The sequence below is a fragment of the Streptomyces sp. NRRL F-5123 genome (assembly GCF_000721495.1).
Classification (GTDB): Bacteria; Actinomycetota; Actinomycetes; order Streptomycetales; family Streptomycetaceae; genus Actinacidiphila.
Genome location: NZ_JOHY01000021.1, coordinates 1 through 57314, shown reverse-complemented (window position 1 = coordinate 57314; position 57314 = coordinate 1). Strand labels below are relative to the sequence as shown.

The following is a 57314-nucleotide window of genomic DNA, read 5'->3' as shown; positions in this document are numbered from 1 at the left end:
AACAGCCGTCACCGGCATCCGTTTCCGGCACACCGGCCGGCCCCACCCCAGGATGCGGACTCGGCCGAAGCCCGCGACAGTGCCACAGTCACCAGTCCCCCGTGAGTCCCCCCGCCCCCCGGCATGAAAAAATCACACCCCCGCCCGGAAGCCGCCACGCCCTGGCTCCCACCCCGGCTGACCAGCAACGATGCCCCGAATCCGGGGGCGCGGTCAGCTCTCGAAGGCGTACTCCAGCACGTACGCGGCGGAGTCCAGCACCCTCTCGTCGACCTCGACGGGCGAGCAGTCGCCGGTGTACGCCGTGCAGGGACCGTGCCCCAGCTCACGAGCCGGGCGCAGACCCCGCCGGGCCGGTGTCCTCCTCCGTCACGCGGGTGCCCGCGACGACTCCCGCGCGAGCCGCGCGATCCCCCGCCCCCGCGCCGCTGCTCCCGACGACGAGTCGCACCGCGGCCTCACTCTCGTCGCGGCCCTCGCCGTCCGCCACGGCGTCACCCCCCGCCCGCACGGCATCGGCAGGACGGTCCGGGCCTGGATCGACGCGGCGCCCGGCGGCGTCAGCGGGTGACCGGGGCGTGCCAGAGGCCGGTCAGGGCGTCGGTCAGGCTGGTGGCCAGGTCTGACCAGGTGGGGTGGGCGAGGGGGGTGCCGGTCGCCAGGGCGCGTTCGCGCTCCACGCACATCTGGACGATGAGGTGGCGGGCCATGACGCCGCGGTCGGCCTTGACGTCGTCGGGGAGGCCGGGGAGGCAGGCGTTGAGGCCGTCGAGGAGGGTGCGCAGGGTGGGGGACGCGGTGATCTCCGGGACGACTGCCTCGTAGAGGGCCGGGTCCGCGGAGACCTGGGCGTTGAAGCGGGCGTACCACGTGGGGCTGCCGAGCGCGTCGAGGTGCTCGGTGAGCGGGCGGACCATGCAGCCCACCCAGTCGCGCAGCTCCGTCGAGCCCTCGGTGCGGGCGATCAGGCGGGCGCGGTTGCGCTCGATCTGCTCGGTGTGGCGGCGCGCGATGGCCCGCACGAGGTCGGTCTTGTTGCCGAAGTGGTAGTTGACGGCGGCGGTGTTGCCCTGGCCGGCGGCGTTGCTGATCTGCCGGTTGGAGATGTTGTAGACGCCGTGCTCGGCGAAGAGCTGCTCGGCCGCCGCGAGGATCGCCTCCCGCGTCGCCTCGACCTTCTCCGCGCGGACACTCCTGGCTGGCATGGCTACGACCTTACCGAGCGCGGGCCCGCGCACCCCGCCCGACCTGCGGTCGCTTGACGGGCCGGGCGCGGCTCCCTACATTACATTTAAATCAAGCGATTTATTTAAAATATCCGCCCGCGCACCCGCTGTCCAGACCGGAGGCCCGAAACCCATGTCCGAGACCCCCGCACCCCCCGGGAAGGTCGTCTCCGGCCGCGCCGACGCCGTCGTCGTCGTGCTGGCCTTCGCCGGGATCGTCGTCTCCCTGATGCAGACCCTGGTCATCCCGCTGGTCCCGGAGCTGCCCGACCTCCTCGACGCATCGCCCTCCGACGCCACCTGGGCGGTCACCGCGACGCTGCTCGCCTCCGCCGTCGCCACGCCCGTCTTCGGGCGGCTCGGCGACATGCACGGCAAGCGGCGCCTGCTGCTGGCCAGTCTGGTGCTGCTGACCGCCGGGTCGGTCGTGTGCGCGCTGTCGGACTCGCTCGGCCCGATGATCGTGGGGCGCGCCCTCCAGGGCGTGTCGTCCGGCGTGATCCCGCTGGGCATCAGCATCATGCGCGACGAGTTGCCCACCGAGAAGCTCGCCTCGGCGACCGCCGTGATGAGCGCCTCCCTCGGCGTCGGCGGCGCGCTCGGCCTGCCGCTGGCCGCGCTGGTGGCCGACCACTTCGACTGGCACGTGCTCTTCTGGGTGTCCGCCGCCGCGGGCGCGGTGGCGACCGCCCTGGTCGTGGCACTGGTGCCGGAGTCCGAGGTGCGCACCGGAGGGCGCTTCGACATACCGGGGGCGCTCGGGCTGTCCGCCGCCCTGGTGTGTTTGCTGCTGGGGGTGTCGAAGGGCGCCGCGTGGGGCTGGGCGAGCGGCACCACGCTGGGCCTGTTCGGCGGCGGCGTGCTCGTCCTGCTGGTGTGGGGCGCCTACCAGCTGCAGCTGCCGTACGCCCTGGTGAACCTGCGGATCGCCGCGCGCCCGCAGGTGCTCTTCACCAACCTGGCGTCCGTGTCGTACGGCTTCTCGATGTTCGCGATGTCGCTCGTCCTGCCGCAGCTGCTCCAGCTGCCGAAGGACACCGGCTACGGGCTCGGCAAGTCGCTGCTGGTCACCGGCCTGGTGCTGGCCCCGCAGGGGCTCGTCATGATGGTCGTGGCGCCCTTCTCCGCCCGGATCACCCGGGCCCGCGGCCCGAAGACGACGCTGATGCTGGGCGCGGCCACGGTTGCGGCGGGCTACGTCGTGAACATCCTCCTGATGTCCGCGGTCTGGCAGCTCGTGCTGGTGTCCTGCATCATCGGCGCGGGTGTGGGCCTCGGCTACGGCGCGATGCCCGCGCTGGTGATGGGCGCGGTGCCGGTGTCCGACACGGCCGCGGCCAACAGCCTCAACTCCCTCATGCGGGCCGTCGGGACCTCGGTGTCCAGCGCGGTCGCCGGCGTGGTGCTGGCCCAGATGACGATGGCGTACGGACCGCTCACCGTCCCGTCGCAGAACGGCTTCCGCACCGTCATGGCGGTCGGCGCGGGCACCGCGCTGCTGGCCCTGCTGCTCGCGTCCTTCATCCCGTCGCGCCGCCCGCAGCCCGCCCCCCGCGCCGCGGGCTCGGACACGCCCGAGCGGGCGGCGCTGGGCGCCGGGGACACGACCGCCTGACGCGGGCCGAGGCTCTTCCGGGAGAGCGTCAGCCCGCGGCGCGGGTGAGGACCACGACAGGGATGAGGCGGTCCCCGGCGCGCTCCTGGAAGCCCGCGAAGTACGGGGCCGCCGCGACCTGGAGCTGCCACAGCCGGGTGCGCTCCGCGCCGTCCGCGACGGCGGCGGTCGCCTCGTACGACTGCTCGCCGACCTCGACGCGCACGACGGGGTCGGCCAGCAGGTTGCGGTACCACGCGGGGTGCACGGGGCGGCCGCCGTTCGCGGCGAACACGACGAGCCGCTCGCCGTCCGCGAGGTACGTCGTCGGTGCCGTGCGCGGCTCGCCGCTGCGCAGGCCGGTGGTGGTGAGCAGCAGCAGCGGGACGCCGGAGTAGTCGCCGCCGACCTCGCCGGCGGCGGACCGGAATTCGTCGATGACCAGCTGGTTGAGCCGCAGCCGTTCGGACATGCTCATTTCTTTCCCCCCAAGGAGCCGCTTGTCGGCCTCGCCCACTCTACTGACCCTGAGGCAGGGGCAGTTGGGGTACGGGGGCGGGCCGGCGGCGCGTCACCAGGTGCCGCCCGGCGTGCTCCCGTCGAGCCCGGCCATGTCGGCAGCGGCCCCGCTGCCGCCGTAGCCGCCCCGGCTGAGCCCGTGGACGTCGGGGATGCGGGCGGCAGCGGCCTCCGCGGCGTACGCGGCCGCCACCGCGCCGCCCAGCGCGCCGGAGTCCCCGTCGGGAGCGGAGAGCGCGGCCATCCGGCGGCGGGCGGGCAGGCCGCGCGGGCCCGGGTGGACGGCGGCGGCGAGGCCCGCGCTGCGGACGAGCACGGCCAGCGCGAGGTCGTACGCGAGGTCGGGGTCGTCGTCCGCGAGGCCGGTCGCGGCGCGGACCGCCGCCTCCAGCCGGGCCACCAGCTCACGGCGGCGCGGCAGGTCGGCGGACAGGATGTCGTTGCGGGTGCGCCCGTCGCGGCCGCGCCACCGCCTGACGCGTATCACCTTGCGGTCCTGGAGCCGGGAGATGTACTCGGCCAGGAGCGAGCGCGGGGCGGCGCGCAGCCACTCCTCCGGCGTCGGTGCCGGTTCGGTGCCGGCGAGGACGCGCAGCACGCCGCTGAGCCGGGGCACCTCGACCGGTGTGCGGTCCCGTACGGCGATCCGCCGCTCCCCCACGTCGACCCGCCCGGCGAGCGCCAGCTCCGCGAGTTCCGCGGCCCGTAACGCCAGCCGCAGCCGCTGCGGCGACCGGATGCGTATCCCCCTGTGCAGCCTGCCCGGCGTGATCGCCAGCAGGAGCAGTTCGTCCCCCATCGTCATACCTGCGAGCGTAGGTCCGCTGTGGGAGGGAAGCTCCCGTTCCGCGCGACCTGTGACCAAAGCCTGACAGTGACCAGGCCTGACGGTGGCCGACGCCTGACGGTGGCCGACGCACCGCGCCCGGCCCGGTCGCGGAGACCGGGCCGGGCGCGGGCGGAGCAGCCGGCCCGGGGGACCTACAGGTTCGGCAGGTTCTTCATCAGCTCGAAGGCGGTGACCTGGGAGCGGTACTCCTCCCACTCCTGCTTCTTGTTGCGCAGGAAGAACTCGAAGACGTGCTCGCCGAGGGTCTCGGCGACGAGTTCGCTGTGCTGCATCAGGTCGATGGCCTCGCCGAGGTTCTGCGGGAGGGGCTGGATGCCGAGGGCTCGGCGTTCGGCGTCGCTGAGGGCCCAGACGTCGTCGTCGGCGCCGGCCGGGAGTTCGTAGCCCTCCTGGATGCCCTTCATGCCCGCCGCGAGAAGCACGGCGTAGGCGAGGTAGGGGTTGGCGCCGGAGTCGAGGGAGCGGACCTCGACGCGGGTGGAGCCGGTCTTGCCGGGCTTGTACATCGGCACCCGGATGAGGGCCGAGCGGTTGTTGTGGCCCCAGCAGATGTACGAGGGGGCCTCGCCGCCCGCGCCCGCGATGCGCTGGGAGCCGCCCCAGATGCGCTTGTAGGAGTTGACCCACTGGTTGGTGACCGCGGAGATCTCGCCCGCGTGCCGCAGCAGGCCCGCGATGAACGACCGTCCCACCTTGGAGAGTTGGAATTCGGCGCCGGACTCGTAGAAGGCGTTGCGGTCGCCCTCGAAGAGCGACAGGTGGGTGTGCATGCCCGAACCGGGGTACTCCGAGAAGGGCTTGGGCATGAAGGTGGCGTGCACGCCCTGCTCCAGGGCGACCTGCTTCATCACCAGCCGGAAGGTCATGACGTTGTCCGCGGTGGACAGCGCGTCGGCGTACCGCAGGTCGATCTCCTGCTGGCCGGGGGCGCCCTCGTGGTGCGAGAACTCCACTGAGATGCCCATGGATTCGAGCATCGTGATGGCCTGGCGGCGGAAGTCCATGCCGACGGCCTGCGGGGTGTGGTCGAAGTAGCCGGAGTTGTCGGCGGGGGTGGGGCGGGTGCCGTCCAGCGGCTTGTCCTTGAGCAGGTAGAACTCGATCTCGGGGTGCGTGTAGAAGGTGAAGCCGAGGTCGGAGGTCTTGGCGAGCGCGCGCTTGAGGACGTAGCGCGGGTCGGCGTAGGACGGCGAGCCGTCGGGCATGAGGATGTCGCAGAACATCCGGGCCGTGCCGGGGCCGTCGGCGCGCCAGGGCAGGATCTGGAAGGTGCCGGGGTCGGGCTTGGCGATCATGTCGGACTCGTAGACCCGGGCGAAGCCCTCGATCGCGGAGCCGTCGAAGCCGATCCCCTCGTCGAAGGCCTGTTCGAGCTCGGCGGGAGCGACGGCGACCGACTTCAGATAGCCCAGCACGTCGGTGAACCACAGCCGCACGAAGCGGATGTCCCGCTCCTCCAGGGTCCGGAGCACGAACTCCTGCTGCTTATCCATATCCATCCATCCTCGCCGGTCAGGCACCGCTCCCCCCGTCTGGTCCGGGCGGGGGATCATGAGCATTGCATCACACCGTTTCGGGTGCGTTGCAGGCACGGCTCACAGTCCATAGTGCCGGTTGCGGGGATCCGCGTCGCTACTCCCCCGCCTTCATCCGAAGGTGTCGATCGCGGCGATCTTCCAGATGCCCCCGGTGCGGACGGCGTCCACCGCGAACATGGCCGGGGCGTAGGTGCTTCCCGCCCCCGCCTTCGCGGTGCTGGTGTTGCGCTGGTCGGCGTAGACGAGCAGGTGGGCGCGGTCGCCGTCGATCGTGTCGACGCCGGTGTCGGTGACGGTGGTGGTCAGCACGAGCTTCCGGGTCGGCGCCTGCGCGCGCACCTGCGCGAGCATGGTCGCGTACTGCTGGACGGCCTTCCCGGTGAGCAGCCGCTCGGCCGCGCTGTCGGTACGGGCCGGGTCGGCGTAGTCGTACGAGAAGACGGCGTTGACCGCCTCCGCGACCTGGCCCTTGACCTCGCTGGTGCGGGCGGTGTCGGTGAGCGCGGTGTTGTGCGCGGCGACCGAGTCGTGCAGCCCGGACGCCCGGCTCGCGGCGAAGGCGGCGAAGCCGCCGAGCAGAACGGTCGCGGCGGCGAGCAGCGCGAGCACGACGGGGAAGGGCCCGCGGGGCGCCCTCTTCGCCGTGGCCCCGGCCGTGGTCCTCGCCGTCGTCCTCGCCGTGGCCTTCGCGGGGCGTTTCGCCGCGGGCGCCGCGGGCTCCGGCTCCGCGACGTCGGTACGGGGCCGTACCGCCGTACGGGTACGGGCACGGGCACGGGCCGCCGACTGGGTGCGGACGGCCCCCGCGGGCTCGGCCTCGCGGTCCGCCGCGCGCTCCTCCGCCGCCGCGGACACCGCTGCCAGCCTGCGCTGCCGGTTGATCAGATGACGGGTGGTCGACATGGCGCGTCGGTCCTCTCGCGTACGGCCGTCAGTGGCTCGCGGTGGGCTCAGGGGTGGTGGCCGTGGGGGCCGGGGTCGCCGTACCGGGAGGAACGGTGCCGGCACCGGCGCCGGGGTCGCTCTCGCCGGTCGGGGCCTGGCCGAGCGCGCTGAGCTTCCAGCCCGCCGCGGTACGCGTCAGCTCGCCGAGCATCCGCGACTCCTTGACGGCGGGCTGCTGCCTCGGCGCCTGGACGGTGATCCGCAGCGCGACCATCACGCTCGCCCTGCCCGTCCTGGTGTCCAGCTCGGTGACGGCGCCGGAGAGCACCTTCGCGGTGGTCGTCGTCTGCGCCTGCTGCACCTGCTTGGCGAAGTCGGCCCGCCCTTGCGTGAGTTGGGTGTGCAGATCCCCCGTGGTGGAGGACTCCCAGATGTCCAGGCCGTGGTCGAGGTCGCCGTGGTCCAGGGTGTTGAGGTTCTGCACCGCCTGCTCGGCGGCGGCCAGGACGGTGTCCCGGGTGCGCGCGAAGGAGGCGTCGTCGTCGTGCGCGGCGCCGTACCAGGACCAGCCGGTGATCGCGGCGGCCACGGCCGCGGCCACCGCGAGGGCGAGGGCGACCGCGAGCAGCGGGCGGCGGCCCGTACCGGTCCCGCCGCCGGGCGGGGTGCCCGGCGTGCCGGACGCGGTACGGGCGGACTGCGGCGTGCGTGCCATCGGGGCTTCTCCTACCGGGCCGTGAGTTGGTCGATCTTCCAGTGGCCGCCCACCAGATGGGCGGACACCGACAGCTGGGCCGCCGCGGTGGTCGGCACACTGCCCGCGCGCTGGGCGGTCTGGTCGAGGAAGACCAGCAGCCGGGCGCGGTCGCCGGTGAGCGAGACGACCGCGGCGCGCACCACCCGGGTGCTCAGCGTCAGCTGCTGGCTGGCGACCTGGTCGCGGATCTGCGCGAAGAGCTTCCGGTACTGCCCGGCCGCCGCGCCCTCCAGGCTGTCGTGCGCGGCCTGCTCGGTGGACTGCGTGTCGTCGGGCGTGTACGCGAAGACGCGGCCGAGCGCGCCGCTGATCTCGCCGGTGAGCCTGCTGGTCGCCTCGGTGTCGGTGAGGGCGCGGTTGCGGGCGGCGGCGGGGGACTTCAGCTGCTGGGCCGCGTAGCCGAAGCCGCCACCGGTGAGCAGCAGGGCGGCGATCGCGACCAGGGCGGCGGCCCGCCGGGGGTTGCGCCGTACGACCCCGGGCAGCCGCAGCCGGGCGCGCCACCAGGCCTCGCCCGCGTCCTCGCCCGCGCTCTCGCTCTCGCCCGCATCCGCCGGCGCATCCGCATCCGCATCCGCGGGGGCAGCCCCCTCCCCCGGCGCCCCCGCGGGCTCCGGCTCCGCGGAATCCGGCTCCGCGTCCTGCGCGGCCTTCTGCTCGGTCGTCGTCACCTCTGCCTCGTCCTCCGCTCTCAACTCGCCCCGACCGGCACCGCGGTGAGCGCGGTGAGTTTCCAGCCGTCCCCGGTGCGCGACAGGCCCGCCTCGAAACGCTTGCGGTCGGTGGTGGCCGTGCCCGAGGCCGGGGTGACCCGGACCTCGACGGTCGCGATGAGCTTCGCCGTACCGGCCCGGGTGTCCAGCTCGGTGACCGCCGCGTCGGTGACCTTGCCCCGCGTGGAGGTGCCGGACTGCTCGACGGTCGCGGTGTCGGCGGCGTGCGTGCTGCGCAGCCGGTCGTACAGCGGGCCGGTCGTCGCCGCGAGCCACCGGTCGAGGTCGCCCGCGGCGTGCGCGGCGTCCACGGTGTTGAGCCGGGCGATGTCGCTCGTGCCGTCCGCGAGGGCGGCGTCCCGCGCCTTGCCGTAGCTCAGCGCGTCGTCCCCGCTGGTGTCCGCGTACGACCACGCCCCCAGCGCGCACACCACGGCCGCCACCGTCCAGGCGGCCGCCCACGCAAAGGTCCGCGGCCGCCTGCGCAGCGCCCGCAGCAGCCCCCGCGGGGACGGCACCACGAGCACGTACGGCCCCTTCCCGGCAGCCTTCTCCGGCTCCTCCGGCTCCTCCGGCTCCTCCGGGTCTTCCAGCTCCTCCGGCTCCTCCGGGTCTTCCAGCTCCTCCGGCTCCTCCACCGCGTCCGCCGACTCCGGCTCGTGCGTCATCCCGTCACCCCCAGCAGCCCGGCCATCGTCGTCGGCCCGTCCGCGGGCAGCGCGGGCAGCGCCAGCGCCCCCGGCAGCGGCGGGCCCGTGGCCGTCGCGGCGGCGGGCGTGAGCGTGCCGCCCGGCGTACCGCTCGTCGGCAGTACGGAGCCGGGTTCGGCGGGCTCCGGGAGCGCGCCGCCTCCCGGCGCGTGCGCCGAGCCGCGGACGTCGATACCGCTGGAGGCGGGTGAGGCGCAGCGGGCGGCGGTGTTGAAGGCGGCCTTCGGGGTGCCGGTGTCCAGCCCGGTGCGGTAGGTCGTACCGCCGTAGCCGGAGGTGCAGGGCAGCGGCGAGAAGAAGGTGACCGCCTGCCCGAAGTGCATCCCGCTCGCGTCGACCGTCGACGATCCGGCGGCGACCACGGCGGGCACGGTCACCAGGTACTCCTCGATGCCGCTCTGCCGGGTGACGGCGATGTCGGAGGTGGTGAGCAGGTTGGCGAGCACCACGCTGAGCTGCGGTCCGACGTCCCGCAGCAGTGCGCTGACCTGCGTGGCGGCGTCCGGGGCGGTCGTGATGAGGCGCCGCAGGTCGGCGTCGGAGGCGTTGAGCTGGGCGGCGAGCTGGTTGGCGCTGTCCGCGAAGGACCTGATGGCGTCGCCCTCGTCGGCCTGGGTCCTCAGCACCGTCTGCCCGTCCACGACGAGTTGGGTGTCGGTGGGCAGGTTGGTGTCGGCCGCGTCGATGAACTGCCCGCTGCTGTCCAGCAGCGACTGGAGGTTGTCGGCCTGCCCGTTGAAGACCAGCCCGAACTCGTCGACGACGGTGCGCAGCGACTCCAGCGGCACCGACGCGGCGAGGTCGTTGACGCTGGTGAGCAGGTTGGTGACGGGCGCCGGGATCTCGGCGTTGGCCTGGTCGACGTGCGAGCCGTCGTGCAGGTAGGGGCCGTCGTCGGTGCTCGGCTGGAGGTCGATGTACTGCTCGCCGACGGCCGACAGGCTCGCGACGACGGCCTTGAGGTGCTGCGGGATGTGCGGCGCGCTCCTGTTGATCCGCAGCTTCGCCTCGACGCCGTCCGAGGTGAGCGAGATCGGCCCGACCCGGCCCACCGACACGCCCCGGTAGGTGACGTCGGAGTGCTCGAACAGCCCGCCGGTCGCGGGGAGTTCGACGGTCACGGTGTAGTAGCCGCGCATCCCGACGTAGCGCCCGAGGTCGGCGTAGTTGACGCCGAGGTAGCCGAGCACGAGCACGGCGACGAGCAGGAAGGCGATGTTCTTGGCGACGGTGGCCTTGGTGAGCATCAGCGCCCCCTCGTCGTGGTGGTGACCGAGGGCAGCGGCAGCGGCAGCAGCGGCTGGACCTTGGCCGCCTTGCCCTTCTTCGCGGGCGCGGCGGTCGGCGGGTACGTCGGGGGGTAGGCGTTGTCCTTCTCCTCCAGGATCGAGGTGAGGGAGGTGCCGGGGGCGGCGGTGAGGTCGAGGTAGACGTTGAGGTAGTCGCCCTTGACGCCGCTCAGCACCTCGTCGGTGAAGGGGTACGTGAGCATCACCTGGAGCGAGTCGGGCAGGTCCTGGCCGGAGTCGGCGAGCCGTTGCAGGGTGGGCGCGAGGGCCTTGAGGTCGGCGACCATGTCGTCCTTGCTGCGGTTGACGGTGTCGACGGCGACGCCGGAGAGGGTGTCGAGGGCCTGCAGCATCGTCACGAGCGAGCCGCGCTGCTCGTCCAGCACCTTCAGGCCGGGGCTGAGGCCGTCCAGGACGGTGCCGATCTTGGTGTCGCGGGCGGCGAGGGTGGCGGAGAGCTGGTTGACGCCGTCGAGGGCGGCGGTGATGTCGGTCTTGTGCGCGTCGAGGTCGCTCACCAGCGTGTCCACCTGGGTGAGCATGTCGCGGACCTGCGGCTCGTTGCCGGTGAGCGCCTTGCCCAGCTCGGTGTTGATGGTCTTGAGCTGCTGCACGCCGCCACCGTTGAGCACCATCGACAGGGCGCCGAAGACCTCCTCGATCTCCGGGTTGCGGTTGGTGTGCGACACCGGGATGACCGGGCCGCCGCGGAGCTTGCCGGTGGCGGCCTCGTTCGCGGGCGGCGCGGAGAGCTGGATGTACTTCTCGCCGAGCAGGCTGGACTGCTCCAGGTGCGCGTACGCGTTCGCGGGCAGGTCCACCTTGCCGTTGACCTTCATGGTGACCAGCGCGGACCAGCCGTCGGAGGCGACCTTGACGGAGGTGACGCGGCCCACGGCGACGTCGTTGACGCGTACCGACGCCTGCGGGACCAGGTCCAGCACGTCCGCGAACTGCGCCTTGACGGTGTAGGGGTGGCTTCCGAGGTTCGCCCCGCCGGGCAGCGGCAGGCTCTGCACCCCGCCGACGGAGCAGCCGGTCAGGGCCAGCCCGAGCAGCGCGGCGGCCGCGGCGCTGCTCGTCGTAAGGCGTCGGCTCATCGCGCGGCCCCCTCGGTGGTGGCCCTGCCCGCCGCGGGGAAGGGCAGCGGGAGGTCCGCGGCGGGGGCCTTGGCGGGGGCCTTGGTGGGTGTCGTGGACCGGGCGGCCGCCGGGTTCGAACCGCCGCCCATGCTCAGCTCGTTGATGTCGGTGCGGCCGTCGATGGTGCGGGTGCCGGGGTTGTAGGCGTTCAGCAGGTTGTCGGCCGCGAGCGGTGCGGTGTCGAGGAGTTCGGCGAGCGAGGCCCGCTGGTCGACGAGGGTCCGGGTGAGCGGCTGGAGCTGGTCGATGCTGGTCTTGAGGCGGCCGCGGTTGGTGTCGATGAAGCTCTTCACCTGCCCCAGGGCGGTGGCCAGTTGCTGCAGTGCGGCGCCGAGGTCCTGCTTGTCGGCGGCCAGGAAGCCGGTGACGGTGGACAGCTGGTCGGCGGCGGCCTTCACCTTGCCGTCGTTGTCCTTGAGCATCGTGGTGAAGGACTGCAGGTAGGCCAGCGTCGAGAAGAGGTCGGCGCTGTGGCTGTTCAGCGTCTTGGAGGCCTGGCCGAGCTGGGTGATGCTGTCGCCGATCGCCTTGCCGTTGCCGTCGAGGTTGTCGGCGCCGACGTTCAGCAGCTCGGACAGTGCCCCGGTGGTGTTGGCGCCGTTCGGGCCGAGGGCGTCGGAGAGCTGCGTGACGCTGGTGTAGAGCTGGTCGATCTCGACGGGCGTGGCGGTGTGCGCGGCCGTGATGACGGCGTGGTCCTCCAGCTGCGGGCCGCCGGTGTACGCGGGCGTGAGCTGGACGTAGCGGTCGGCGACGACGCTGGGGGCGACGATGACCGCCCCGGCGTCCGCGGGCACCTTGACGCCGCGGTCGAGCCGCAGGCCGACCTCGACCTGCTTGCCCTTGGGCCGCACCGACTCGACCGTGCCGACCTTGACCCCGAGGATGCGCAGGTCGGAGCCCTTGTAGACGCCCACCGTACGGTCGAAGTAGGCGGTGACGTGCTTGCCGCCGGGCCCGCCGAAGGCGGCGAAGCCCGCCGTCACGGCCCCGGCGGCGACGACCGCGAGGACGAGCACGGTCACGATCACCCGCCGGGGCAGCCGCGGCCGCCGCCCCTCGGGGAGGGTCGGCCGCGGGCGCGGGATCCTCATTTCGCTCCTCCCGTCGCCTTGGGCGGGATGCAGCCGTCGGTGGGCGGCGGCGTGCCTGCCGGCAGGTAGCTGTCGGGCAGCAGCCCGCACAGGTAGTTGTCGAACCAGCGCCCGTTGCCGAGGGTGTTGCCGATGACCCGGTAGTAGGGGCCGGCCAGCGCGAGGGCCTGGTCGAGGCTGGTCTGGTTGGTGAGCAGCACGCTCGTCACCCGGTCCAGGGCGTCGAGGGTGGGGCCGAGCTGCTGGTTGTTGTCGGCGACCAGGCCGCTGAGCTGGGTGCTCAGGTCCTGGGTGCCGGTGAGCAGGCTGTGGATGGCGGTGCGCCGCTTCTCGATCTCGCCGAGCAGCAGGTTGCCGTCGGAGATGAGGCTCTGGAAGTGCCCGTTCTGGTCGGAGAGCGTCTGGGTGAGCTGCTTGCTGCCGGTGAGCAGCTGGGCGAGCTGGGCGTCCCGGCTGGAGACGGTCTGCGAGAGCGCGGACAGCCCGGTGGCGGCGCTGTGCACCGAGCCGGGGGTGTCCTTGAAGGTGTCGGAGATCGTCTGGAAGCTGGTGGCGAGCTGCTGGGTGTCGATGGCCCCGAGCGTTTTGCCGAGCCCGTCGAAGGCCTGTGTGACGTCGTACGGCGAGGTGGTGCGGCTCTTCGGGATGCGCCGGCGCGGGTCCTGCTTCCTGCTGCCGAGCGGGTCGACGGCGAGGTACTTCTCGCCGAGCAGCGTCTTGATGCCGATGGCGGCGGTGCTGGAGTCGCCGATCCAGGTGTGCCGGACCTTGAAGGTGACCTTCACCTTCGCGCCGTCCAGCGACACGCCCGTCACCTTGCCGACCTTGACGCCCGCGACGCGCACCTCGTTGCCGGGGCGCAGCCCCGCGGCCTCGGTGAAGTCGGCGGAGTAGCTGGTGCCGCCGCCGATGTACGGCAGCGCGTCGGCGTTGTAGGCCAGCAGCCCGACGAGGGCGAGCACGAGCAGCCCGACGGCCCCGACGGCGGCCGGGTTGCGGTCGCGCAGCGGCTTGAAGAGCGGCCTGCCGCGGTCGGCGCGGGCCCTTCCGAGCCTGAGTCCCGGGCGGTTCATGACCGGCACCTCGCTTCGGTGATCGCTATCCCGGTCGGCGGGGTGCTGCCGTCGGTGGTGGACACGCCGCCGACCGTCGCCTGGCACAGGTAGAGGTTGAGCCAGGAGCCGTACGAGGCGGCGCGGCCGAGTGCCTGGAATTTCTTCGGGGCGTTGGTGAGGAAGCTCTGGATCTGCGGGGTGGCGTCGCCGAGGTTGGACGACAGCCTGCCGAGCTGTCCGATGGACTCCTTCAGCGGTGCGCGGCCCTGTGTGAGCAGCCCGGCGGTGCTGTCGGTGAGCTGCGAGATGGCGGTGATGGACTGGCCGATCGGCTCGCGGTCGCCGGAGAAGCCGGTGACGAGCTGCTGGAGGGTGTCGACGAGGTCGTTGAAGTTGGCCTCGCGGGTGTTGACGGTGGTCAGCACGGTGTTGAGGTTGTCGATGACCTGGCCGATCACCTGGTCCTTGGCGGCCAGTGTGGTCGTCAGCGAGCCGATGGAGCCGATGAGCGAGTCGACGGTGCCGCCCTCGCCCTGGAGGACCTGGATGATCTCGCCGGAGAGCTGGTTGACCTCGGGCGGCGACAGGCCCTCGAACAGCGGCTGGAAGCCGGCGAAGAGCTGGGTGAGGTCGAGCGCCGGGGTGGTGTGGTCCAGCTGCACGGTCTGGCCCGGCTCCAGCGTCTCGCCGACCGGCCCGGTGCCCTGGGCGAGGTCGACGTAGCGCTGGCCGACGAGGTTGAGGTACTTGATCGTCAGCGTCGCGGACTTCGGCAGGGTCCGCTCGCGCTGCACCGAGAAGTGCACCTTGGCCAGGTTGTGCCGGTAGACCGACACCGAGTCGACGGTGCCGACCTTGACGCCCGCGATCCGTACGCTGTCGCCGGACATCAGTCCGGTGGTGTCGGTGAACAGGGCGTTGTAGCCGTACGTGTCGCCGACGCCCGCGCCCGCGATGCTGATCGCGAGGACGGCGGTGGCCAGCGAGGTGACCAGGATGAAGATGACCGACTTGATGATCGGCCCGGTCAGGCTGCGGCGCTTCATCCGACGGTCACCTCCGTTCCCCGGAAGACCGGCCCGGTCAGCAGGCTGCTCCAGTCCGGCAGCGCGTCCGGGGCGGTCTGCGTGCCCGGCGCGAGGAGTTCGTTGATCAGCTCGTTCTCCTGCGGGGAGTTGGCCGGCGGGGTGGTGCCCGTGCCGCCGGTGTACGGGACGGCGTAGCACTTCGGGCCGCCGCTCTTGCCGTACGCCGGGGTGTCCTTGCCGGGCAGGTACTTGCCGCGGGAGGCCACGGCTGTGAGGTTCACGTGCAGGCCGGGCTCGCCGGTGCCCTTGCCGAGCGCCTTGTCCATGACGGGCACGAAGTCGGCGAGGGTGCGGAAGGTGCACGGGAAGGACGGGGAGTATTCGGCGAGCAGGCCCAGGGTGCCGCGGCTGTCGGCGACGAGCCGGATGATGTTGGGGCTGTTCTGCTGGAGGTAGGTCGTGACGTCCTGCGCGGTGCCGGTGGTGGTGCCGTACAGGGTGTCGAGGTTGGCGCGCTCGGCGGCGATGGTGCTGCTGGTCCTCGTGAAGTCTGTGAGCGCCTGCACGAGGTCCGGGGCCGCGTCGTCGTAGACATGGCTGACGGTGACGAGCTGCTTGATGTCGTCGGTGAGCGCGGGCAGTTCCGGGTTGAGCTTGCGCAGGTAGCCGTCGAGCTGGACGAGGGTGCTGCCGAGCTGGGCGCCGCGGCCGTCGAGGGCGGTGGCCACGGCGTTGAGGGTCGCGGCGAGCTTCTGCGGCTGGACGGCCGTGAGCAGCGGCAGGACGTTGTCCAGCACCTGCTGCAGCTCGATCGCGTCCTTCGAGCGGTCCTGCGCGATGGTGCTGCTCGCCTGGAGCGACGGGCCGCCGGAGCGGGCGCCCTCGGGCGGTACGAGGGCGACGTAGCGGGCGCCGAAGAGCGTGGTGGGCAGCATCTGGGCGGTGACGCCCGCGGGGATGCGGCGCAGCTGGTCGCGGTCGATGGCCAGCGTCAGCCGGGCGCCCCGGCCGTCGGCGTGGATGGAGCTGACGCGGCCGACGACGACGCCGCGGACCTTGACGTCGGCGCCGGGGTGCATCTCGTTGCCGACGCTGCTGGTCATGACGGTGACGGTCGCGTCGTCGCTGAAGTCCTTGTCGTAGACGGCGACCGCGAGCCACGCCAGCAGCGCGGGCACGAGCAGGAAGACGATCCCGGCGGTGCGGCGCCCGGCCTTGCCGGGTCCGCGCCGGCGGCGGCCCGCCGCGGGCGGCGGCGGCACGGGGGCGGGGGTACGGGTCTCGGTGGCGGTCATCCGGCCACCCGCACGGTGGTGGTGGCGCCCCACAGCGCCAGCGACAGGAAGAAGTCGGTCACCGCGATGATCACGATGGCGTTGCGCACCGACCGGCCGACCGCGATGCCGACCCCGGCGGGCCCGCCCTTGGCGGTGTAGCCGTAGTAGCAGTGCGCGAGGATCACGATGACGCTGAAGATCAGCACCTTCAGGGTCGACAGCAGCACGTCGGTGGGCGACAGGAAGATGCCGAAGTAGTGGTCGTAGGTGCCGGGTGACTGGCCGTTGAAGAAGACGGTGACCGCGCGCGAGGCCGCGTACGAGCTGAGCAGCCCGATGCCGTACAGCGGCACGATCGCGACGACGCCGGCGATGATGCGGGTGCTGACCAGGTAGGGCATGGAGCGGATGCCCATCCCCTCCAGGGCGTCGACCTCCTCGTTGATCCGCATCGCGCCGAGCTGGGCGGTGAAGCCGGCGCCGACGGTGGCGGACAGGGCGAGGCCGGCGACGAGCGGGGCGATCTCGCGGGTGTTGAAGTACGCGGAGATGAAGCCGGTGAAGGCGGCGGTGCCGAGCTGGTTCATCGCCGCGTAGCCCTGGAGGCCGACGACGGTGCCGGTGGCGAGCGTCATGCCGATCATCACGCCGACGGTGCCGCCGATCACGCCGAGCCCGCCGCTGCCGAACGCGACCTCGGCGAGCAGGCGCTGCACCTCCTTGAGGTAGCGGCGCAGGGTGCGCGGTATCCACAGCACCGCGCGGACGTGGAAGATGAAGTGGTCGCCGGTCTCGTCCAGCCAGCGCAGGGAGCGGTCCAGGAGTGCCATCGGTCAGGCCCCCTTCTGCGGGACGAGCTGCAGGTAGATCGCGGTCAGCACGACGTTGACGACGAACAGCAGCAGGAAGGTGATGACCACGGACTGGTTGACGGCGTCGCCGACGCCCTTGGGGCCGCCGCGCGGGTGCAGGCCCCGGTAGGCGGCGACGATGCCGGCGATGAAGCCGAAGACCAGCGCCTTGATCTCGCTGATGTAGAGGTCGGGCAGCTGCGCGAGCGAGGAGAAGCTCGACAGGTACGCGCCCGGGGTGCCGTGCTGGACGATGACGTTGAAGAAGTAGCCGCCGGCCGTGCCGACCACCGACACCAGGCCGTTGAGCAGCACCGCGACGAGCATCGTCGCGAGCACCCGCGGCACGACGAGACGCTGCACCGGCGAGACGCCCATGACCTCCATGGCGTCCAGCTCCTCGCGGATCTTGCGCGAGCCCAGGTCGGCGCAGATCGCGCTGCCGCCCGCGCCCGCGATCAGCAGCGCCACGATGATCGGGCTGGCCTGCTGGATCACCGCGAGCACACTCGCGCCGCCGGTGAAGGACTGCGCGCCGAGCTGCTGGGTGAGCGAGCCGACCTGGAGTGCGATGACCGCGCCGAACGGGATCGACACCAGCGCGGCGGGCAGGATCGTCACGCTCGCCACGAACCAGAACTGCTCGATGAGCTCGCGGACCTGGAAGGGCCGCCGGAAGGTGTCCCGGACCGTGGTGGCGGCCAGCGTCATGAGCTGGCCGGTCTGCCGCAGCGCGCCCGTGCCGGGGAAGGGCCGCCGCCCGGCCGGCTCGCGCAGCCGTACGGGTGCGCTCATGCCGGCTCCCCCCGCACCGGTGCCAGGCTCGCCTGCACGGCGGCGCGGGCCGCGGCCGGCAGCTGGTCCCACATCGCCAGCACCCGCGCCCGGCGCCGCTGCACGGCCTGCCGCGGCGGCAGCCCGGGGCTCGGCTCCAGCTGCGGGGCGAGCGTGCCGGGCGCGGGCGGCAGGGCGCTGCCGCCCGCGCCCTGCTCGGCCGCGAGGGTCGCCTCGTCCTTCTCCTCCGCCATGCCGATCGGGCCCTCGCGGCGGCCGCTGAGGAACTGCCGCACGACGGGCACATCGCTGGTCAGCAGCAGCTCGCGGGGCCCGAACGCGACGAGTTCGCGGCGGAAGAGCATGCCCACGTTGTCCGGCACGGTCGCGGCGATGTCGAGGTTGTGGGTGACGATCAGCATCGTCGCGTCGATCTGCGCGTTGAGGTCGATGAGCAGTTGCGAGATGTACGAGGTGCGCACCGGGTCCAGGCCGGAGTCCGGCTCGTCGCACAGGATGATCTGCGGGTCCAGGACGAGCGCGCGGGCGAGCCCGGCACGCTTGCGCATGCCGCCGGAGATCTCGCCGGGGAGCTTGCCCTCGGAGCCGACCAGGCCGACCATGTCCATCCGCTCCATGACGACGCGGCGGATCTCCGACTCCTTCTTGCGGGTGTGCTCGCGCAAGGGGAAGGCGATGTTGTCGAAGAGGTTCATGGAGCCGAAGAGGGCGCCGTCCTGGAACATCAGGCCGAAGAGCCTGCGGGTGGCGTAGATGTCCCGCTCGGGCCCGTTGACCATGTCCACGCCGTTGACGAGGACCCGGCCGTGCTCCGGTTTGAGCAGCCCGATCACGGATTTGAGGAAGACGGTCTTGCCGGTGCCCGACGGCCCCAGCATGACGCTGACCTCGCCGGGCGGCAGCGTGAGCGTGACGTCCTGCCAGACGGTCTGCTGGCCGAAGGACTTGGTGAGGCCCTCGACGGTCACTTCGATTCCCATGGCACCGCTTTCCTCCAATGGCTCAGCGGCAGGACGTGGTGTTCGGACGGCATGTCGGGGCCGCTCAGCGGTGCGGCGGGGTCGGGTAGGGGATCTCGGGGTCGCAGTAGCTGTACTCACGCGAGGAGGGGATGCACAGCCCGCCCTGGATGAAGTTCAGCGAGTTGTCCGGCCCGGAGATCGACGCGGTGAGCAGGGCGTCGACGTTGTCCCCGTGCGCGGTGCAGCCGGTGAACGGCGGGATGGTGAGCCGGTCCTGGTGCAGCGGACCGCCGACGATCTCGTTGTAGTCCGAGGGCCGGGTGATGCCGTCGTGGCCCTTGTAGGTGTAGTCGGTGCCGACCAGATGGAGGTCCAGCGGCCTGACGGTGTGACAGTCCGGGCCGACGTCCAGGGGCGTGCCGTTGACCTTGATGTCGCTCAGCCGCAGGTCCAGCTTGCCGTAGACGTCCGTGTAGGTGATGTAGTCGTCGCCGCTGCTGCCGGCGATGATCAGGGTCAGCGGGGCGAGCTGCGTCATCGTCATCACGGCGGTGGTGGGCATGAACCCGAAGGTCAGGAAGGTCGACTCGGCCGGCGGCAGGTCCAGCTTGACGATGCTGTCGAGCTCCAGAAAGATCGATCCGTCCGGCTGGAAGCCGAACCAGGTGCCGACCTGGGTGACGTTGGTCATCGCCGGGTGGTCGTCGAGCCCGTTGACCGTCGCCGCGCCCTTGAGCTTGCCGACGTTGGACAGCCCGGTGAGGAAGGTGCACTCGGCCTGGCGCTGGTCCGGGGTGAGCACGTTGTGGAAGGCGCCGTCCGGGCGGGGGACCGCGTCGAGGACCGCCTGGTCCGGCTCTCCGTCCGGCGGCGGCGGGCAGTCCTTGACGCCGGAGTGCGGGGGCTCGGCCACTTCGAGGGTGCCCTTGCGGGTGACGGCAGCGGAGCTTGCGGGGCTGCCCGCGGTGGCGGTGGTTCCCGAGGAGGGGGCCGGTGCCGCCGTGCCGGCGCCGGTGCCGGAGTGCCCGGAGCCGTCGGCGGCGGCCACGGCGACCTCGCCGAGCAGGGTGGCCTGGCCGTCCTTCGGGGTGCAGGCACCGGTCACCTGGCCGATGGTCGTGCCCGCGGCCGGGGAGGTGGTGGCGTCGGCGTCCGCCGCCGCGTCCGTGGTCGCCACGTCGGCCGCCGGCCCGGCCGCGGTGGAGCCGGAGGGCGCGTCCGTGGCGGAGTCGGAGGGCGGGGCGGTGGGGACGGCCAGGGCGTAGACCGCCAGGTCCAGCCGCCCGGCGTCGAAGCGCACGCTGCCGGGGGCGGTGGCGCTGACCGCGGTGGCGTCGCCGGTGAAGGTCAGGTCCAGGCCGTCGGCGGTGGGGGCGGCCGCCGCCCGCAGCCCGGGCCACGGCGCGTCGGCGGTGGACGAGCCCTGCGTGACGCGGGCGGTGAGCGAGGCGGTGGCGGTGGCCGAGGTGGCGCCGGGCGGCAGGACCTCGGCGGCGGCGTCCTTGCCGAGGGCCACCTCGACGGTCAGCGCGCCGGGCCGGAAGCGCTCGCCGACGGCCCCGCTCGCCGGGTAGGTCTGCTGGACGGTGACGGTGGCGTCCTCCGTCACGGCGGCCGTGCCCGCGCCGTCCCCGCCCTCCGCTGCGCTGCCGGTGGTGAACGCGCAGGTGTAGGCGATCTCGACGGCGCCGTCGGGGCCGGAGGCCGCGGAGGGGGTGCCGGGCAGCATCCCGGCGAGCACGGCGACCGACGCGGTGGCGGCCGTCAGCACCACCCTGCGCGGGTTCACTGCACCTCGCATCAACGGACTCCTCCTGACCGGCGCGTCGGCGACGCACGGACATTACGGGCGGGTAATAAGGCCGTACAAGTGATCGACGAGGCCGAGTTCGACGGGCTCTCGCGCGAGCCGCTTTCTTGTCAACGGGTGACAAAACGGAATCCCGAAGTTGTCACCGGACGAGCACCGGCCGCGCCGGAGGGACAGCGAGCCCCGGCGGCAGCGGTGCCCGCCGGGGCTCGGTGCAGACGGTGCGGTGCGGACGGCGCGGATCGCGCTGCCGTCAGCTCGCGGTGACCTGCAGGGCCGGGGTGGTGACGTAGTTGGCCGTGTAGGTGACCGAGTCGCCGTTGTTGATCAGCCCGAGGCACAGGCCGCTGACGCCGGAGACGGTCAACGTGCCGGCGTTGATCGACAGCGTGTGCGTGCCGTTGGTGTAGTAGCCGGTGACCGTGCCGGTCACGGTGGCGTTGCACGCGCCGGACAGGGTCGCGTGGACACCCGTGATGTTGCCGAGGGTCTTGCCCGTGCTGTCGGTGACGTCGGTGGCGTTCAGGGACCACGGGGAGGTCACGCTGGCGTTGGACGTCACGCCGAAGCCGATGCCGCTGATGTTGCACGACGTCCACGTCAGGGACGTCAGCGTGGCCGCCTGGGTGCCGGCGTGGGTGCCGTTGTTGGCGATACCGGCAGCCGAGGCGGAGGAGCAGTTGAGCACCACGCCGGTCTTGTTGTCCTTCAGCGTCGGCTTCGACGCGAGGGCGGTGAAGGAGCCGTCGGTGTTGCTCCCGCTGATCGTCACCTGGGTGGGGGTGGTGGCGGACGCCGGGCCTGCCGCCAGGCCGATCGCGGCGATGATGGCGGCACCCGTCGCCGCCGTACCCGTGAACGCCTTGGTGAACTTGCGCATGGCTGAATCCTTTCGTGAAACCGAGGAGTTCGACGTACCTGATTAACCGGAACCGCGCGCCTCACGTGCGTCATCACCGCACGTCGGGGGCGGAATTCGGCTGCGACTGTTACCTGGAACGTGGGGCACCGATTTCCTCGGGTGCCCTTGCAGGGCTGGACGTTACGTACGGGTAACCGAGGGGCGCAACAATCCCGTCCAAGATTCCTTCCGGAACCTTACCGTCGGGTAATTTTCTGTCACCGGGGCAACATCACCCCCGCCGTTTTTGTCGGGAAGTGAGCATTTCCCGGCTCGCCCGGCCCGCCCGCGCCGCTCCCCCCGCCTGCCCGGTCGCGGCCCGCCACCGGTGGGCCGACAACGTTTACGCATCCGCGGGGCTGCGCAGCGTGAACATTTGGTCTATGTTGCAGCGAGGCCACCGACGCGATGAGGCGGTACGGAGGGGGAGGCTCATGTCCGTCATGCGGCAGGTCCCGGATCAAGGGGAGATCACGGGTCCCATACCCCGGGAGTTCGCCGCCATCATGCGCCCGGAACTCCCGGGCCTATTGAAAGAGATGGCTGCTGAAATCGTCACGGCGATCCCTGAATACGGGCACCTTCTGGAAGGCCCCAACAGCAAGGTGATCCGGTTCGGGATCGAGCAGAGCATCGCCAGCTTCGTGGACCGGGTGGCCGCCCCCACCGCCACCACCGCGCAGCGCGACGACCTGTGCCGGCGCTTCGGGCGCTACGAGGCGTACGAGGGGCGCAGCCTGGACAACCTCCAGGCCGCCTACCGCATCGGCTGCCAGGTCGCGCTGCGCCGGGTGCGTGCCGTCAGCCGCCGCTACAACCTGTCGGCGGCCTTCATGCTGACCTTCGCCGACGCGCTCTTCGCCTACATGGGCGACCTGGCCGAACTCTCCCGCGAGGGCTACGTCCAGGCACTGGCCGAGCTGGGCGAGGAGCCGGACAACCGGCGCCGCCGATTACTGCGCCGCATCCTCGGCGGCACCGCGGTGGCCCGCAGCGCGCTCGCCGAACTCGCCGAGCACTGCGGGTGGAAGCTGCCGGACGAGGTCACCATGGTGGCGCTCGCCCCGGGCACCCGCCCGCGCCGGCAGGCCCTGGACCCGGACATGCTGCAGGACTTCGCCGACCCCGAGCCGCATCTGCTCGTGCCGGGGCCGCTGACCGACGCCCGCCGCGCGTGCCTGGACGACGCGCTGGGCGGCTGCCGGGCCGCGGTCGGGCTGACCACCGGGCTCGGCGAGGCCGCGGACTCGCTGCGCTGGGCCCGGCAGACCCTGTCGCTGGCCGGGTCGGGCGCCGTCACGGGCGGCCCGCTGCTGCGGTGCGAGGACCACCTGCTGTCGCTGTGGCTGCTGGGGGACCCGGCGCTCGCCGACCAGATGGCCGCCCGCTTCCTCACCCCGCTCGCCGCGCTGACGCCCACCCAGCAGGCGCGGCTGGTCGAGACGCTGCGGATCTGGCTGACCACGCGCGGGACGGCCGCGCAGATCGCCGAGCAGCTCGACGTCCACCCGCAGACGGTGCGCTACCGGATGCGCATCCTGGAGCGCGCCTTCGGCGACCAGCTCACCCGCCCCGACGAGCGCTTCGCCACCGAGATCGCACTGCGCGCCCTGCACCTGCGCGACGGCGGCGTTCCCCCGTCGAAGCGCCGCCGCCCGTCCGCGCACGGAGGGTCCGGCTACGAGGCGTAGGCCCTGTTGCCGCTCGCCGGGTCGGCCTCGTATGCGGTGAACGGTACGGTGGCGGCGCCGAGCCGCCGGGTGCAGTGACGTCCGGTGTCCGTGCGGCGGGGGGATCCCTTCGCGAGGGGAGTCGCTCCTGTGACGCCCGACGACCCCAGGGATCTGAATCTGGCACAGAAATATGTCGACCAGGTTTCGCAAAATATGGATGACTTGCAGAGATCTCGCAAAATCACCGCAAGAAACTTGCGCCACCTGTACTAGAATCGACGCCATGACACGACGACTTGCCGAGGTGGCAAAGAAGGTCGGAGTGAGCGAGGCCACCGTCAGCAGGGTGCTGAACGGGAAGCCCGGCGTCTCCGACGCGACCCGGGCCGCGGTCCTCACCGCTCTTGACGTGCTCGGTTACGAACGGCCCACCCAGCTGCGCGGGGAACGCGCCCGGCTGGTCGGCATGGTCATGCCCGAGCTGCAGAACCCGATCTTCCCCGCCTTCGCGGAGGTGGTCGGCGGCGCGCTGGCGCAGCAGGGCTTCACCCCGGTGCTCTGCACCCAGACCGCGGGCGGCGTCTCGGAGGCCGACTACGTGGAGTTGCTGCTGCAGCAGCACGTGTCCGGGGTGGTCTTCTTCGGCGGGCTCTACGCCCAGGCGGAGTCGCCGCACGACCACTACGCACGCCTCGCAGAACGCAACCTGCCCACCGTGCTGATGAACGCGGCCATCGACCATCTCGACTTCCCGCGCGTCTCCTGCGACGACGCGGTGGCCGTCGAGCAGGCGATGAACCACCTGATGTCGCTGGGCCACCAGCGCATCGCGCTGGTTCTCGGACCACCGGACCACGTGCCGTCGCGGCGCAAGCTCGCGGCCGCGCGCCGGGTGGACCCCTCGGTCACGGTGGAGCACGCGCTCTTCACGCTGGAGGGCGGCCAGGCCGCGGCGAGCCGGCTGCTGGCACGCGGCATCACGGCCTTCATCTGCGCCTCCGACCTGCTGGCGCTCGGCACGATAAGGGCCGCCCGGCGGCGCCGGCTGTCGGTTCCCGAGGACGTGTCGGTGATCGGCTACGACGACTCGTCGCTGATGAACTGCACCGAGCCGCCGCTGACGACCGTGCGCCAGCCGATCGAGGCGATGGGACGGGCCGCGGTGGACCTGCTGGCGGGCGAGATCAGCGGCGCCTCGGTCGACCACGACGAGCTGTTCTTCGAACCGGAACTGGTGGTGCGCGGTTCCACCGGACCGGCCCCGCACCCCGCCCGCATCCCGCACCCGGAGGCGCGCACCAACGCGTAGCCGCAGGGCCCCCGCGGCCTCCCGCAGGGCCTCCCCAGCGGGTTCGCAGCATCCTCGCAGGACCGAGCGCGCACTTCCGCGCACCGCTGACCGGTGCGCGGTTGATGCGCGCTCCGTCGTCTGCGCAGCGTAACCCGCTCACCTGGCGTCGTAACCAAGTCGTGTCTTTGCGAAATTCGCGCGACATCTTGCGGACATCTATCGGGTTAAGTACGTTGAGCCAACCCGAGACGGTCGCGCTGCACCTGCGCCGGACATCATGTGCATCATGCGCCGCAGGGGTCCCGATCGCAGTCCAACGACGCGCAGTGGTTCAGGGGAAGGGTTTGATCATGAACGGAATCCGCTACCGCAGACTGGTGGCATTCGCGCTGGTCGCAGGCATCGGATTGACGAGCGCCGCGTGCTCCGACAGCAAGGACGGCAAGGACGACGGCGGCAGCAAGACCAGCAGCTCCAGCGCCGGTACCCCCTTGGACCCGAAGACCAAGGTGACGATCAGCGTCGACTGCATGCCGCCCACCACCAAGAAGCCCGAGCGCAAGCAGTGGCTCGACGATGTCGCCGAATTCCACAAGACGTACCCGAACGTGACGATCAACAGCAAGGACGCGTTCCCCTGCGAGGAGACGGACAAGTTCACCGCGCAGCTCCAGGGCGGGTCCGAGACCGACGCGTTCTACTCGTACGTCACCGACCTCCAGCAGGTGCTGGACGCCGGCCAGGCCGCCGACATCACCGACTACGTCAATGACAAGACGGTGCCGAACCTCAAGGACATCGACCCGGGCGTCCTCGGCATCCTCAAGGACGACGGCCGCCTCTACGGTCTGCCCACCACGAACTACTCGATGGGCCTGATCTACAACCGCAAGATCTTCACCGAGGCCGGTCTGGACCCGAACAAGCCGCCGACCACCTGGGACGAGATCCGCACCGACGCCAAGCAGATCCAGGACAAGCTGGGCAGCAAGGGCATCCACGGCTTCTTCGAGTACGGCGCCGGCAACCAGGGCGGCTGGCACCTGACCTCGGCCCTCTACGGCGCCGGCAACACCGTCGTCGACGACAGCGGCTCCAAGGCGAACTTCAACGGCCCCGAGGCCAAGCAGATCCTGCAGACGATCCACGACATGCGCTGGGTCGACAACAGCATGCCGCAGAGCGCCGGCAAGGAGTGGGGCGAGAGCCAGAAGGCGATGGGCGCCGGCCAGATCGGCATGTACCTCGCCGCTCCCGACGACATCCAGCTCATGGTCCAGCAGTACGGCGCCAACTTCGACGACCTCGGCATGGCGCCGATCCCCGGCGGCAAGACCTCGCTGATGGGCGGCAACGACTACTTCTTCAAGAAGTCGGACACCCCGGACCAGATCAAGGCGGGCATCGCCTGGATCAACTTCAAGTTCCTGACCCTGAAGAAGGGCCAGTTCAACTACGCGCGCAACAAGGCGGACGGCATCCCGGTCGGCCTGCCGCAGCCCTTCTTCTTCACCGGCCAGTCCAAGGCCACGGACACCGCGGACAAGACCCAGTACGCCACGGTGCCGGTCGCGAACTACAAGTCCTACGTGGACGCGCAGGTCCCGGTGAAGGGTGAGCCGCCGAACGCCCAGAAGCTCTACACCGTGCTCGACACCGTGATGTCCGGCGTCCTCAGCAACAAGAACGCCGACGTCGACAAGCTGCTGTCCTCCGCCGAGACGCAGGCCAACCAGCTGCTGGCCGCGAGCCAGTAACCGCGCAGCCCCCGCGGGGCCGGTCGGCGACCGGCCCCGCGGGCGCGGTCCAGCACCCGGCCACCGGCCCCGACTCCCACCCTCGACCACGCACGCTTCCAGCCGAGGAGCTTCCCATGGCGGCGACGACGACCGTCCCCGACAAGACAACACGGCGCCACGCCGGGCGGGCCTCCGGCCCCCGCACCGCGGGCGGCCGGGGCGGCCTGGGCCGCAAGGTCAGCGAGAACCTGCGCGCCTACGGATTCCTGATCGGCGCGATCATCTGCTTCGGGCTGTTCTCCTGGTACCCGATGGTCCGGGAGTTCATCATGAGCTTCCAGCACACCAAGCGCGGCGTGACCAGCTGGGTGGGCTTCCAGAACATCAAGACGGTCTACCACGACCCGTATTTCTGGACGGCCTGGAAGAACACCGGCCTCTTCACGCTCTACGCGCTGGTCATCGGTTTCGCGGTGCCCTTCCTCGTGGCGATCCTGCTCAACGAGCTGCGGCACGCACGGGCGTACCTGCGGGTCCTGGTCTACCTTCCGGTGATGCTCCCGCCGGTGGCCGGAGCACTGCTCTTCAAATACTTCTACAACCCGGAATACGGCCTCTTCAACCGCATTCTGCACTTCTTCCACCTGCCGACGTCGCAATGGCTGGACTCGTCGAACACCGCGCTGATCTCGGTGGTCGTCGCGGCCACCTGGATGAGCATGGGCAGCGCCACCCTGATCTACCTGGCGGCGCTCCAGAACATCCCCGGTGAGCTGTACGAGGCCGCCGACCTGGACGGCGCGGGTCTGTGGAGCAAGATCTGGCACGTGACCATCCCGCAGACCCGGCTGGTGCTGTCGCTCATGCTGCTGCTGCAGGTCGTGGCGACCATGCAGGAATTCACCAACGTGTACCTGATGGCCGGCGGAAACGGCCCGGAGAATTCCACGATGACGGTCGTCTACATGGTCTACCAGTACGGCTACCGCTACAACAATTTCGGCGGCGCAGCGGCCCTCGGCCTCTTCCTGCTCCTGGTACTCGTCGGATTCTCCGGTGTGTACGCGCGGCTCAACCGGAACAGCGACTAGGACGGATCACAGGTCATGGCAGAGTTCACTCCGCAGAACCGGACGCTGATATCGTCCGCGACGCTCGCCCGGCCGCGCGGCAGGCGTATCTACTGGACCGTGCTGACGCTGGTCCTCGTCGTCTTCACCCTGGTGTTCGTCGGCCCGCTGTACTGGATGGTCACCAGCGGCTTCAAGAACGTGCACGAGGTGGTGCAGAACCCGCCCACGCTCTTCCCGCACCACCCGCAGCCGTCGAACTACAAGACGGCGTGGACGCAGCTGAAGCTCGCCAAGCTGCTGTGGAACACCTTCTACTACGCGTTCGGCGCGCTCGCCTTCCAGCTCGTCCTCGACGTCGCCGCCGCCTACGCGCTGTCCAAGCTCCGCCCGGTCCTGGGCAACATCGTGCTCGGCGGCATGCTCGCCACGCTGATGATCCCCTCGGCCGTGCTGATCATCCCGCAGTACATGACGGTGCTGGACCTGCCGCTGCTGCACGTCAACCTGATCAACCACCCGTGGGCGATCTGGCTGCCGACGGTGGCCAACGGCTTCAACATCTTCCTGCTCAAGCGGTTCTTCGACTCGATCCCCAACGACCTCATGGCCGCCGCGGCCATCGACGGGGCCGGGCCGATGCGCACCCTGCTGTCCATCGTGCTGCCGATGTCCCGGCCGATCCTGGGCGTCGTGTCGATCTTCGCGGTGGTCAACGTGTGGAAGGACTTCCTCTGGCCGATGCTGGTGGAGCCCGACCCGACGAAGCAGCCGATCAACATCGGGATCAACTCGCTCTCGCAGGGCGTCCCGCAGAACGTCCTCATCGCCGCGCTCGCGATCTCGGCGCTGCCGACCCTGCTGATCTTCCTGCTCTTCCAGCGCAACATCATGTCCGGCCTGACCGCCGGCAGCCTCAAGGGCTGACCGGCCCGGCCGGGCACTGTCCCGGCCTTCCGTAACGCTCCACCCACAGCACTCCGCCGCCGGCCCTTGGGCCCCTTGAATCCCCAGAACCCCATCCACCTCGGGGCCGGCGGCGGGGTCCCACCTGCCCGAAAGGACGTTGACGTGGCAGACACCCCTCAGCCCGAGGCCGACGAGAACTGGTGGCGCGGCGCGGTCATCTACCAGGTCTATCCGCGGAGCTTCGCCGACAGCAACGGTGACGGGACCGGTGATCTGGCCGGTGTGCGGTCCCGGCTGCCGTACCTGGCCGAGCTGGGCGTCAACGCTCTGTGGTTCTGCCCGTGGTATCCGTCGCCCATGGCCGACGGCGGCTACGACGTCGCCGACTACCGGGACGTCGAGCCGGTCTTCGGGACCCTCGCGGAGGCCGAGAAGCTCATCTCGGAAGCCCTCGCGCTGGGCATCAGGACCATCATCGACATCGTCCCGAACCACATCTCGGCCGCCCACCCGTGGTTCCGCGAGGCGCTGGCCGCCGGGCCCGGCTCGTCCGCGCGCGAGCGCTTCTGGTTCCGCCCCGGGCGCGGCGAGAACGGCGAGCTGCCGCCCAACAACTGGCCCTCGCAGTTCGGCGGCCCCGCCTGGACCCGGACCACGAACCCGGACGGCACGCCCGGCGACTGGTTCCTCAACCTCTTCGACTCCGAGCAGCCCGACCTCAACTGGAACCACCCCGAGGTCCGCGCCGAGCACGAGGACATCCTGCGCTTCTGGTTCGACCGCGGCGCCGGCGGCGTGCGCATCGACTCCGCCGCGATGGTCATGAAGGACCCGGAGCTGCCCGACCTCACCGACGAGCCCGGCGCGCCGCACCCGTACATCGACCGCGACGAGCTGCACGGCGTCTACCGCGGCTGGCGCGCCATCGCCGACTCCTACCCGGGTGCGCGCATCCTGGTCGGCGAGGTGTGGCTGCCCGACGCGGAGCGCTTCGCACGCTACCTGCGGCCCGACGAGATGCACACCGCCTTCAACTTCGACTTCCTGTCCTGCCCGTGGGAAGTAGACCGGCTGCGCACCTCCGTCGACGTCACGCTGGCCGCGCACGCGCCGGTCAGCGCGCCCGCCACCTGGGTGCTGTGCAACCACGACGTGACGCGTACGGTCACCCGCTACGGCCGCGCCGACACCGGCTTCGACTTCGCCACGAAGGCCTTCGGCATCCCGACCGACCTGGAGCTCGGCACCCGTCGCGCCCGGGCCGCGGCCCTGCTCACGCTCGCGCTGCCCGGCTCGGTGTACCTCTACCAGGGCGAGGAGCTGGGCCTGCCCGAGGTCGAGGACATCCCGCTGGACAAGCTCCAGGACCCGATGTATCTCCGCTCGGCCGACACCAACCCGGGCCGCGACGGCTGCCGGGTGCCGCTGCCGTGGAGCGGCTCCGAGCCGCCCTTCGGCTTCAGCCCGGCCGGCTCCACCGCGCAGCCGTGGCTCCCGCAGCCCGCGGGCTGGGCCTCCCGCACCGCCGAGGCGCAGGCCGCCGACCCGGACTCCATGCTCTCCCTCTACCGGGAGGCGCTGCGCCTGCGCCGGGCCGAGCCCGGCCTCGGCGACGGCACGTTCGGCTGGCTGGAGTCCGGCCCGTCGGTCCTGGCGTTCCGCCGCTCACCGGAGTTCGTCTGCGTCCTGAACCTCGGGACCGAGCCCGCGGAGCTGCCCGCGCATACGGAGGTGCTGCTGGCCAGCGGGCCGCTCGTGGGGGGCCGCCTGCCCGCGGACACGGCCGCCTGGCTGCGGACCTGAGCCGCTGCCCTGCCGGGCGAGCGTTTTTCGGGGGCGCGTGGGGGTACCTCCCCCGCGCCCCTTGGGGGCGCGGCCCCTCCGGGAGGGGCAACCGGGCCGGGTGTGACCCGGCAGACAGCATTTCGTCGAAATGACGATTACACTGGATCCGTGCCTCAACTACGACTCGCCCTGAACCAGATCGACTCCACCGTCGGCGACATCGCCGGCAACGCCGAGTCCGTGCTGCGCTGGTCCCGGCACGCGGCCGGACAGGGAGCCCACCTCGTGGCCTTCCCGGAGATGATGCTCACCGGCTACCCGGTGGAGGACCTGGCCCTGCGGGCGTCCTTCGTCGAGGCGAGCCGTACCGCGCTCGTGGAGCTGGCCGCGCGGCTGGAGGCCGAGGGGCTCGGCGAGCTGCCGGTCGTCGTCGGCTACCTCGGCCGCAGCGAGAACGCCAGGCCGCGCTACGGCCAGCCCGCGGGCGCCCCGCAGAACTGCGCGGCGGTCCTGCACGGCGGCAGGGTCGCGCTGCGCTTCGCCAAGCACCACCTGCCCAACTACGGCGTCTTCGACGAATTCCGCTACTTCGTGCCCGGCGACACGATGCCCGTGGTCCGGGTGGGCGGCGTGGACGTCGCGCTCGCGATCTGCGAGGACCTGTGGCAGGACGGCGGCCGCGTCCCGGCCGCGCGCGCCGCCGGCGCCGGCCTGCTGCTGTCGATCAACGCGTCGCCGTACGAGCGCGACAAGGACGACACGCGCCTGGAGCTGGTGCGCAAGCGGGCCCGGGAGGCGGGCTGCACGACGGCGTACGTGGCGATGGTCGGCGCGCAGGACGAGCTGGTCTTCGACGGCGACACGATCGTGGTGGACGCCGAGGGCGAGGTCGTCGCGCGCTCCCCGCAGTTCACCGAGGAGTGCGTGATCCTCGACCTGGAGCTGCCGGCCGCCGCGCCCTCCCCTGCGTCCGGGGTCGTCGACGACGGGCTGGAGATCCAGCACGTGACGCTGTCGGCGGAGCCGGTCCCGGGGTACGCCGCGCAGTTCGCGGGCTCCGTCGCCGAACCGCTCGGCGACGACGCCCAGGTCTACGGCGCGCTCGTGACGGGCCTGCGGGCGTACGTCGAGAAGAACGGCTTCCGCTCGGTGCTGATCGGGCTGTCCGGCGGCATCGACTCGGCGCTCGTCGCGGCGCTGGCGTGCGACGCGGTCGGCGCGGAGAACGTGTACGGCGTGTCGATGCCGTCCGCGTACTCCTCGGACCACTCCAGGGGCGACGCCGCCGAACTCGCCCGCCGGACGGGGCTGAACTACCGCACCGTCCCCATCGCGCCGATGTTCGACGCGTACATGGAGTCGCTGAAGCTCACCGGGCTCGCTGAGGAGAACCTGCAGTCGCGGCTGCGCGGCGTGACGCTGATGGCGATCTCCAACCAGGAGGGCCACATCGTGCTCGCGCCGGGCAACAAGAGCGAGCTGGCGGTGGGCTATTCGACGCTCTACGGCGACTCGGTCGGCGCGTACGGGCCGATCAAGGACGTCTACAAGACGACCGTCTTCCGGCTCGCCCGCTGGCGCAACGCGGCCGCCGCCGCGAAGGGCGAGACACCGCCGATCCCGGAGAACTCGATCAGCAAGCCGCCGAGCGCCGAGCTGCGCCCCGGCCAGGTCGACACCGACTCGCTGCCCGACTACGACGTCCTGGACCGCGTCCTGGCGCTGTACGTCGACGGCGACCAGGGCTATGCGTCGATCGTCGCGGCGGGCTACGACCCGGAGCTGGTCACGCGCGTCCTCAAGCTCACGGACGGAGGAAAGCGCAGCGGGCTGCGCTGACGACCGACAACGCAGCAAGCGTGCGTGCCAGACCCCTCCGGGCAGACGGGACTTTCGAAACAGGCCCTAGCCGCTGCCTAGCCGTTGTCCGGGGGCAGTTGGAGGCGGGCGGCGACCGGGAGGTGGTCGCTGCCCGTCTTCGGCAGCGTCCAGGACGAGCGCGGCTCGGCGCCCTTGACCATGATCTGGTCGATCCGCGCCGTCGGCCAGCTCGCCGGCCAGCTGAAGCCCATGCCGTTGCCCGCCGCGCCCTGGGTGGAGCGCATCTGCGAGGTCACCGAGGCGAGGGCCCGGTCGTTCATCGTGCCGTTGAGGTCGCCGAGCAGCACCACGCTCTCCAGCGGCTCGGCGATGATGGCCTGGCCCAGCGCGTCCGCCGCGCGGTCGCGCTGCCCGGCGGTGAACCCGGCGTCGAACTTCACCCGCACGGACGGCAGATGGGCCACGTACACCGCGACCGGCCCGTCCGGCGTGCTGACGGCCGCGCGCATCGCCCGCGTCCAGCCCATCTTGATGTCCACCGGACGCACCCCGCTCAGCGGGTACTTGCTCCACAGCCCGACCGTTCCCTGCACCGAGTGGTACGGGTACGCCGCCGCGAGGTCGCTCGCGTAGCGCCTGGCCTGGCTCTCCGGCAGCTCCTCCAGCGCGACGACGTCCGCCCCGGCCGCGGCGACGTCCCGCGCGGTGCCGTCGGGGTCGGGGTTGTCGGCGTTGACGTTGTGCGTCAGCACGGTCAGGTCGCCGCCGGACTTCGACTTGTCGATGAGCAGCCCGCCGAAGAGGTTCGCCCACACGAGCGCGGGCAGCACGAGCGCGATCAGCGCGGTCGTCGACCGGCGCAGCACCGCGACCACCAGCAGCACCGGCAGCAGCAGGCCGAGCCACGGCAGGAACGTCTCTGTCAGGCTGCCGAGGTTGCCGATCCGGTTGGGGATGTCGGAGTGGAAGAACAGCACTCCGGTGAGCAGTACGCACACCACCGCGGTGACGATCCCGCGCCGCCACATCCCGGTCGGGCGCCACCACCGCACGAACCCCCGCGCCGCAGCCCGCACCCGGCTCTCCCCCGCCGCGGGCCGCACCTCCTCGTCCCCCGCGGTGGCGTCCGTGCCGCTCTGCGCCTGCGTCATTCGGAACCTCGCCTCGCCGTGCTCAGCCGTGCCGGGTGCTGTGCCGACCTTAGGCGATCGGCATGTGAACCGACGGCCCCGCCCGTCCCGCGGGTTCCGCGCCCGGGCGGCTTGTGACGAATCCCGAACGTTTCCCCCCTTTCCGCCACCGCGGGGGGCGAGCGGTCTCCGCCACCGCGGGGGGCGAGCGGTTTTCAGGGGCGCGGGGAACTGCGCGAGCAACCCTCCCCCATAGCTTCGCCTGGGGGCACCCCCATCTCGCTTCGCTCGTGGCCGGCGGTCCGGATCGAACCGATGTGCCCCTTTGGGTCGGTGGCGACCCGCGCCCCGGTGGGGGCTGGGGGTACCACCCAGGCGAAGCCCCCCGCAGGAGCAAGCTCAGGCGCCGATCCAGGCGGCGGCGTCCAGCCGGAAGGCGCCCGGCGCGGCGACGGCGCGCAAGCCGTCCTCCATCGCGCGCACCGCGTCCTCACCGAGGGTGGACGCCCAGTCCGCCCGAAGCCGCTCGAAGACCGCGGCCGAGCGGGCGAGGACGTCGTAGCCGGCCGGGCTGATACGGACGAGCCTGCGGCGCGCGTCCGCGGGGTCGTCCTCGCGCGCCGCGTAGCCGAGGGCGACGAGCTTGTCGACGGTCTTGCCGGCCGCCTGCTTGGAGATCCCGAGCGTGCGGGCGATGTCGCTCGCCCCGGCCCCGTCGGGCCCGACGGCCTGGAGGGCGAAGGCATGCGCGGGCCGGAGGTCCGGATGCCCCTGCGCGGCCAGCTCCGCGTGGACCTCGTCGATGAGCGTGCGGAAGCCCGCGAGGAGGAGCAGCGGCAGCTCGTACCCGGGCCGCGGCCGCTCTTCCGGCCTCCCCCCCGGCTTCTCTTCCGGCTTCCCCTTATGGACAACCTGGTTTACCATCATCTCATCGTCAACCATGTTGTCCATTTTAGGGGGCTCCCATGTTCGCTGCACACACCCTCGAAAGCGCCCCGCCGCAGTCGCAGCCGGCGATGCGGGCGATCAAGGAGGAGTTCGGCACGCTGCCCGACGCGGTCGGCCGGCTCGCCCACTCCCCCGAGCTGCTGAACGGATTCCTCGCGCTGAGCGCGGGCTTCGAGGGCAGCACGCTGGACGCGCTCTCCCAGGAGACCGTCGCCATGGCGGTCTCCGTCCGCAACCAGTGCCACATCTGCATCGGCATCCACACCGCGAGGCTGCGCAAGCTCCCCGCCTCCCCCGACGTCGTCGCCGCCCTCCGCGAGGCCCGCCCCCTCCCCGACCCCCGCCTCGAAGCGCTCCGCGCCTTCACGCTCGACGTCATGGCGACGGCGGGCGCGGTGGAGGACGCCACGCTGAAGTCCCTGCTGTCGCACGGCTACACCGAGCGCAACGCCCTCGAAGTCGTCCTGGGCATCGGCACATACACCCTCACCACGCTGGCGAACCGCCTGACGAAGGCGGTCTGACGCGGCCCGGTCCGGCGGCGGAGGGGCCGCCGGACCACGGGAGGGCTCACACTGCGACGAGCCGGACGCGCCCGCCGCAGAGCTTGGTCATGTCGTCGACGTCGGAGGTAAGCATGGCCACCGGTCCGGGCTGGCGGAGCGCCACCTCTGCGACGGTCGCATCGATCGCGTACTTGTGGCCGTGCAGGCCGGCCTGCTTGAGCAGCCTGGCCGAGGCCTTCGCGGCTTCCTCCGTCACCGCCGCGACCTTGACGCGGGAGAGCGTCCAGTTGAGCCGGGCCTCGTTCACGCGGGCGTGCGAGACCTCCACGATGGTGTTGGCGCCCACGACCAGATCCGCCCCCATGGAGTGGAAGGCGTGGAGCACGGCCAGCACACCCCGGTCCTGCGCGATCCACGCGGACAGGCCCTGGGAATCCAGCACCACCGTCTCGAAGCGCTCGGTCACGCGGCGCTCGCCGACCCCGCCGCTCCACCGGAGCCGAAGATCCTGGCCTGTGCCTCGGCAAGCTCATCCGCGCTGAAATCGCCCTCCTCCTCCTGGTAGCGGCGGAGGTCGGCGCCCAGCAGCTGATGCCGGAGCTGCCGGGCGACCGCCTCGGCAACGTACCCGGAGACGTTGTCGGTGAGCTTCTTCAGCTCCTCCACCTGCTCGGTCGGGAGGGTGACCGTGATCCGCGTGGTACCAGACATGAGTCGAGCATACTCCGATATGCGCACCGGGGCGGGGCGGTGCCCGGACGAAGGGGGCATGCCCTAGCGTGGGCCCCATGCTCACGTCACCGCCGCGGGTGGAACTCGCCCCGCTCACCCTTGCCGACCAGGACGAATTCTGCACGCTCGTGGCGGCCAGCGCCGAACTGTACGGGCCCTACATGCAGCTGCCGAAGACGGCGGAGGCCTTCGAGTCCTGGATGCACCGCTTCGACGACGGCACCAACCGCGGCTACCTGGTCCGCGTCCGCGAGACGGGCGTCGCCGCGGGGACGGTCAACGTCAACTCGATCATCCGCGGCCGCTACCAGGGCGCCTCCCTCGGCTACGCGGCCTTCGCCCCCTCCGCGGGCCGCGGCTACATGACCGAGGGCCTGACCCTCGTCCTGGAGCACGCCTTCACCGAACTGCGCCTGCACCGCCTGGAGGCCTGCATCCAGCCCGCGAACAAGCCCTCCCTGGCCCTGGTCCAGCGCCTCGGCTTCCGCTTCGAGGGCATATCCCCCGACTACCTCTACATCAACGGCGCCTGGCGCGACCACGAGCGCTGGTCGATCGCCGCGCCCGCGCCCTGGACGCCGGACCCGTCGCTCCCCGAGGTCTGAGCGTTCCGTCTACCCTTGACGCGTACGTGGCGTCGGACTTTCGGACGGGGAGAGGCCCTCAATTGCGCGACCACGGCAAGGCGTCCCCGACCTCCACGACGAGCGGGCGCGTCCCCGCCCGCAAGCCCGAAGCCGGCGGACGTGCCCGGGGCCCGCGCTTCCTCTCCCTGCAGCGGACGGCCGGAAACGCGGCCGTCGTGCAGATGCTCCAGCGGTCCGGGCGCGCCGGGGACACCCCCGTCCACGACGTCCTGCGCACCGGCGGGCAGCCGCTGGGCGACGCCACCCGCACCGAGATGGAGGCCCGCCTCGGCGCGGACTTCTCCGACGTCCGCGTCCACACGGACGCCGCCGCGCGGGCCTCCGCGGCCGACCTGGGCGCCCGCGCCTACACCAGCGGCAACCACATCGTCATCGGCGACGGCGGCAGCGACAAGCACACCCTCGCCCACGAGCTCACCCACGTCCTCCAGCAGCGCCAGGGGCCGGTTGCCGGCACCGACGACGGATCGGGCCTGAAGGTCAGCGACCCTTCCGACCGCTTCGAGCGCGCGGCAGAGGCCAACGCCACGCACGTCATGCGCCTCGACACGGCCGAGGCGGACCCCGTCCAGCGGGCCGCGACGCGCTCCGCGCGGGGGCGACCGGCCGCCCAGCGGGCGGTGGGGCCCGCGGCCACGCCGGGCCCGCTGGCGGTCCAGCGGGCCGGTGAGATCACCCCGCTCACCGCGGCCGCGCACGCCGGCCACCTCGGACCCGGCCAGACCCCGTCAGAAGCCGGCGGCGCGGGAACGGTCGCGCTGGTCCCGGCCGTTCTCACCGACAACCTCGACCTCCACGCGATCGCCGCCACGTACGACACCGGCTTCACCGGGAACACCGCGCCCGCGGACCGGTTCGCGCTGGTGATCGGCGTGAACTGCTGGCTCCGGAAGGGGCAGAACGCCACCGCCGTGAACGACCTGCTCACGCGCAAGATCAACGACTTCACCGGCCGCTGGGACAACGACCGCTTCCGCGTCGAGGTCATCGGCTTCACCTGGCACGACCACCGCGTCTCGTCCCCCGAGCAGATCAACCAGACCACCATCCCCTACGGGGAGATCAGGGACCGGATCATGCGCCATCCCGTGGTGAGCGACCTGGTCAACGGCCTGACGGCGGCCGGCCGGGAGCACGTCTACCTGCACTCCGGCGACTCCGACACCCAGTCCTTCGACACGGAGCAGGGCCCGCTCTTCTCCGCGGCGGCCGCGGTCCTGGACACCGGTGAGACGGACCTCTTCAGCGGCGGCTACACCTCCCCCGTGGCCGCCCGGGACACCGACGAGGGCATCCTCGTCTGGCACGCCAACCGGGTGGACCAGGCCGTCCGCGACGCCATGTCCGAGGTGCACCCGCACTCCGTCTACTACCCCGAGCCGAACACCTTCGTGAAGGTCAAGACCGACTGGGACATGGACCAGTTGGAGGAGGGCATCTCCTTCGGCACCGGCAGCGAGGAGGGCGCGCAACTCGTGAACTCGCTGCGCGCCACGCGCGACGGGGTGAACGAGTCCTTCGACTCCCGGTACGCGATCTCCACCGACATGGGCCGGATCGGCTCGAAGGTCGGCGGCCACGCCCGGGGCGAGTCCGTCGACGAGGCCACCCTCAAGAAACTCTTCACCCTGGCCCAGAGCCATGCGAGAAAGCAGGAGTGGGCCAAGCGCGTGGGCACGCTGTACAACCTGCCCCCCGCCGAGGAGGCCGCCCTCGCCGACGCCGTCTACGACCAGGTGACCAACGTCAAGGCGCTCGGCACCCTGGCCGACAAGAACCTGACGCTCACCACCGTCATCGACAAGGGCTTCAAGAAGCGAGCACTGGCGAAGCAGCCGGACCTGGCGTCGGTCAACGACGCGGCCTGGACGATGGCGTCCAAGAGCAGGGACCGCCTCCTCTTCGCCTTCACCCGCGCCTACCGCGAACTCAAGGCCCGCCCCCGCACGGCCCAGCCCGCCTAGCCGTCGAAGTCGCCGTCGCGTACGGCGTCGACGAAGTGCTGCCACTCCGCGGCGGTGAACGCGTGGGCGCCGAGCGCGGGGTTCTTGCTGTCCCGGACAGCGACGAGGCCCTGCGGGGCGGGCTGGAACTCGACGCATTGGCCGCCGTTGTCCTCGCTGTAGGAGGACTTGCGCCACTCGGTCGAGGGGAGAGCGTGCCGCATGGGTCGCACCGCCTGGGTGAAAAGGGGGCTTTGGGGCACGCAGATGCGTAGCCGTCCCGATGCTGACACGACGCCCGTGGTCGAGCTAGTGGTCAAATTGGCCGTTGCGTACGGCGTCGACGAAGTGCTGCCACTCCGCGGCGGTGAAGGCGTGGGCGCCGAGCGCGGGGTTCTTGCTGTCCCGGACGGCGACGAGGCCCTGCGGGGCGGGCTGGAATTCGACGCACTGCGGCCCGCTGTCGCTGCTGTAGGAGGACTTGCGCCATCCGGTCGCGGGGAGGTCGTGCCGCATCATCGTCGTACCCGTCTCTAGCCGCCAAGCAGGCCCTTCGCAAGCTTGGAAATCAGGGCCATGGACTGCTGAGACGATAGGGCGGCAGCGCGTAGTTGGTCAAAGGCCATTTGGTGTCGCTCGACGGGGCCGTCCTCCTCCAGGTAGAGGGCGCCGTCGAGGTAGGCGATGCTGACGACGTCCAGGTCCATCGGGTCGGGGTACGAGAAGATGCTGAAGGCGCCGTCCACCCCGGCATGCCAGCCATGGGAGAACGGGACGACCTGGATCGTCAGGTGTGGCGGATCGTTGACGTCTATCAGTCGCCGCAGTTGTTCGGCCATCGCCTCGGGGCTGCCCATCGGGCGGTGCAACACGGCCTCATCGAGGACGCAGACGAGCTTGGGCGCCTTCTCGCCCCGCAGGATCTCCTGGCGCGCCAGCCGTAGCTGCACGTAGGGCTCGACTTCCTCGTCGGTGGCCGTCTTGGGCATGGCCCGGCGGATGGACTCGTATGCGTAGGCGCGGGTCTGAAGCAGCCCGGGGATCAGCTGAGGCTGGAAGATCAGTATCCGTTCCGCGTCCGACTCGATGCTCAGCTGCTCCTGCAAGGAATCGGCCAACAGGTCCCCGTACTGCGCCCACCAGCCCTTGCGACGGCTCTCCCGGGCCATGGTGATCAGCGCGGTCCGAAGGCGCTGGTCTTCGACGTGGTACAGCTCCAGCAGGGCCTCCGCTTCGAGCTTGCTCACGCTCTGGCGGCCGTTCTCCTGGCGGGAGATCTTCGACTTGTCCCCGCCGATCCGCTCCGCGGCCTGGTCCATCGTGACGCCCGCGGCCTCGCGCAGGCGTTTGAACTCGCTGCCGACCTTGCGGCGCCGGACGGTCGGGCGCAGGTGCTTGGGCAACTTGACCCCCGTTGCAGGTGTGTTGGACGTCACTTTTTCGTACCTCATAGCTCCATGTCTCGTCAATGTCGAACTGGTGCGCCACTTCTAGGATTCCTGCAACTTTGAAGCTGAACAGGTTGCGGGAACACCTTACTTGGGTACAGCCTGTGACGTAACGGAGGGCGCACGCCCAACAGCGCAGCGTCCGAAAGGACAGACGCACGCCCGCGTCCGGGCGGCAGGGAGAGGCCATGACAGCGACAGCGCAACCGCTTCCCGGGCAGTGCCACCGGCAAGTCGTGGAGGTCAGGGCGGAGGTCGTCGCCGGGGTGCGGCATGACGTCGGGGCGTACGTGCGGCTCTGGGGGTACGGGGAGCTCGCCGAAGCGGCGGCGCTGTGCGCGTCGGAGTTGCTCTCGAACGTCGGGAAGCACACGGACTCCGTCACGTGCGTGCTGACGTTGGAGCGGCGGAGCCGGGGCGTGCGGGTCACCGTCAGCGACAGCAGCGGGAAGCTGCCCGTGGTGCAGGAGCCGGACTGGGGGGCGGAGGGCGGGCGGGGGCTGCTGGTGGTCGCGGGGGTCGCGGACGCGTGGGGGGCCGCGCCGACCGGGGAGGGGAAGGACGTGTGGGTCGAGCTGCGGGTCGAGGCGGAACGGCCGCGGGCGTGCGGGGAGCGGACCGGGCTGCCGCCCCAACTGCTGGACGCCGCGCTCTACTTCGCGCCCGGCGGGGCGGAGGACGTGGAACGCGACCTGCGCTGCACGCTGGAGGCGCACGACACGGGCGACCACCACGCCCTCGTGCTCGACCTGCCCGACCCGGCGGGCGCGCTGTGGGCCTCCTGGGCCCGCGGGGGCGCGCCCGCCGCCGTGCTCGTCCTGCCGGACTGCCCCGCCGTGTGCCCCACCGCCGGGACGCCCTGCTGCGAGTTCGCCGCCCACCCGGGCGCCCACACCTGGCAGTTGACGCCCTGACGGGACCGACCCGCGGGAAATCGGCGTGCGGCGCCGCCGCCGTGATCCCTAGAGTGCCGCGCATGGACTGGCACGCGTGGCACGAGAGGTACGACCGGCCCGGCTCCAGCTACCCCCGGCGGCTGGAGACGGTACAGGCGCGGCTCCGCGAGGAGTTGGACCGGATGCCGCCCGGCCCCCTGCGCATCGTGAGCCTGTGCGGCGGGCAGGGACACGACGTCGTCGGGGCACTTACCGGGCATCCGCGGGCGGCGGACGCGCGGGTGCGGCTCGTCGAACTGGACCCGCGCAACGTGGAGGCCGCCCGGGAGGCGGCCGCGGCCGCGGGGCTGGAGCACTTCGAGGCGATCGCGGGGGACGCCGCCGACACCGCGCACCTCGCCGGCGCCGTACCGGCCGACATCGCCCTGGTCTGCGGCCTGTTCGGCAACATCTCGGACTCCGACATCGAGCGCACCGTCGACCACTGCACCGAACTGGTCCGCGACGGCGGCGCCGTCATCTGGACCCGCCACCGCCAGGACCCCGACACCTTTCCGGCGATCTGCGGGTGGTTCGAGGAGCGCGGCTTCACCCGGCAGTGGGTGTCGGCCCCCGACGCGGGTTACGGCGTCGGCGTCCACCGCTCCACCACCGCGCCCCGCCCGCTGGCCCCCGGCGCCTCCCTCTTCACCTTCGTCGGCTACGACGTCCTGCGCGCGACCTGACCCGGTCCCGGGAGCCGCGGCGGGCGCCGCGTCCGCTTCCGGTAGTTGTCCGCCTTCTGACAACTCAGAAGCAACCATGGTCACTCCGGTACTGCCACGCTCACGGATCGGTGCGCATCACACACATCCGTGCTCGTTCCAGGACCGAAGGAAAAGACCTTGCCACGATCATCCTTCAGATCCATGCGTGGCCGCCTACGGGCGACCGCCGTCGGCGCGGCGGTCGCCCTCACCGCCCTCACCCTCGCACTCCCCGCACGGGCCGACACGGCCTCCCCCGCCGCCCCCTCGGCGCCTGCCGCGACGGCCGCCGCCGAGAAGCCCGCCGCCCACCCCACGCACCGCGCCTGCGCGGCCGTCAGGAACCCCGCGAAGGCGGCGTGCTCGGCCCTTGTACGCGATGACGTCGAGCAGACCAGGGCCCAGCTGGCCGCCGAGCCCGACGCCGCGCCCTCGGGCCTCGGGCCGGGCGACCTGCAGGCCGCCTACGCGCTCCCGTCCGCCGCGAGCGGCAGCGGGGCCGGGCGGACCGTCGCCCTCGTCGACGCCTTCGACGACCCGACCGCGGCGGCCGACCTCGCCACCTACCGCTCGCAGTACGGCCTGGCACCCTGCACCACGGCCAACGGCTGCTTCCGGAAGATCGACCAGAACGGCGGCACCGACTACCCGGCGGCGGATCCGGGGTGGAGCGGTGAGATAGCGCTCGACATCCAGATGGTCAGCGCCGTCTGCCCCAACTGCAAGATCCTGCTGGTCGAGGCCGACGACAACTCCCTCGACAACCTCGGCGCCGCGGTCAACCAGGCGGTCGCGCAGGGCGCGTTGTTCGTGTCCAACAGCTACGGCGGCAGCGAGAGCCCCGGCGACACCCAGAGCGACGCGCTCTACTACGACCACCCCGGCGTCGCCGTCACCGCGAGCACCGGCGACGACGGGTACGGGGTCAGCTACCCGGCCTCCTCCCCGTACGTGACCGCCGTCGGCGGCACCTCGCTGGTCAAGGACGCCTCCGCCCGCGGCTGGACGGAGAGCGCGTGGGCCGGGGCGGGCTCCGGCTGCTCGGCCTACGAGACCAAGCCCGCCGTGCAGACCGACACCGGATGCGCGCGCCGCAGCGTCGCGGACGTCTCCGCCGTCGCCGACCCCGACACCGGTGTGGCGGTCTACAACGCGGGAGCCTGGCACGTCTACGGCGGCACCAGCGCCTCGTCGCCGATCATCGCGTCCGTCTACGCGCTCGCCGGTGACCCGGCGGCCGGTTCCGCCCCCGTGGCCTTCCCGTACGGCAGGACCACCGCCCTCAACGACGTCGTCTCCGGCGCCAACGGCTCCTGCGGCACGTACCTGTGCCAGGCCGGCGCGGGGTACGACGGCCCGACCGGGCTGGGCACGCCCAAGGGCGTCGCGGCGTTCGCATCCGGACCGCACGCCACCGTCAGGGGCACCGTCACCGACTCCGGTACGGGCGCGCCCCTGACCGGCGCGGTCGTCACGGCCGGCACGCAGAGCGCCACCACCGCCGCAGACGGCACGTACGAGCTGTCGGTCGACCCCGGCAGCTACGACCTCACCGTCAGCAAGTTCGGCTACCGCACGCAGACCTTCCCCGGTGTCACGCTCGCCGACGGCCAGGTCCTGACCGAGGATGCCGCCCTCGCGGCCCGGCCCATGGTGAAGGTCTCCGGCACGGTCAAGGACGGCTCCGGCCACGGCTGGCCGCTGTACGCCACGGTCCAGGTCGAGGGCGAGGCGAGCAGCGCGGTGCACACCGATCCGGCCACCGGGTCCTACGCGCTGAGCGTCCCGGAGGACGGCACGTACGCCCTCCGGACCACGTCCGCCTACCCCGGCTACTCCTCCCCCACCGCCGAGGTCACCGTCGCGGACACGGGCGCCACGCGGAACTTCGCCGTCCCGGTCGACGGCGCCACCTGCTCGGCGGCGGGGTACGCCTACGCGTACGACGGCACGACGCAGGACTTCGCCACCGGATCCGGGACCACCCCGCCGGCCGGCTGGACGATCACCGACGCCGCCGGGTCGGGCCAGACCTGGAGCTTCGACGACCCGGCAGGCCGCGGCAACCACACCGGCGGCTCCGGCACGTACGCCCTGATCGACAGCGCCTGGTACGGCCGCGGCAACGCCCAGGACAGCTCCCTGGTGAGTCCGGCGTACGACTTCAGCGGAGTGAGCCACCCCTACCTGTCCTTCGGCAGCTCCTACTGGGCCTACGGCACCAGCGTCGCCGACACCGACCTCAGCGTGGACGGCGGGGCGACCTGGCAGACCCTGCTCAGCTTCACGATCGCCAACCGGATCGGGCCCAGCAAGGAGGGCGTGGCCCTCCCGGCGGCAGCGGGCAAGAGCGACGTGCGGGTCCGCTTCCACTTCACGGCGTCCGGCGGCCACTACTGGCAGGTCGACGACGTGTTCGTCGGCGACCGCCCCTGCGCGCCGACGACGGGCGGCCTCGTCCTCGGCCAGGTCGTCGACAAGAACACCGGCACCGGTGTCGCCGGCGCCTCCGTGGTCTCCGCCGACAAGCCGGCCGAGGGCGCGACCTCCGTCGCCACGCCAGGCGACGCGGCGCTGGGTGACGGCTTCTTCTGGTTCGTCTCGACGCTCACGGGCTCGCACCCGCTCAAAGCCGCGGCGCCCCTCTACACCGCCGGGACCGCGTCCGTGCAGATCGCCGCCGACGCGGCCACGGACGTGAACCTCGAGATGGCCGCAGGGCGGCTGTCCGTCACTCCTGCGGCCACGGCCGAGTCCGTGGCCTGGAAGGGCAGCAAGTCGGCGGTCGTCACGGTGAAGAACACCGGCAGCGCCGACGCGAGCATGCGGCTGGTCGAGCGCGACCAGGGCTTCACCCTCCAGGCCCGCGAACAGGGCGCCGCCCTCCAGTCGGTCCCGGGGAACTACAGCCCCACGTTCGCCGACCCGGCCGCGGGCGCGCAGGCGGCGGCCCCGGCGGTCAGCCCCGCCGCCGCACCGTGGACGTCGATCGCCGACCTGCCGGCCGCACGGTCGGACAACGCCGCCGTCACCGGTGACGACGGCAAGGTCTACTCGATCGACGGCGCCTCTCCGTCAGCGATCGTCTCGTCGGTCCAGGTCTACGACCCGGACACGCTCACCTGGTCGGCCGTCGCGGACTCCGGCACTCCCCGCGAGGCGCCGCAGGCCGCGTTCGTCGACGGGAAGCTCTACGTCACCGGTGGCTGGAACGCCGCCAGTGCCACGGTGGGCTCGCTCCAGATCTACGACCCGGTGAGCGGCGCCTGGACCACCGGGGCCCCCAACCCCAAGCCGTACGCGGGCGCCGCCTCGGCGGTCGTGGACGGCAAGTGGTACATCATCGGCGGCTGCACGGCGACCTGCGGTGTGAACACGGTGCAGGTCTACGACACCGACACCAACACCTGGAGTTCGGCGGCCAACTACCCGCTGGGCATCTCCTGGCTCGGCTGCGGTGCGATCGACGGGGCGGTCTACTGCGCCGGCGGCAGCACCGGGGGCGCCTCCACCACCAAGGCCTACAGCTTCGACCCCGCGGCCAACACCTGGTCGGCGCTGCCGGACATGCCCTTCGACCTGTGGGGGACGGGCGCGACGGCCGCCGACGGCAAGCTGCTGCTGTCCGGCGGCGTCACCGCCAACAACAGCACCCTCACCAACAAGGGCACCGCGTACGACCCGTCCGCCGGCACCTGGACGGACCTGCCGAACTCCAACAACGCCGTCTACCGCGGGGGCAGCACCTGCGGCTTCTACAAGGTCGGCGGCTCCACGGGGTCGTTCAGCCCGGTCAGGAGCGCGGAACTGCTTCCCGGGTACGGCCAGTGCGGCAGCTCCGCCGACGTGACGTGGCTGTCGGCGGACACCACCTCGCTCACCCTCGCGCCCGGTCAGTCCGCCGACATCACGCTCACCCTGGACGCGTCCGGCGCGGAGATCGCCCAGCCCGGCACCTTCGCCGCGGCGCTCAAGGTGGTCCACAACACCCCTTACACGATCGTGCCCCTCACGGTGGCCATGACGGTCGAGCCGCCGTCCACCTGGGGCAAGATCACCGGTACGGTCACGGGCACGGCCTGCGGCGCGGACGAGGCCGGAATCAAGGGTGCGATCGTCCAACTCGACGGCGGGGTACAGAGTTTCACGCTCAGGACCGCCGCGGACGGCAGGTACGGGGTGTGGATCGACACCCGCGACAACCCGCTGAGCATGATCGTGGCCAAGGACGGCTGGATCCCCCAGTCGGCCAAGGCCAAGGTCGTCAAGGGACGGACCACGACGAAGGACTTCACCCTGAAGCCCCTCGATCCCTGCTCCTGACCCCGGACACCCTCCAGGGCACGGCGGGCCCGCCTCCCGGATGCCGGGGGCGGGCCCGTCCCGCTGCGTGACCGGCCGGCTGTAAGCGCCGGCCGCGCCGTCACGCGTCCTGGACCGACAGGGAGCCGGAGGTCACCGTGAGGCCCACCCGCTGGGCGGCGGTGGGGTCCTGGGGGACGCCGACCTGGACGTCGGCGGAGGTCTTGGACGTCGTGACGGCGTAGCCGCCGTCGGTGCGCGGCAGGCGTACGGCGACGGACGCGGAGGTCGCGTGCACGTCGAGTCCGGCGGGGGCGGCGGAGAAGCCGAGGTCGGCGCTGCCCGACACGACGGTGACGGCCGCGTGCGCGGGGCGCAGGTCGCGGGTGGTGAGGCGGATCGAGGAGGCGTCGAGGGAGAGGTCGCCGCCGAGGCCGTCGAGTACGGCCTCGCCCGAGGTCTGCCGGATCCGCAGGCCGGTGTGCGCGGGCAGCACCAGCGTCAGGGCGCCCGCGCAGGGCTGCGGGCGGCCCCCGCCGTCCGGGCAGTCGAGGGCCAGGACACCGCCGTCCGACGTGCTGCCGCGCAGGGCGGCCGGACGGCCGTCGGGGCGGTGGAAGCTGCCGGTCACGTCCCGGGCGTCGTCGTCGGCGGTCACCCGCACGGTGCCCGACACCCCGTCGAGGACGACGGTACGGACGCCGGCCGCACGGAAACCGGGAAGGGGGCGCACGCTGCCGTGACCGCCGCCCAGCGCGAGGGCGAGCACGACGCCGAGCACGACCGCCGACGCCCCGGCGATCAGGGCGGCGCGGCGGGTCGGCCTCCACCGTGGGGGGACGCGCGGCGGATAGGCCGGTCGCGGCGGCACATGGGCTGTGTCCATGCCGACCGCCTTCCCCCGCCCTTCCGTCGCACGCGCAACCGTTCCGCACTGCCGCGTGCGCGCAGAGTACCCGGGCCGCGCGGCAAACGCCCCTGACGGCCTACGCTTTGCCGGGAATTTGCGATACGGGACGGGCCCGTATCGTAAAGCCGACCTACCCTGGCGGCATGTCCGTCAATGCAACTCCCGCCGTTTCCGAGGCAGTTCACCGCCGCCGCTGGGCGATCCTCGCCGTACTGCTGTTCAGCCTGCTCGTCGTCGTGCTGGACAACTCGATACTCAACGTGGCGATGAAGACCATCGCCCAGCCCAAACCCACCGGCCTCGGCGCCAAGCAGAGCCAGCTCGAATGGGCCATCAACTCCTACACGCTGGTCTTCGCCGGGCTGCTGTTCACCGCGGGGCTGCTGGGCGACCGCATCGGGCGCAAGAAGGTGCTGCTCTTCGGCATGTTCGTCTTCGGGGCCGGGTCCGCGCTGTCCGCGACCGCCGGGTCCGCGGGTGAACTGATCGCCTACCGCGGGGTGATGGGCTTCGGCGGCGCCTTCATCATGCCCGCGACCCTCGCGATCATCATGAACGTCTTCGAGCGCGAGGAGCAGCCCAAGGCCATCGGCATATGGGCCGGTGTCGTGGGCCTGGCCATCGCGATCGGGCCGATAACCGGCGGGCTGCTGCTCCAGCACTTCTGGTGGGGCTCGGTCTTCCTGGTCAACGTGCCGATCGTGATCGCGGGCCTGATCGCGATGTTCCTTCTCGTCCCGGACTCCAGGGACCCGCGGCCCGGCCGGGTGGACCCGGTCGGCGTCATCCTCTCCATGGCCGGTCTCGTCCTGCTGATCTACGGCATCATCAAGGGCGGCCAGCTCGGCGACTTCACCGTCCCCGAGGTGTGGCTCACCTCGCTCGGCGGCCTCGTCGTCCTCGCCGGCTTCGTCCTCTACGAGCGCCGCGTCGAGCACCCGGCCCTGGACATCTCGTACTTCGCCAAGCGGCAGTTCTCCGCGTCCGTCACCGCCATCGGGCTGATCTTCTTCGCCCTCATGGGCGTGACCTTCTTCGTTGTCTTCTACACCCAGTCCGTCCGCGGCTACAGCGCCCTGCAGACCGGCCTGCTGCTGCTCCCGCTCGCCGCGGCGCAGATGATCTTCGCGCCGCGCGCCCGGTTGCTGGTCGAGAAGTTCGGCGCCCGCGCGGTGTGCGCGGTCGGCATGGCCCTCACCGGGCTCGCCTTCATCGGCTTCCTGCTGCTGGACGCGGACACCCCGATCTGGGTGCTCGAAGTGCTCTTCTTCGTGATGGGTACGGCCATGGCGCACGTCATGCCGCCCGCCACCGTCATGATCATGTCCTCGCTGCCGCGTGAGAAGGCGGGTTCCGGCTCAGCCGTCAACAACGTCTTCCGGCAGGTCGGCGGCGCGCTCGGGGTCGCCGTCCTCGGCTCGCTCATGTCGACGGTCTACCGGCGCGGCATCGACAGCCACCTCGGCAACCTGCCGCCCGCGCAGCGGCACTCCGCCGGCGAATCCGTCGAGGCGACACTCGGCGCCGCCGACCACATGGGCGCGAAGGGGGCCGGGCTCGTCCAGCCCGCCCACGACGCCTTCATCCACGCCATGCACATCACCGCCGTCGCCTCCGGCCTCGTCGCCCTCTTCGGCGCGCTCGTTGTCCTGGTGTTCCTGCCCCCGAAGCCGCCCGCCGCGCCCGCGGCGGCCGGCGGCGGCGGCACGGAGGAGCTGGCGACGGCCGGCGCCGAACGGTGAGCGGCCCAGCCGCGGGCCCCGGCCCCCGCACCGCCGACGCCCCGCACCCGCACCCGCACCCGCACCCGCAGGACGCGGCGGCCGCACCGCGCGGCCGGCCGCGGGACGCGGCGGTCGGCCGGAAGGTCGTCGAGACCGTGCTGCGGCTCATCGGCGACGGGGCCACCTTCGCCGACCTCTCGATCGAGGGCATCGCCCGCGAGGCGGGCGTCGGCAAGGCGACCGTCTACCGGCGGTGGTCCGGCAAGGACGCGCTGCTGCTCGACGTCCTCGCCCAGATCGACGTCCCCGCGGACCGCGACCTCCCCGGCCCGCTGGGCTTCCGCGGGGCGAGCTTCCGCGACGACCTGTACGTGGCGGTCGAGTCGATGCGCCGCCGCGGACTCGCCAAGCGCGACTCGGCGATGCTGCGGAACATGCTCGGGCAGATGCAGAACAACCCCGTGCTGTGGCGGAAGTACCACGACACGGTCATCGCCAGGCGCCGGGCGGCGCTGCGCCGCGTGCTGGAGCACGGTATCGCCATCGGGTCGGTCAGGCCGGAGCTGGGCGACGACCTGGAGCTGCTCGTCGACTTCGTCGCCGGGACGATGATGACCCGCGGCGCCTTCCGCGAGGGCGCGGCCCTCGACGCGGGCCTGTCCGACCGGGTGGTGGACCTGATCCTGCACGGCATCGCCCCGTGAGCCCCTGCGGGGGCGCCGCCCGGCAGGCCGGGCGGCGCCCCCGGTTCACCGCACCGCGGCGCCGGGACGGGTTGCCGGGGTGCGGTCGGCGGGCGGCCGGTGCTCGTCGAGGAAGTCCACGATGTGCCCGAACACGTCGAGGGCGGCGCTGCGGCCGATGAACGTGTCGAGGTGGCCGTAGCCGGGGACCTCCACGTAGCGGACGTCCAGCTGTGGGTGCCGGGTGGTGAGGATCTCGTGGCACACCTTGTTGGAGTCGTACCAGAAGCGGTTGTCGTCGCCGGAGATCAGCATCAGCGGGGCCTCGATGCGGTCGGCGTCGTCCAGCGCGTTCTTCGGCAGCACCGCGTAGCGGTCGTCGCTGTCGTTGTAGCGCATCATGGTGTGCGCCAGCTCCACGCTGCGCAGGTGCGGCAGGACCCACATCGGTACGGTGCCGTAGAGATCGGCGAGCCGGTCGTGGGTGCGCGGGTCGAGGTTGTCGTGCACGAACAGGGAGCCGCCCACGCCCCACGAGTCGTTGTGCAGGATCTGGCAGTTGGGGTCCTTGCAGTCGGCGCCCAGCGAGACCTCGGCGAACAGCAGGGCGTACTTCGAGCGCAGCCCCACCTTCCTGATGTCGGTCGGGATGTGGGCGAAGCGCGAGCGCAGCAGCTCACCGCCGAAGTGCAGGCGCGCCCGGGTCTTCCAGGACATCTTGGGGGTGAGGAAGACCCCCTGGGCGACCACTCCGGCCAGGCCCGGCACCAGCCCCGCCGCCATGCTCAGCGACAGGCACAGCGCGCCGATGCAGTGCGCGACGACCAGCAGCGGGCGGCCGTCGGTGTGCTGCCGGACCAGGGAGACTGCCTCGGGGATGTCGTAGAGCGCGACGTCGTCGAAGGTGTAGCGGGTGCGGCCCTCGTTGTAGGGGAGCCGGCAACTGCCGCGCCAGTCCAGCAGCCAGGGCTCGTACCCGGCATCCAGCAGCACTTCGACGAGGTTGCGGGTCTCCGGCAGCACGAACATGTCCGCCGAGGCGGTCAGGCCGTGCAGGACGAGCACCGCCGGGCGTTCGGCGGTGTCGCCCGCCGTGTCGGCGACGACCCGGGTCAGTCCCAGCCGGGTGCCGTCGGAGGCGGTGAAGGGGATGTCCTCGACCCGGGCGGACAGGGCGTGCTGCAGGGGCCTGGGCGTCATCGGATCTGCTCCTTCTCGATCATCAGCTTGCGCAGTTTGCGCCGCAGCTTGTCGCGGTCCCGGTCGATGGCGTCCCGCCGCAGGTCCAGCAGTTCGGCGGCGGCGCGCATCGACGGCTCCGCCAGCCCCATGCCGACCTGGAGGAAGAACCACGACAGCCAGGTGAACTTGGCCAGCCGCTGCTCCTGGGAGGACAGCCGCGGATCGACGCGGATGCCGTCGATCTGGTCGGGCACGTAGCTCTTGCCGGGCACCTGCACGACGCCGGAGAAGCTCGCGGGCTCGCCCTCGCGCCCGACGGTGATCTCCACCGTGCGGGTCTGCTTCCAGAAGTCGTGCCGGGCGCGGGCGGTCTTCCAGCCCTCCAGCCACCAGCGGCCGCCGTCCTCGTCCTGGAGCGACAGCTGGTAGCGCAGCAGCGGGTGGTCGTTGCCGTGCCGGTGCGGGATGCCCTCGTCGGGGCGGACCAGGATCTCGCCCTCCAGCACGGTCAGCGGCCGGGGGTGCAGCCGCGCGCATTCGACCTCGCCGCGCACGTCGATCGTGCGGTGCCGCACCACCTGGTACATGCTCGCGACGGACAGCGTGAACGCGGTCCGGCACTCGGTGTCGGGCTCCTGCCCGACCGGCCCGACGCGCCCCCGGGTCCGCTCCCGGAAGGACAGGTACGGCGGGTCCTCGCGGCTGGGCAGCCGGGCCACCCCGTCCGCGGCCATCCGCTCGAAGGCCTTCAACTGCGCCTCGGAGCCGTAGCGTTCGGGCAGCGGCAGCCGGTGCCGGGCGAGGAACTCCTCGGTGCGGTCCATACCGGCCGCGGGGCCGAACATCAGGGCCTCGAAGAGCTTGACGGCGGTGGGACTGCTCAGGATCCGTACGAGGAAGTCCAGTTCGGGGACGGGGTCCTTCTCGTGCCGGCGCATCAGGTCCTCGCGCCACTCCCGCCACCCGGTCGGGCGGACGTTCATCCCGGCCAGCTTCATGTCCTTGACGAGTTCCGGCAGGGTCTCGGCGCGGCCGGTCAGGTTGTAGTTGCGGCCCCACGCCTGCGGGTCGAAGACGATCGCGGCGGCGACCTTGCTGATCCAGTCCACCGGGGCCAGGTTCATGAAGCGGAACGCCGGGACGGTGCGGAACCGCGAGATGGCGCCGATCAGCCCGGTGCTCAGGTCGCGCGGGTTGTACACCCCTGTACGGGTGTGGCCGCCGATCGCGCCCGGACGCATGAACGTGGCGGTCAGCCCGTGCTCCCTGGCCCGCCGCAGCACCGCCTCGGCGGCCCACTTGGACTTGTCGTAGCCCGCGAACAGCCGGTCCACGTGCGCCACCGGGTCGTCCTCGCCCATGGTGGCGATGCCGACCTCGTTGAAGACGGCCACCGACGAGATGTGGTGCAGCGGCTTGGGCCGTACCGCCATCGCCAGCTCGGCCAGGTTCAGCGGGCCGACGACGTTGGTCTGCCGCAGGGAGGGGTAGCCGCGCAGGAAGTCCACGGCGGCGGCCACGTTGACGATCGAGTCGACCTCGTGGGCCAGCCGGTCCCAGCGCTCCTGGGTCAGCCCGAGCCGGGGTTGGCGCAAGTCCGCGGCGAACGCCCGGACGCGGCGCCGCACTTCGGCGGACCACGGCTGTCCGAAGCTCACCAGCGCCTCGCCCAGCCGCCGTTCGGCAGCCTCGTCGTCGGCGGCGCGCACCAGGCACACCACCTCGGCGTCGCCCTGCCGCAGCAGGTCCAGCAGCAGGTGGCTGCCGAGGAAGCCGGTGGCACCGGTGAGCAGGATCAGCCGCGGCGCGATCCGCTCGGCCTGGCGGCTGAACGGCAGCCGGTCGGCGAGGGCGAGATCGGCGAGGATCATCTCCAGGTCCTCGCTGCCCGCTCCCGCGGCGAGCGGGGCGTCCGGGTCCGCGGGCAGGGCCGCCGTCCGCACCGCGGGCAGGGCGCCCGCGACGCCGCCCGCACCGTCCGTCTCCGGGGCCCCGTCCGTCTCCGGGGTGTCCGGGGCGTGCCTGCGGGCCAGGCGCGCGGGCCGGGCGTCGGCGAAGACGTCGTCCAGGCTCATCCTGACGTCCAGCTCGCGCGCCATCAGGGAGACGAGTTCGACCGCGTCCACCGACGACAGACCGGCGTCGAACAGGTCCGTGTCGACGTCGGCGGTGTCGCCCGGCAGGAAGCGGGCGGCCAGGCCCGCGATGGAGGCCGCGAGCTGGTCGGCGCCGCGCGGCCGGGCACCGCCGGGGGCCTGCCGCGGTGCGGGCGGCGCCGCGGCCTTGCGGAAGCGGGCCAGCAGATCGGCCGCCTGCGTGCGGCGCGTGCCGCCCCGCTCCAGCGCCTCGGCCTCCTGCCGGGTGCCGTCGCTCTCACGGCTCGCGCCGCCGTCCGCCTCATGCATTGCCGACCTCCGCTGCTGTGTCCGATCCGAGGCCCCAGGAACGGAACTCCCGGAGTTGCGCCGGTGCCATCTCCGTCTCCAGCCGCTGCGCCTCGACCTCCCCGCCGCCCAGGCGGGAGACCAGGCGCCGGGCCGGGATGTTGCGCGGTGTGTGTTCGGCGACGAGGCGCACCGCCGTGCAGCCCAGCGCGTCGGCCCGGTCCGCCAGCCAGGCCAGCAGCCGGTCCTCCACCCCCCGGCCCAGCACGCGGCAGCTCATCATCCAGGCGGTCACCTCCAGCGCCTCCCCGTCCTTCCGGAGGGCGAGGACGCCGATCTGCCCGTAGGCGCCGAACCGGTCCCGCGCGGTCGCCGTCCACACCTCGCCGTCCCGCCGGAGCCGTTCCAGCCCGGCGTCGTCCAGCGGCTGCGGCCGGAGGTTGAACTGGTTGGTGCGGCGGCTGAGCTGGACGGTGCGCTCGGCCGTCGCGGCGGACACCGGCTCGATGTCCAGCTCCAGCCGCAGGTTCTCCAGGAACTCGGCGAAGCCCAGCTCCGCCCGGGCGGCGTCGCGTACCCGCTCCTGCTGGTAGAAGTCGGCGCGGGCGGCGTCCTCGGTGGTCGCCGCGCGGGGCACCATCGGCCACAGCCGGGTGACGAATTCGGCGAGCCGGTCGGCGGGCGGGCAGGTGAGGCAGAGCACCCCGGGGAGCTGGGCGCGCACGGCGGCGATCTCCACCGGGTTGTCGTCCAGGAAGAGGAAGCTGTCCACGCCGAGGTTGAGCTGGTCGGCGATCCGCGTGATCCGGGTCCACTTGGGCTCCCAGGCGGCGGACACCGCCGCGAAGTGCTCGCGGTGCAGCAGGCTGTCGGGCCGGTCGAGGACGGCGTGCACGGTCTCCTCGTCGTTGTTCGAGACGAGCGCGAGCAGCACTCCGGCGGCACGCCACTGGAGCAGCCGCCGCGCGAGCAGTTCCCGGGGGCCGGTCAGGTCGACGTTCTCCGGACCGGCCTCCCCCGCGACACCGCTCCACAGCGTCTCGTCGCCGTCGACCACGATGACCTTCGGCGCCCTGCGGCGCGCCTGCGCCAGAACGTCGGCCAGGCGCAGCGCGACGACCGCCTGGAACTCCTCCTGGAAGGGCAGATGGGCCAGCTGGTCGGTGTGCTCGTCGAAGATCTCGTCGAAGCCGCCGTCGGGGTACTCGTCGGCCCAGCACACGGACGGCAGCACGGCCACACCGGGCTGCTCGGCGAGTTGGCGCGCCACCTGCTCCTCCCAGCCGCGCAGCCGCTCGTCGGGCGCGTGCTCGGGCAGGAAGGCCACCACGACCGGGGTGCGGGTGCGCTCGGCCAGGGCGCGCAGCGCGGCCGGGTACTCCGTGGCCAGCTGGGCGGGCAGGTCGTCGTCGCCCGGGGCGAACCGGACGAGGTCGCCGGGGCGGAGCAGGACCAGCGCGGCGGCGGTGCCGGGCGCCGCGAGGACGCTGCCCGGGTCGTGCAGGCTCGCGAGGACCTGGTGGTAGGGGGCCTCGGCGACCTCGAAGGCGCCGCCGACCGCGTCCTCCAGTGCGACCCCGACCAGGGCGGGGAGGTTGCCGAGCGCGAAGGTGGCCGCGACCGCGACCCGGCCGGGGGGCTCGGCGGGGCCGTCCTCCCGGCGGGCCGCGGGGGCGGCCTCCGGCGCGGTGCCCTGCGCGGCTGCGGGCGCGGACGCGGGGAGGACCGCGTCGGCGGCGAGTTCCGCTGCCGGGTCGCCGGCGATCTCGGCGGCGACGGCGAGGAGCCCCTCGGCGAGGGCCGCGCACGCCGCCTCGTCGAGGATGTCGGTGTTGTACTCCAGCACCACCGTGTCCAGGCCGGGCATCACCGTGATCATCAGGTCCAGGTCGGAGTAGCCGGTGCCGGCCGGCAGGACGGACAGCTTCCCTGCCGCCCCGGCCTGCGGCGGCATGTAGTTGAAGTACACCTCGACCAGGGGCGCGTTCCTGCGGTAGAGCCCCTCCTCGACCAGGGCCGGCATGGCGTCGAAGAAGCTGATGCCCCGCTCCAGCAGGCGGCTCAGCCCGTGGTCGGTGCGCCGCAGCACGTCGGCGCCGGTGTCGCCCGCCGCGAGCCGGGCGGAGAACGGGATCGGCAGGCCGAAGTAGCCGATCGCGTCCAGCGCGCCCACGTGCATGCGCGTGTCCACCGGTACGGCCAGCACGAAGCGGTCACGGCCGCGCAGCCGGGCCAGGTGCACGGTGAGCGCGCCGAGCCAGAACGCGGCGGGCGTCACGCTCAGGCGGGTGGCCGCGTCCGCGACCCGCCGGGACAACTCGGGCGGCAGCCGCGTCAGATGCGTCGCGGAGCGGAAGGTCCGCTCCGCGGGGCGGGGCCGGGCCAGCTCCAGGTCGAGCCGCTGGGCCCCGGCGAAGTCCGCCCGCGCGTCGGCCGCGGACGGCGGCGCGGCGGCCGGGGAGCCGTCGCCGGACGGCTGGGAGCGCAGCAGCAGCTCGACGTCCCGGTTGGTGACGGACGCGGGCGGTGCCTGACCGGCGAGTTCGGCGTCCAGCTCGTGCGCGACGAGCATCAGCGACGCCAGGTCGGAGACCGCGTGGTGCGCCCCGAACACCAGCACCTGGTCGCCCGCCGGGCCGGTGACCAGCTCGAACCGCCACAGCGGCGGGCGGGTGATGTCGAACAGCGGCTCCATCAGCGCGCGCAGCCGCTCGGCCGGATCGACGGCGTCCGCCGCCTCCGACCACCGCAGCAGGTCGTCGGCCGCCTCCCGGTGCACCTCCAGCCGCTGCCCGCCGTCGTCGTCCGGGACGACGGCGGTGCGCAGCGCCGCGTGCCGCCCGGCCAGCCGGGCGAGCGCCCCGGCCAGCCGGTCGCGCGTGGTCGGCTCGGCGAGGCGTACGGCCAGTCCGACGTGGTGGGTCGCGCCGGGGGTGTCGCTCCGCTCGGTCCGCAGCAGCCGCACGACGTCGCGCGTGGCGGGGTAGCGCTCGATCTCCCCGACGGGCGTGGCGGCCGGTTCCGCACCGGGTGCGGGGGCCGAGCCGCCGTCGCCGGTGGCCGCGGCGGCGAGCACGGCGTCGGCGACGGTCTCGACGGTGGCCGCGTTGAACATCGTCGCGATCGGCAGGGTCTGGCCGAAGTCGGTCTCGACGAGGCTGCGCACCTGCATCGCCATCACCGAGTCCAGGCCCTGCCCCACCAGCGGTGCGGAGACGTCGAGTTCGCCGGCCGCGAAGCCCATCGTGCCGGCGAACCGGTGGCGCAGCCGGGCGACGACCTCGTCGCGGGAGGCCGGCACCACCGGTCCCCCGGCGCGTACGGCCGGGCCGCGGGCGGCGCGCCTGCGCGGCGGGTACAGCCCGGTCAGCAGCGGGGGCAGCAGGCCGGGTTCGGTGGCGCGCAGCACGGGCTGGTTGAGGGCCGCGGCCACGAGCACCGCCTCGTCGGCTCCCGCCGCCGCGGGGTCTGCGGCGAGTGCCGCGTCCAGCAGGGCGAGTCCCTGCTCGGTGCCGAGCGCGGCGATCCCGCCGCGGTTGATCCGTTCGATGTCCGCCTCGGCGAGGTGCCCGGTCATCCCGGTCGCCTCGGACCACAGGCCCCAGGCCAGCGACAGCGCGGCGGCGCCGGTACGCCGCCGGTCCTGCGCCAACGCGTCGAGGAACGCGTTGGCGGCCGCGTAGCCGGCCTGCCCGGCCGCACCGAGGACACCGGCGGCCGAGGAGAAGACGACGAACGCGGTCAGCGGCGCACCGGCCGTCAGCTCGTGCAGGTTCCAGGCGGCGTCCACCTTGGGCCGCAGCACGGCGTCCAGGGCGTCGGCGTCGATGGAGTCGACGATGCCGTCGCGCAGCACTCCCGCGGAGTGGATGACGGCGGTCAGCGGACGGTCCTCCGGTATCGCCCGCAGCGCCAGCTCCAGCGCGTCGCGGTCGGCCGCGTCGCAGGCCAGCACCGTCACCTCCGCACCGGCCGCGGCGAGTTCCGCCCGCAGGGCGGGCACCCCCTCGGCGTCGGGTCCGCGCCGGGACAGCAGCAGCAGGTGGCGTACGCCGAGCCGGGCGGCGTGCCGGGCCGCCTGGGCGCCGATCCCGCCCGTTCCCCCGGTGATCAGCACGGTCCCGGTGCCGAGGGCGTCGAGCGCCGTGCGGGACGGCTGCGGGGAGCGGCGGCGCAGCCGCGGGACGTGGACGCGGCCCGCCCGGAGCGCCTGTTCGGGGGCGCCGGAGCGCGCGGCGGCCAGCAGCACGTCGTCGGCGGTGCCGGTGCCCTGCGCGCCCTCGGTGTCGATCAGGACGATCCGGCCCGGGTTCTCGGCGCGGGCCGCCCGCACCAGGCCCCACACGGCGGCGTGGGCGAGATCCACCGGCGCGCCGGACCGCTCCGCCCCGGTCAGTACGGCCCGGCTGGTCACGACGGCCAGCCGGGCACCGGCGGGCAGCGGCCGCGCCAGCCACTCCCGCAGCCCGTGCAGCGTCTCGTGGAGGACGCGGCGGACGCGCTCCGGCGGGCTGCCCGCGTCCGCCGCGGGTGCCGGGACCCGCAGCAGCGTCGGTTCGGGCGCCTCCTGGGCGTCCCCGGCGACGGCGGGCGGCAGGTCGGCCGCGGTCCACTCCAGGGAGAGCAGCGCCCGTTCACCGCTCTCGGGAACGGCGAGGTCCGCGGCCGTCACGGAACGGACCAGCAGGTCGTCGATGCGTACGACCGGCGCCCCGGAAGCGTCCGCGGCCTCCACGGTGTAGGTGTCGGGCCCGGTCGCGGTGACGCGGACCCGGATGCCGCCCGCGCCGCGGCCGTGCAGCGTGACGGCGCCGAAGGAGAAGGGCAGCGGGGTGCGGCCGTCCGCGCGGCCGGTGTCGTCGGCGGCGTCCGCGGCGGCGGCTTGGAGCGCGGCGTCGAGCAGCGCGGGGTGCAGGCCGAACGCGGTCGCGTCCTCGGCCTGCCGCCCGGGCAGAACGGCCTGGGCGAGCACGCTGCCGTCCGAGCGCCACAGGTCGGACAGCCCCTGGAAGGCGGGGCCGTACTCCAACCCGGCGGCGGCCAGGGCCTCGTAGTGCGCGTCCACGTCGAGCGGACGCGCCCCGGCGGGCGGCCACGCGGCGCCGAGCAGCTTCCCCGCGTCCTCGGACAGCGGGGTGGACTGCTCGACGAGGAGGCCGCGGGCGTGCTGCGTCCACTCCCCCGTGCCGTACCGCCGGGAGTGGATCTCCACCGGCCGTCCCGTGCCGTCGGCGGCGCCCACCTGCACCTGGAGGTCGACGTCCCCGCGTTCGGGCAGGGACAGCGGCGCGAGCAGCGTCAGGTCGCGTACGCCGGGGCAGCCCGCCAGCTCACCGGCGTGCAGGGCGATTTCGACGAAGGCGGTGCCGGGGAGGATGACGGTGCCGTGGACGGCGTGGTCGGCCAGCCACGGGTGGGTGGCCCGGGAGAGACGGCCGGTCAGGACGACCTCGCCCGTGCCCGCGAGGTCCACCGCGGCGCTGAGCAGCGGATGGCGCACGGGGTCGAGCCCGTTGGAGCGCACGTCGGTGCCCGTGACGGGCGCCTGCCAGTAGCGCCGGTGCTGGAATGGGTACGTGGGCAGGTCGGCGAGCCGCCCGCCGGTCAGCCACGAGGACCAGTCGACGTCGATCCCGGCGGTGAACAACTCCGCCGCGTTGCGGAGCAGTTGGTTGCGTCCTCCTTCGTCGCGCCGCAGCGTGCCCACCGCGGTGAGATCGGTGACCCCGGCTCCGGTGGCGCCTTGCGCGACCGCGCCGAGGAGGACGGGGTGCGGGCTGACCTCGACGAAGACCCGGTGCCCGTCCGCCAGCAAGGTGGAGAGGGCCTGGTCGAACCGGACCGGCTGC

Annotated in this window: 47 protein-coding genes; 17 read left to right on the top strand and 30 right to left on the bottom strand. The window is 72.4% G+C overall.

Features of this window, described 5'->3' with window-relative positions:
* Positions 1–190 precede the first annotated feature (190 nt).
* Positions 191–571, top strand: a complete 381-nt coding sequence (locus tag IH54_RS46210) for a hypothetical protein (RefSeq protein ID WP_031518306.1) — start codon at positions 191–193, stop codon at positions 569–571.
* Here the strand turns inward: IH54_RS46210 and IH54_RS0119180 are convergent.
* A complete protein-coding gene (locus tag IH54_RS0119180) occupies positions 561–1205 on the bottom strand; it encodes a TetR/AcrR family transcriptional regulator (RefSeq protein WP_031518305.1) in 645 nt (214 codons plus the stop codon). The genes IH54_RS46210 and IH54_RS0119180 overlap by 11 nt on opposite strands.
* 154 nt (positions 1206–1359) lie before the next feature.
* On the opposite strand from IH54_RS0119180, the gene IH54_RS0119175 reads away from it, so the two are divergent.
* Complete coding sequence (locus tag IH54_RS0119175; protein WP_031518304.1) at positions 1360–2841, top strand: MFS transporter; 1482 nt, start codon at positions 1360–1362, stop codon at positions 2839–2841.
* 28 nt (positions 2842–2869) lie between these two features.
* Here IH54_RS0119175 and IH54_RS0119170 read toward each other — a convergent pair whose 3' ends face one another.
* The 18 genes from IH54_RS0119170 to IH54_RS0119085 form a co-directional block, all read right to left on the bottom strand.
* Positions 2870–3292, bottom strand: coding sequence for a nitroreductase/quinone reductase family protein (locus tag IH54_RS0119170; protein ID WP_031518303.1), 423 nt, complete (start codon positions 3290–3292; stop codon positions 2870–2872).
* Between the two features lie 99 nt (positions 3293–3391).
* A complete protein-coding gene (locus IH54_RS0119165) occupies positions 3392–4144 on the bottom strand; it encodes a GOLPH3/VPS74 family protein (RefSeq protein WP_031518302.1) in 753 nt (250 codons plus the stop codon).
* A 176-nt stretch (positions 4145–4320) separates the two neighbouring features.
* The gene (gene glnA, locus IH54_RS0119160; RefSeq protein ID WP_031518301.1) at positions 4321–5682 is read right to left on the bottom strand and encodes a type I glutamate--ammonia ligase; all 1362 of its coding nucleotides are present in this window, start codon (positions 5680–5682) and stop codon (positions 4321–4323) included.
* A 153-nt stretch (positions 5683–5835) separates the two neighbouring features.
* Positions 5836–6630 carry a nuclear transport factor 2 family protein gene (locus tag IH54_RS0119155; protein ID WP_031518300.1) on the bottom strand — a complete coding sequence of 265 codons (795 nt, stop codon included), beginning with the start codon at positions 6628–6630 and terminating at the stop codon, positions 5836–5838.
* Between the two features lie 28 nt (positions 6631–6658).
* Positions 6659–7327, bottom strand: coding sequence for a nuclear transport factor 2 family protein (locus IH54_RS0119150; protein WP_234343625.1), 669 nt, complete (start codon positions 7325–7327; stop codon positions 6659–6661).
* Between the two features lie 11 nt (positions 7328–7338).
* Positions 7339–8040 carry a hypothetical protein gene (locus IH54_RS0119145; protein WP_031518298.1) on the bottom strand — a complete coding sequence of 234 codons (702 nt, stop codon included), beginning with the start codon at positions 8038–8040 and terminating at the stop codon, positions 7339–7341.
* A 20-nt stretch (positions 8041–8060) separates the two neighbouring features.
* Positions 8061–8750, bottom strand: coding sequence for a hypothetical protein (locus IH54_RS0119140; protein ID WP_420711783.1), 690 nt, complete (start codon positions 8748–8750; stop codon positions 8061–8063).
* Positions 8747–10039, bottom strand: a complete 1293-nt coding sequence (locus IH54_RS0119135; protein WP_031518296.1) for an MCE family protein — start codon at positions 10037–10039, stop codon at positions 8747–8749. Before IH54_RS0119135 ends, IH54_RS0119140 begins: the two co-directional genes overlap by 4 nt.
* On the bottom strand, positions 10039–11181 hold the full coding sequence (locus IH54_RS0119130; RefSeq protein WP_031518295.1) for an MCE family protein: 1143 nt from the start codon (positions 11179–11181) through the stop codon (positions 10039–10041). The genes IH54_RS0119135 and IH54_RS0119130 overlap by 1 nt, the downstream gene beginning before the upstream one ends.
* A complete protein-coding gene (locus IH54_RS0119125) occupies positions 11178–12317 on the bottom strand; it encodes an MCE family protein (protein ID WP_063762330.1) in 1140 nt (379 codons plus the stop codon). Before IH54_RS0119125 ends, IH54_RS0119130 begins: the two co-directional genes overlap by 4 nt.
* Positions 12314–13390: an MCE family protein gene (locus IH54_RS0119120; RefSeq protein ID WP_043181526.1), complete on the bottom strand. Its 1077-nt coding sequence runs from the start codon at positions 13388–13390 to the stop codon at positions 12314–12316. The genes IH54_RS0119125 and IH54_RS0119120 overlap by 4 nt, the downstream gene beginning before the upstream one ends.
* Positions 13387–14418 carry an MCE family protein gene (locus tag IH54_RS0119115; protein WP_031518292.1) on the bottom strand — a complete coding sequence of 344 codons (1032 nt, stop codon included), beginning with the start codon at positions 14416–14418 and terminating at the stop codon, positions 13387–13389. Before IH54_RS0119115 ends, IH54_RS0119120 begins: the two co-directional genes overlap by 4 nt.
* Positions 14415–15695 carry an MCE family protein gene (locus tag IH54_RS0119110; protein ID WP_078862348.1) on the bottom strand — a complete coding sequence of 427 codons (1281 nt, stop codon included), beginning with the start codon at positions 15693–15695 and terminating at the stop codon, positions 14415–14417. The genes IH54_RS0119115 and IH54_RS0119110 overlap by 4 nt, the downstream gene beginning before the upstream one ends.
* Complete coding sequence (locus IH54_RS0119105) at positions 15692–16507, bottom strand: MlaE family ABC transporter permease (RefSeq protein ID WP_031518290.1); 816 nt, start codon at positions 16505–16507, stop codon at positions 15692–15694. The genes IH54_RS0119110 and IH54_RS0119105 overlap by 4 nt, the downstream gene beginning before the upstream one ends.
* Positions 16508–16510: 3 nt before the next feature.
* Positions 16511–17323: an MlaE family ABC transporter permease gene (locus IH54_RS0119100; RefSeq protein WP_052397629.1), complete on the bottom strand. Its 813-nt coding sequence runs from the start codon at positions 17321–17323 to the stop codon at positions 16511–16513.
* Positions 17320–18303 carry an ABC transporter ATP-binding protein gene (locus IH54_RS0119095; protein WP_031518288.1) on the bottom strand — a complete coding sequence of 328 codons (984 nt, stop codon included), beginning with the start codon at positions 18301–18303 and terminating at the stop codon, positions 17320–17322. The genes IH54_RS0119100 and IH54_RS0119095 overlap by 4 nt, the downstream gene beginning before the upstream one ends.
* Positions 18304–18367: 64 nt before the next feature.
* Complete coding sequence (locus IH54_RS0119090; protein WP_159011949.1) at positions 18368–20086, bottom strand: DUF6801 domain-containing protein; 1719 nt, start codon at positions 20084–20086, stop codon at positions 18368–18370.
* A 262-nt stretch (positions 20087–20348) separates the two neighbouring features.
* Entirely contained in the window at positions 20349–20975 is a 627-nt protein-coding gene (locus tag IH54_RS0119085; RefSeq protein ID WP_031518286.1) for a hypothetical protein, read from the bottom strand.
* A gap of 455 nt (positions 20976–21430) precedes the next feature.
* Between IH54_RS0119085 and IH54_RS0119080 the strand changes: the two genes are divergently transcribed.
* From IH54_RS0119080 to IH54_RS0119050, 7 genes are all read left to right on the top strand, one after another.
* Positions 21431–22687 carry a helix-turn-helix domain-containing protein gene (locus tag IH54_RS0119080; protein ID WP_052397627.1) on the top strand — a complete coding sequence of 419 codons (1257 nt, stop codon included), beginning with the start codon at positions 21431–21433 and terminating at the stop codon, positions 22685–22687.
* Positions 22688–22952: 265 nt separating this feature from the next.
* Positions 22953–23978 carry a LacI family DNA-binding transcriptional regulator gene (locus tag IH54_RS0119075; protein ID WP_031518284.1) on the top strand — a complete coding sequence of 342 codons (1026 nt, stop codon included), beginning with the start codon at positions 22953–22955 and terminating at the stop codon, positions 23976–23978.
* 332 nt (positions 23979–24310) lie between these two features.
* Positions 24311–25717 carry an ABC transporter substrate-binding protein gene (locus IH54_RS0119070; RefSeq protein WP_031518283.1) on the top strand — a complete coding sequence of 469 codons (1407 nt, stop codon included), beginning with the start codon at positions 24311–24313 and terminating at the stop codon, positions 25715–25717.
* 116 nt (positions 25718–25833) lie between these two features.
* Positions 25834–26790 (top strand): carbohydrate ABC transporter permease, encoded by a 957-nt coding sequence (locus IH54_RS0119065; RefSeq protein WP_031518282.1) that lies wholly within the window; start codon positions 25834–25836, stop codon positions 26788–26790.
* Positions 26791–26805: 15 nt separating this feature from the next.
* Positions 26806–27696, top strand: coding sequence for a carbohydrate ABC transporter permease (locus IH54_RS0119060; RefSeq protein ID WP_031518281.1), 891 nt, complete (start codon positions 26806–26808; stop codon positions 27694–27696).
* A gap of 144 nt (positions 27697–27840) precedes the next feature.
* Complete coding sequence (locus IH54_RS0119055) at positions 27841–29481, top strand: glycoside hydrolase family 13 protein (RefSeq protein WP_031518280.1); 1641 nt, start codon at positions 27841–27843, stop codon at positions 29479–29481.
* A gap of 150 nt (positions 29482–29631) precedes the next feature.
* Positions 29632–31302, top strand: coding sequence for an NAD+ synthase (locus tag IH54_RS0119050; protein ID WP_078862347.1), 1671 nt, complete (start codon positions 29632–29634; stop codon positions 31300–31302).
* Positions 31303–31379: 77 nt separating this feature from the next.
* Here IH54_RS0119050 and IH54_RS0119045 read toward each other — a convergent pair whose 3' ends face one another.
* Both IH54_RS0119045 and IH54_RS0119040 read right to left on the bottom strand, forming a co-directional pair.
* Entirely contained in the window at positions 31380–32312 is a 933-nt protein-coding gene (locus IH54_RS0119045; RefSeq protein WP_420711785.1) for an endonuclease/exonuclease/phosphatase family protein, read from the bottom strand.
* Between the two features lie 501 nt (positions 32313–32813).
* A complete protein-coding gene (locus IH54_RS0119040) occupies positions 32814–33356 on the bottom strand; it encodes a MarR family winged helix-turn-helix transcriptional regulator (protein WP_420711782.1) in 543 nt (180 codons plus the stop codon).
* 23 nt (positions 33357–33379) lie between these two features.
* Between IH54_RS0119040 and IH54_RS0119035 the strand changes: the two genes are divergently transcribed.
* On the top strand, positions 33380–33886 hold the full coding sequence (locus tag IH54_RS0119035; protein WP_031518276.1) for a carboxymuconolactone decarboxylase family protein: 507 nt from the start codon (positions 33380–33382) through the stop codon (positions 33884–33886).
* A gap of 46 nt (positions 33887–33932) precedes the next feature.
* On the opposite strand, the gene IH54_RS0119030 is transcribed toward IH54_RS0119035, so the two are convergent.
* Both IH54_RS0119030 and IH54_RS0119025 read right to left on the bottom strand, forming a co-directional pair.
* The gene (locus IH54_RS0119030) at positions 33933–34334 is read right to left on the bottom strand and encodes a hypothetical protein (RefSeq protein WP_031518275.1); all 402 of its coding nucleotides are present in this window, start codon (positions 34332–34334) and stop codon (positions 33933–33935) included.
* Positions 34331–34579: a hypothetical protein gene (locus IH54_RS0119025; protein WP_031518274.1), complete on the bottom strand. Its 249-nt coding sequence runs from the start codon at positions 34577–34579 to the stop codon at positions 34331–34333. The genes IH54_RS0119030 and IH54_RS0119025 overlap by 4 nt, the downstream gene beginning before the upstream one ends.
* 77 nt (positions 34580–34656) lie before the next feature.
* Here IH54_RS0119025 and IH54_RS0119020 point away from each other — a divergent pair, with 77 nt between their 5' ends.
* A complete protein-coding gene (locus IH54_RS0119020) occupies positions 34657–35205 on the top strand; it encodes a GNAT family N-acetyltransferase (RefSeq protein WP_031518273.1) in 549 nt (182 codons plus the stop codon).
* Positions 35206–35267: 62 nt separating this feature from the next.
* Positions 35268–37211, top strand: a complete 1944-nt coding sequence (locus tag IH54_RS46960) for a DUF4157 domain-containing protein (protein ID WP_052397626.1) — start codon at positions 35268–35270, stop codon at positions 37209–37211.
* Here IH54_RS46960 and IH54_RS0119010 read toward each other — a convergent pair.
* From IH54_RS0119010 to IH54_RS0119000, 3 genes are all read right to left on the bottom strand, one after another.
* Entirely contained in the window at positions 37208–37414 is a 207-nt protein-coding gene (locus tag IH54_RS0119010; protein ID WP_031518271.1) for a DUF397 domain-containing protein, read from the bottom strand. The two genes, IH54_RS46960 and IH54_RS0119010, sit on opposite strands and share 4 nt — an antisense overlap.
* Positions 37415–37499: 85 nt before the next feature.
* Positions 37500–37709, bottom strand: coding sequence for a DUF397 domain-containing protein (locus tag IH54_RS0119005; RefSeq protein ID WP_031518270.1), 210 nt, complete (start codon positions 37707–37709; stop codon positions 37500–37502).
* Between the two features lie 14 nt (positions 37710–37723).
* Positions 37724–38626, bottom strand: a complete 903-nt coding sequence (locus tag IH54_RS0119000; RefSeq protein WP_234343623.1) for a helix-turn-helix domain-containing protein — start codon at positions 38624–38626, stop codon at positions 37724–37726.
* A gap of 200 nt (positions 38627–38826) precedes the next feature.
* Between IH54_RS0119000 and IH54_RS46205 the strand changes: the two genes are divergently transcribed.
* From IH54_RS46205 to IH54_RS39965, 3 genes are all read left to right on the top strand, one after another.
* Positions 38827–39552 carry an ATP-binding protein gene (locus IH54_RS46205; RefSeq protein WP_199923417.1) on the top strand — a complete coding sequence of 242 codons (726 nt, stop codon included), beginning with the start codon at positions 38827–38829 and terminating at the stop codon, positions 39550–39552.
* A 62-nt stretch (positions 39553–39614) separates the two neighbouring features.
* A complete protein-coding gene (locus IH54_RS0118990; protein ID WP_031518267.1) occupies positions 39615–40259 on the top strand; it encodes a methyltransferase domain-containing protein in 645 nt (214 codons plus the stop codon).
* A gap of 183 nt (positions 40260–40442) precedes the next feature.
* On the top strand, positions 40443–44603 hold the full coding sequence (locus IH54_RS39965) for a carboxypeptidase regulatory-like domain-containing protein (RefSeq protein ID WP_052397625.1): 4161 nt from the start codon (positions 40443–40445) through the stop codon (positions 44601–44603).
* Between the two features lie 100 nt (positions 44604–44703).
* Here IH54_RS39965 and IH54_RS0118980 read toward each other — a convergent pair whose 3' ends face one another.
* Positions 44704–45468, bottom strand: coding sequence for a hypothetical protein (locus IH54_RS0118980; protein ID WP_031518265.1), 765 nt, complete (start codon positions 45466–45468; stop codon positions 44704–44706).
* Positions 45469–45635: 167 nt separating this feature from the next.
* On the opposite strand from IH54_RS0118980, the gene IH54_RS0118975 reads away from it, so the two are divergent.
* Together IH54_RS0118975 and IH54_RS0118970 are read left to right on the top strand one after the other, a co-directional pair.
* Positions 45636–47234 carry an MFS transporter gene (locus IH54_RS0118975; protein ID WP_031518264.1) on the top strand — a complete coding sequence of 533 codons (1599 nt, stop codon included), beginning with the start codon at positions 45636–45638 and terminating at the stop codon, positions 47232–47234.
* On the top strand, positions 47231–47920 hold the full coding sequence (locus tag IH54_RS0118970) for a TetR/AcrR family transcriptional regulator (protein ID WP_078862345.1): 690 nt from the start codon (positions 47231–47233) through the stop codon (positions 47918–47920). Before IH54_RS0118975 ends, IH54_RS0118970 begins: the two co-directional genes overlap by 4 nt.
* Before the next feature lie 45 nt (positions 47921–47965).
* On the opposite strand, the gene IH54_RS0118965 is transcribed toward IH54_RS0118970, so the two are convergent.
* From IH54_RS0118965 to IH54_RS41785, 3 genes are all read right to left on the bottom strand, one after another.
* The gene (locus tag IH54_RS0118965) at positions 47966–49099 is read right to left on the bottom strand and encodes an alpha/beta fold hydrolase (protein ID WP_052397624.1); all 1134 of its coding nucleotides are present in this window, start codon (positions 49097–49099) and stop codon (positions 47966–47968) included.
* Positions 49096–51486: a thioester reductase domain-containing protein gene (locus IH54_RS0118960; protein ID WP_031518261.1), complete on the bottom strand. Its 2391-nt coding sequence runs from the start codon at positions 51484–51486 to the stop codon at positions 49096–49098. The genes IH54_RS0118965 and IH54_RS0118960 overlap by 4 nt, the downstream gene beginning before the upstream one ends.
* On the bottom strand, positions 51479–57314 hold a 5836-nt coding region (locus IH54_RS41785; protein WP_159011947.1), incomplete at its 5' end, for an HAD-IIIC family phosphatase. The genes IH54_RS0118960 and IH54_RS41785, both read right to left, overlap by 8 nt.

Bases quoted from the DNA above. Each gene is read 5' to 3' on its own strand.
- IH54_RS0119090 (WP_159011949.1), bottom strand. From the start codon at position 20,086: ATGCGAGGTGCAGTGAACCCGCGCAGGGTGGTGCTGACGGCCGCCACC.
- IH54_RS0118960 (WP_031518261.1), bottom strand. From the start codon at position 51,486: ATGCATGAGGCGGACGGCGGCGCGAGCCGTGAGAGCGACGGCACCCGG.
- IH54_RS0119025 (WP_031518274.1), bottom strand. From the start codon at position 34,579: ATGTCTGGTACCACGCGGATCACGGTCACCCTCCCGACCGAGCAGGTG.
- IH54_RS0119070 (WP_031518283.1), top strand. From the start codon at position 24,311: ATGAACGGAATCCGCTACCGCAGACTGGTGGCATTCGCGCTGGTCGCA.
- glnA (WP_031518301.1), bottom strand. From the start codon at position 5,682: ATGGATAAGCAGCAGGAGTTCGTGCTCCGGACCCTGGAGGAGCGGGAC.
- IH54_RS0119100 (WP_052397629.1), bottom strand. From the start codon at position 17,323: ATGAGCGCACCCGTACGGCTGCGCGAGCCGGCCGGGCGGCGGCCCTTC.
- IH54_RS0119140 (WP_420711783.1), bottom strand. From the start codon at position 8,750: ATGACGCACGAGCCGGAGTCGGCGGACGCGGTGGAGGAGCCGGAGGAG.
- IH54_RS0119045 (WP_420711785.1), bottom strand. From the start codon at position 32,312: ATGTGGCGGCGCGGGATCGTCACCGCGGTGGTGTGCGTACTGCTCACC.
- IH54_RS0119155 (WP_031518300.1), bottom strand. From the start codon at position 6,630: ATGTCGACCACCCGTCATCTGATCAACCGGCAGCGCAGGCTGGCAGCG.
- IH54_RS0119020 (WP_031518273.1), top strand. From the start codon at position 34,657: ATGCTCACGTCACCGCCGCGGGTGGAACTCGCCCCGCTCACCCTTGCC.
- IH54_RS0119060 (WP_031518281.1), top strand. From the start codon at position 26,806: ATGGCAGAGTTCACTCCGCAGAACCGGACGCTGATATCGTCCGCGACG.
- IH54_RS0119120 (WP_043181526.1), bottom strand. From the start codon at position 13,390: ATGAACCGCCCGGGACTCAGGCTCGGAAGGGCCCGCGCCGACCGCGGC.
- IH54_RS0119165 (WP_031518302.1), bottom strand. From the start codon at position 4,144: ATGACGATGGGGGACGAACTGCTCCTGCTGGCGATCACGCCGGGCAGG.
- IH54_RS0119170 (WP_031518303.1), bottom strand. From the start codon at position 3,292: ATGTCCGAACGGCTGCGGCTCAACCAGCTGGTCATCGACGAATTCCGG.
- IH54_RS46210 (WP_031518306.1), top strand. From the start codon at position 191: ATGCCCCGAATCCGGGGGCGCGGTCAGCTCTCGAAGGCGTACTCCAGC.
- IH54_RS0119175 (WP_031518304.1), top strand. From the start codon at position 1,360: ATGTCCGAGACCCCCGCACCCCCCGGGAAGGTCGTCTCCGGCCGCGCC.
- IH54_RS0119065 (WP_031518282.1), top strand. From the start codon at position 25,834: ATGGCGGCGACGACGACCGTCCCCGACAAGACAACACGGCGCCACGCC.
- IH54_RS0118980 (WP_031518265.1), bottom strand. From the start codon at position 45,468: ATGGACACAGCCCATGTGCCGCCGCGACCGGCCTATCCGCCGCGCGTC.
- IH54_RS39965 (WP_052397625.1), top strand. From the start codon at position 40,443: ATGCGTGGCCGCCTACGGGCGACCGCCGTCGGCGCGGCGGTCGCCCTC.
- IH54_RS0119125 (WP_063762330.1), bottom strand. From the start codon at position 12,317: ATGAGGATCCCGCGCCCGCGGCCGACCCTCCCCGAGGGGCGGCGGCCG.
- IH54_RS0119130 (WP_031518295.1), bottom strand. From the start codon at position 11,181: ATGAGCCGACGCCTTACGACGAGCAGCGCCGCGGCCGCCGCGCTGCTC.
- IH54_RS0119075 (WP_031518284.1), top strand. From the start codon at position 22,953: ATGACACGACGACTTGCCGAGGTGGCAAAGAAGGTCGGAGTGAGCGAG.
- IH54_RS0119040 (WP_420711782.1), bottom strand. From the start codon at position 33,356: ATGGTTGACGATGAGATGATGGTAAACCAGGTTGTCCATAAGGGGAAG.
- IH54_RS0119180 (WP_031518305.1), bottom strand. From the start codon at position 1,205: ATGCCAGCCAGGAGTGTCCGCGCGGAGAAGGTCGAGGCGACGCGGGAG.
- IH54_RS0119110 (WP_078862348.1), bottom strand. From the start codon at position 15,695: ATGACCGCCACCGAGACCCGTACCCCCGCCCCCGTGCCGCCGCCGCCC.
- IH54_RS0119005 (WP_031518270.1), bottom strand. From the start codon at position 37,709: ATGATGCGGCACGACCTCCCCGCGACCGGATGGCGCAAGTCCTCCTAC.
- IH54_RS0119010 (WP_031518271.1), bottom strand. From the start codon at position 37,414: ATGCGGCACGCTCTCCCCTCGACCGAGTGGCGCAAGTCCTCCTACAGC.
- IH54_RS0119080 (WP_052397627.1), top strand. From the start codon at position 21,431: ATGTCCGTCATGCGGCAGGTCCCGGATCAAGGGGAGATCACGGGTCCC.
- IH54_RS0118990 (WP_031518267.1), top strand. From the start codon at position 39,615: ATGGACTGGCACGCGTGGCACGAGAGGTACGACCGGCCCGGCTCCAGC.
- IH54_RS0119085 (WP_031518286.1), bottom strand. From the start codon at position 20,975: ATGCGCAAGTTCACCAAGGCGTTCACGGGTACGGCGGCGACGGGTGCC.
- IH54_RS0119115 (WP_031518292.1), bottom strand. From the start codon at position 14,418: ATGAAGCGCCGCAGCCTGACCGGGCCGATCATCAAGTCGGTCATCTTC.
- IH54_RS0119150 (WP_234343625.1), bottom strand. From the start codon at position 7,327: ATGGCACGCACGCCGCAGTCCGCCCGTACCGCGTCCGGCACGCCGGGC.
- IH54_RS0118965 (WP_052397624.1), bottom strand. From the start codon at position 49,099: ATGACGCCCAGGCCCCTGCAGCACGCCCTGTCCGCCCGGGTCGAGGAC.
- IH54_RS46205 (WP_199923417.1), top strand. From the start codon at position 38,827: ATGACAGCGACAGCGCAACCGCTTCCCGGGCAGTGCCACCGGCAAGTC.
- IH54_RS0119105 (WP_031518290.1), bottom strand. From the start codon at position 16,507: ATGGCACTCCTGGACCGCTCCCTGCGCTGGCTGGACGAGACCGGCGAC.
- IH54_RS0119095 (WP_031518288.1), bottom strand. From the start codon at position 18,303: ATGGGAATCGAAGTGACCGTCGAGGGCCTCACCAAGTCCTTCGGCCAG.
- IH54_RS0119035 (WP_031518276.1), top strand. From the start codon at position 33,380: ATGTTCGCTGCACACACCCTCGAAAGCGCCCCGCCGCAGTCGCAGCCG.
- IH54_RS0118975 (WP_031518264.1), top strand. From the start codon at position 45,636: ATGTCCGTCAATGCAACTCCCGCCGTTTCCGAGGCAGTTCACCGCCGC.
- IH54_RS0119135 (WP_031518296.1), bottom strand. From the start codon at position 10,039: ATGCTCACCAAGGCCACCGTCGCCAAGAACATCGCCTTCCTGCTCGTC.